Origin of the sequence: Nocardiopsis sp. NRRL B-16309 (assembly GCF_001279585.1) — a bacterium.
Classification (GTDB): domain Bacteria; phylum Actinomycetota; class Actinomycetes; order Streptosporangiales; family Streptosporangiaceae; genus Nocardiopsis.
Genome location: NZ_LGEC01000089.1, coordinates 1 through 41,218 on the forward strand (window position 1 = coordinate 1; position 41,218 = coordinate 41,218).

31 protein-coding genes and 4 tRNA genes are annotated in these 41,218 nt (G+C 71.4%); 29 read left to right on the forward strand and 6 right to left on the reverse strand.

Annotated features, from left to right (window positions below):
- Nucleotides 1–240: 240 nt before the first annotated feature.
- On the reverse strand, nt 241–1,227 hold the full coding sequence (locus tag ADL05_RS20115; protein WP_231640833.1) for a 2-oxoacid:ferredoxin oxidoreductase subunit beta: 987 nt from the start codon (nt 1,225–1,227) through the stop codon (nt 241–243).
- Between the two features lie 58 nt (nt 1,228–1,285).
- On the reverse strand, nt 1,286–3,139 hold the full coding sequence (locus ADL05_RS20120; protein ID WP_053618552.1) for a 2-oxoacid:acceptor oxidoreductase subunit alpha: 1,854 nt from the start codon (nt 3,137–3,139) through the stop codon (nt 1,286–1,288).
- 488 nt (nt 3,140–3,627) lie between these two features.
- Between ADL05_RS20120 and ADL05_RS20125 the strand changes: the two genes are divergently transcribed.
- Nucleotides 3,628–4,491: a M48 family metalloprotease gene (locus ADL05_RS20125; RefSeq protein WP_053618553.1), complete on the forward strand. Its 864-nt coding sequence runs from the start codon at nt 3,628–3,630 to the stop codon at nt 4,489–4,491.
- Between the two features lie 117 nt (nt 4,492–4,608).
- Here ADL05_RS20125 and ADL05_RS20130 read toward each other — a convergent pair whose 3' ends face one another.
- Nucleotides 4,609–5,106 carry a YajQ family cyclic di-GMP-binding protein gene (locus ADL05_RS20130; protein WP_053618554.1) on the reverse strand — a complete coding sequence of 166 codons (498 nt, stop codon included), beginning with the start codon at nt 5,104–5,106 and terminating at the stop codon, nt 4,609–4,611.
- Nucleotides 5,107–5,401: 295 nt separating this feature from the next.
- Between ADL05_RS20130 and ADL05_RS20135 the strand changes: the two genes are divergently transcribed.
- The 17 genes from ADL05_RS20135 (at nt 5,402) to ADL05_RS20215 (ending at nt 21,990) form a co-directional block, all read left to right on the forward strand.
- Nucleotides 5,402–5,483, forward strand: a tRNA-Tyr gene (locus tag ADL05_RS20135).
- A 578-nt stretch (nt 5,484–6,061) separates the two neighbouring features.
- Complete coding sequence (locus ADL05_RS20140) at nt 6,062–6,307, forward strand: hypothetical protein (protein ID WP_053618555.1); 246 nt, start codon at nt 6,062–6,064, stop codon at nt 6,305–6,307.
- 58 nt (nt 6,308–6,365) lie between these two features.
- On the forward strand, nt 6,366–6,611 hold the full coding sequence (locus tag ADL05_RS20145) for a hypothetical protein (RefSeq protein WP_053618556.1): 246 nt from the start codon (nt 6,366–6,368) through the stop codon (nt 6,609–6,611).
- 11 nt (nt 6,612–6,622) lie between these two features.
- Nucleotides 6,623–6,871, forward strand: coding sequence for a hypothetical protein (locus tag ADL05_RS20150; protein ID WP_053618557.1), 249 nt, complete (start codon nt 6,623–6,625; stop codon nt 6,869–6,871).
- 11 nt (nt 6,872–6,882) lie between these two features.
- Nucleotides 6,883–7,143: a hypothetical protein gene (locus ADL05_RS20155; RefSeq protein ID WP_053618558.1), complete on the forward strand. Its 261-nt coding sequence runs from the start codon at nt 6,883–6,885 to the stop codon at nt 7,141–7,143.
- Nucleotides 7,144–7,273: 130 nt separating this feature from the next.
- Nucleotides 7,274–7,837, forward strand: coding sequence for a hypothetical protein (locus tag ADL05_RS20160; RefSeq protein ID WP_053618559.1), 564 nt, complete (start codon nt 7,274–7,276; stop codon nt 7,835–7,837).
- 169 nt (nt 7,838–8,006) lie between these two features.
- Nucleotides 8,007–9,473, forward strand: a complete 1,467-nt coding sequence (locus ADL05_RS29875) for a DUF2397 family protein (protein ID WP_082376620.1) — start codon at nt 8,007–8,009, stop codon at nt 9,471–9,473.
- Nucleotides 9,464–10,831: a TIGR02678 family protein gene (locus tag ADL05_RS20170; RefSeq protein ID WP_053618560.1), complete on the forward strand. Its 1,368-nt coding sequence runs from the start codon at nt 9,464–9,466 to the stop codon at nt 10,829–10,831. Before ADL05_RS29875 ends, ADL05_RS20170 begins: the two co-directional genes overlap by 10 nt.
- The gene (locus tag ADL05_RS20175) at nt 10,809–15,668 is read left to right on the forward strand and encodes an SbcC/MukB-like Walker B domain-containing protein (protein ID WP_053618561.1); all 4,860 of its coding nucleotides are present in this window, start codon (nt 10,809–10,811) and stop codon (nt 15,666–15,668) included. The genes ADL05_RS20170 and ADL05_RS20175 overlap by 23 nt, the downstream gene beginning before the upstream one ends.
- A gap of 247 nt (nt 15,669–15,915) precedes the next feature.
- Nucleotides 15,916–18,003, forward strand: a complete 2,088-nt coding sequence (locus ADL05_RS20180; RefSeq protein WP_156365934.1) for an AAA family ATPase — start codon at nt 15,916–15,918, stop codon at nt 18,001–18,003.
- Between the two features lie 254 nt (nt 18,004–18,257).
- Nucleotides 18,258–18,333 (forward strand) — tRNA-Thr (locus tag ADL05_RS20185).
- Nucleotides 18,334–18,435: 102 nt separating this feature from the next.
- Nucleotides 18,436–18,511: transfer RNA gene (locus ADL05_RS20190), tRNA-Met, on the forward strand.
- A 113-nt stretch (nt 18,512–18,624) separates the two neighbouring features.
- Nucleotides 18,625–18,774 carry a 50S ribosomal protein L33 gene (gene rpmG / locus ADL05_RS31210; RefSeq protein ID WP_158613006.1) on the forward strand — a complete coding sequence of 50 codons (150 nt, stop codon included), beginning with the start codon at nt 18,625–18,627 and terminating at the stop codon, nt 18,772–18,774.
- 170 nt (nt 18,775–18,944) lie between these two features.
- Nucleotides 18,945–19,388: a MaoC family dehydratase N-terminal domain-containing protein gene (locus tag ADL05_RS20200; RefSeq protein WP_053618562.1), complete on the forward strand. Its 444-nt coding sequence runs from the start codon at nt 18,945–18,947 to the stop codon at nt 19,386–19,388.
- Nucleotides 19,389–19,434: 46 nt separating this feature from the next.
- Nucleotides 19,435–19,863 (forward strand): MaoC family dehydratase, encoded by a 429-nt coding sequence (locus ADL05_RS20205; protein ID WP_053618576.1) that lies wholly within the window; start codon nt 19,435–19,437, stop codon nt 19,861–19,863.
- Nucleotides 19,864–19,898: 35 nt separating this feature from the next.
- On the forward strand, nt 19,899–21,002 hold the full coding sequence (locus ADL05_RS20210; RefSeq protein ID WP_082376626.1) for a UDP-N-acetylmuramate dehydrogenase: 1,104 nt from the start codon (nt 19,899–19,901) through the stop codon (nt 21,000–21,002).
- Nucleotides 21,003–21,396: 394 nt separating this feature from the next.
- On the forward strand, nt 21,397–21,990 hold the full coding sequence (locus tag ADL05_RS20215; RefSeq protein ID WP_053618563.1) for a TMEM165/GDT1 family protein: 594 nt from the start codon (nt 21,397–21,399) through the stop codon (nt 21,988–21,990).
- A gap of 77 nt (nt 21,991–22,067) precedes the next feature.
- Here ADL05_RS20215 and ADL05_RS20220 read toward each other — a convergent pair whose 3' ends face one another.
- Both ADL05_RS20220 and ADL05_RS20225 read right to left on the reverse strand, forming a co-directional pair.
- On the reverse strand, nt 22,068–23,108 hold the full coding sequence (locus ADL05_RS20220; protein WP_053618564.1) for an adenosine deaminase: 1,041 nt from the start codon (nt 23,106–23,108) through the stop codon (nt 22,068–22,070).
- A gap of 78 nt (nt 23,109–23,186) precedes the next feature.
- The gene (locus ADL05_RS20225) at nt 23,187–24,386 is read right to left on the reverse strand and encodes a pyridoxal phosphate-dependent aminotransferase (protein WP_053618565.1); all 1,200 of its coding nucleotides are present in this window, start codon (nt 24,384–24,386) and stop codon (nt 23,187–23,189) included.
- Between the two features lie 132 nt (nt 24,387–24,518).
- Between ADL05_RS20225 and ADL05_RS20230 the strand changes: the two genes are divergently transcribed.
- The 6 genes from ADL05_RS20230 (at nt 24,519) to rplA (ending at nt 29,168) form a co-directional block, all read left to right on the forward strand.
- A complete protein-coding gene (locus ADL05_RS20230) occupies nt 24,519–26,159 on the forward strand; it encodes a protein kinase (RefSeq protein WP_053618566.1) in 1,641 nt (546 codons plus the stop codon).
- A 147-nt stretch (nt 26,160–26,306) separates the two neighbouring features.
- Nucleotides 26,307–26,379 (forward strand) — tRNA-Trp (locus ADL05_RS20235).
- Nucleotides 26,380–26,471: 92 nt separating this feature from the next.
- A complete protein-coding gene (secE, locus tag ADL05_RS20240; protein WP_053618567.1) occupies nt 26,472–26,726 on the forward strand; it encodes a preprotein translocase subunit SecE in 255 nt (84 codons plus the stop codon).
- Between the two features lie 197 nt (nt 26,727–26,923).
- The gene (gene nusG, locus ADL05_RS20245; RefSeq protein WP_053618568.1) at nt 26,924–27,721 is read left to right on the forward strand and encodes a transcription termination/antitermination protein NusG; all 798 of its coding nucleotides are present in this window, start codon (nt 26,924–26,926) and stop codon (nt 27,719–27,721) included.
- 252 nt (nt 27,722–27,973) lie between these two features.
- Nucleotides 27,974–28,402: a 50S ribosomal protein L11 gene (gene rplK, locus ADL05_RS20250; RefSeq protein WP_053618569.1), complete on the forward strand. Its 429-nt coding sequence runs from the start codon at nt 27,974–27,976 to the stop codon at nt 28,400–28,402.
- Between the two features lie 88 nt (nt 28,403–28,490).
- The gene (gene rplA, locus ADL05_RS20255) at nt 28,491–29,168 is read left to right on the forward strand and encodes a 50S ribosomal protein L1 (protein WP_053618570.1); all 678 of its coding nucleotides are present in this window, start codon (nt 28,491–28,493) and stop codon (nt 29,166–29,168) included.
- Nucleotides 29,169–29,249: 81 nt separating this feature from the next.
- On the opposite strand, the gene ADL05_RS20260 is transcribed toward rplA, so the two are convergent.
- The gene (locus ADL05_RS20260) at nt 29,250–30,107 is read right to left on the reverse strand and encodes a hypothetical protein (RefSeq protein WP_231640832.1); all 858 of its coding nucleotides are present in this window, start codon (nt 30,105–30,107) and stop codon (nt 29,250–29,252) included.
- 431 nt (nt 30,108–30,538) lie between these two features.
- On the opposite strand from ADL05_RS20260, the gene rplJ reads away from it, so the two are divergent.
- From rplJ to ADL05_RS20285, 5 genes are all read left to right on the forward strand, one after another.
- Nucleotides 30,539–31,066 (forward strand): 50S ribosomal protein L10, encoded by a 528-nt coding sequence (rplJ, locus tag ADL05_RS20265; RefSeq protein WP_053618571.1) that lies wholly within the window; start codon nt 30,539–30,541, stop codon nt 31,064–31,066.
- 99 nt (nt 31,067–31,165) lie between these two features.
- On the forward strand, nt 31,166–31,552 hold the full coding sequence (gene rplL / locus ADL05_RS20270; protein WP_053618572.1) for a 50S ribosomal protein L7/L12: 387 nt from the start codon (nt 31,166–31,168) through the stop codon (nt 31,550–31,552).
- A 1,043-nt stretch (nt 31,553–32,595) separates the two neighbouring features.
- Entirely contained in the window at nt 32,596–36,063 is a 3,468-nt protein-coding gene (rpoB, locus tag ADL05_RS20275) for a DNA-directed RNA polymerase subunit beta (RefSeq protein WP_053618573.1), read from the forward strand.
- A gap of 34 nt (nt 36,064–36,097) precedes the next feature.
- Nucleotides 36,098–39,976 (forward strand): DNA-directed RNA polymerase subunit beta', encoded by a 3,879-nt coding sequence (locus tag ADL05_RS20280; protein ID WP_053618574.1) that lies wholly within the window; start codon nt 36,098–36,100, stop codon nt 39,974–39,976.
- 140 nt (nt 39,977–40,116) lie between these two features.
- On the forward strand, nt 40,117–41,218 hold a 1,102-nt coding region (locus ADL05_RS20285; protein ID WP_369800982.1), incomplete at its 3' end, for a hypothetical protein.

Sequence of the window (41,218 nt, forward strand, 5' to 3'; positions counted from 1 at the left end):
GGCAGAGACTCCTCCTGCAGGCACCGGCGCGCCCCTCGCTCGTGCCTTCTTTGGGCCTGCGCTCGTTCCTCGCTTCGGCCCGGGGCGCTTCACGCCGGGGCCTTCGTCGTCGCCTGCGCCTGCGCTCGTTCCTCGCTCCGGCTTGGCTCCTCCTGCAGGCACCGGCGCGCCCCTCGCTCGTGCCTCGGGGCGCCGTGGACTCGGTCACGGCGCCCCGCTCGGTCCTCGCGTCGGCGCGAGCTACTCGACGGTCCAGGTGTCGCCGCTGGCGAGCAGGGCCGACAGCTCGCCGTCGCCGCGCTCGGCGCGGGCGTCGGCGATCTGCTCGTTCATCAGGTCGTCGTACACGGGGCGCCGCACGTCGCGGAACACCCCGATCGGCACGTGCTCGAACGCAGGGTAGTCCAGCCGGGACAGCGCGAACGCGTACCCCGGGTCCTCCCGGTGCGCGTCGTGCCTGATGAGCCGGTCCTCGCCCACCGAGTCCACGTCCACGACCGACAGTCCGCCGAACTCCCCGGAGACCACGCCGCGGTCCGGTCCGAGCCGCAGCGGCTCGCCGTGCTCCATCCGCAGCAGACGGAGGTCACGCGCCGACGGGTCCTTCAGCGGCTCGAAGGCGTCGTCGTTGAAGATCGGGCAGTTCTGGTAGATCTCCACGAACGACGCGCCCGGGTGGTCGGCCGCCGCGCGCAGCACCGACGTCAGGTGCTTGCGGTCGGAGTCCACCGTGCGCGCCACGAACCCCGCCTCCGCGCCCAGCGCCAGCGACACCGGGTTGAACGGGTGGTCCAGCGACCCCACCGGCGAGGACTTGGTGATCTTGCCCGGCTCGGAGGTGGGCGAGTACTGCCCCTTGGTGAGTCCGTAGATGCGGTTGTTGAACAGCAGGACGTTGATGTTCACGTTGCGCCGCAGCGCGTGGATGAGGTGGTTGCCGCCAATGGAGAGCCCGTCCCCGTCACCGGTCACCACCCACACCGACAGGTCCGGGCGGCTGGTCGCCAGCCCCGTCGCGATCGCCGGGGCGCGCCCGTGGATCGAGTGGATCCCGTAGGTGCTCAGGTAGTACGGGAACCGCGAGGAGCAGCCGATCCCGGACACCATCACGATGTTCTCGCGCGGAACGCCCAGCTCGGGAAGGAAGGACTGGAAGGCCGCCAGGATGGCGTAGTCCCCGCACCCGGGGCACCAGCGCACCTCCTGGTCGGACTTGAAGTCCTTCATCTTGTACGCGGTGTCGGTCCTGGGCACGAGCCCGAGTCCGGCGAACCCGGCGCCGTTGTCACTCGTCACGGTCGATGACCTCCTGCAGCACGTCCGCCAGTTCCTCGGCCTTGAACGGCAGGCCGCGGACCTTGTTGTAACCGATGACGTCGACCAGGTACCTGCCGCGCAGCAGCAGGGCCAGCTGGCCCAGGTTGATCTCCGGCACGACCACCCGCTCGTAGCGGCGCAGCACGTCGCCGAGGTCGGCCGGGAAGGGGTTCAGGTGCCGCAGGTGGGCCTGCGCGACCCGGCCGCCGGCGCGGCGCACCCGGCGCACGCCCGCGGTGATCGACCCGTAGGTGCCGCCCCAGCCCAGGACGAGCACGCGGGCGTCGCCGGTGGGGTCGTCGACCTCCAGCGGCGGCAGGTCCAGGGCGATCGCGTCGATCTTGGCCTGGCGGGTGCGGACCATGAGGTCGTGGTTGGCGGGCGTGTAGGAGATGTCACCGGTCTCGGCGTGCTTCTCGATACCGCCGATCCGGTGCTCCAGCCCCGCCGTGCCCGGGACCGCCCACGGCCGGGCCAGGGTCCGCTCGTCGCGGGCGTAGGGCAGGAACGCGCCGTCCGGCCCGTTCGGCTCCGCGGCGAAGCCCGGGTCGATCACCGGCAGGTCGGCGACCTCCGGCAGCCGCCAGGGCTCCGACCCGTTGGCGAGGTAGCCGTCGGAGAGCACCACCACGGGTGTGCGGTAGGTGACCGCGAGCCGGGTGGCCTCCAGCGCGATGTCGAAGCAGTCGGCGGGCGAGGACGGGGCCAGCACCGGCAGCGGGGACTCGCCGTTGCGTCCGTACAGCGCCAGGAGCAGGTCGGTCTGCTCGGTCTTGGTCGGCATCCCGGTGCTGGGTCCGGCGCGCTGCACGTCGATGATCACCAGCGGCAGCTCGGTCATCACCGCCAGGCCGACGGTCTCCTGTTTGAGGACCATGCCGGGCCCGGAGGTCGTGGTGACGCCGAGGGACCCGCCGAACGCCGCGCCCAGCGCCGCGCCGACCCCGGCGATCTCGTCCTCCGCCTGGAAGGTCCGCACGCCGAACCGCTTGTGCCGGGACAGCTCGTGGAGGATGTCCGAGGCGGGGGTGATGGGGTACGAGCCCAGGAAGAGCGGCAGCCCCGACCTCTGGGACCCCGCGATCAGCCCGTAGGCGGTCGCCAGGTTCCCGGTGATGTTGCGGTAGGTGCCCGCGGGCAGCCGGGCGGGCTTGATCTCGTAGGAGACCGCGAAGTCCTCGGTGGTCTCGCCGAAGTTCCATCCCGCCTGGAAGGCGGTGAGGTTGGCGGCGAGGATGTCGGGCTTGCCGGCGAACTTCTGCTTGAGGAACGAGGTCGTCCCCTCCGTGGGCCGGTTGTACATCCACGACAGCAGGCCCAGGGCGAACATGTTCTTGGCGCGCTGGGCGTCCTTCTTGGACAGGTCCGTGCCCGCCAGGGCGTCCACGGTCATGGAGGTGAGCGGGACCGCGCTGACGTGGAAGCCGTCCAGCGACCCGTCCGTGACCGGGTCGGCCTCGTACCCGACCTTGGCCAGGCTGCGCCTGGTGAACTCGTCGGTGTTGACGATGACCGTCGCGCCGCGCGGCAGGTCGCCGAGGTTGGCCTTCAGTGCCGCGGGGTTCATCGCCACCAGCACGTCCGGGGCGTCGCCCGGCGTCATGATGTCGTGGTCGGCGAAGTGGACCTGGAAGCTGGAGACCCCCGGGAGGGTTCCGGCGGGGGCGCGGATCTCCGCGGGGAAGTTCGGCAGGGTCGACAGGTCGTTGCCGAACGACGCGGTCTCCTGCGTGAATCTGTCACCGGTCAGCTGCATGCCGTCGCCGGAGTCCCCGGCGAAGCGAATGATGACGCGGTCGAGCTGTTCGATCTGTTTGGCCACTGAGATCGACGACCTCCTTGGTGAGCCGCCGGTCGTGTCGGGCGGCGGCGCTCGGGTGTCCGTCCCGGGGACCCGCCGTCGGGGGTCCGGTCGGAACGTCAGGACAGCGTTCGTGGCCCCTGGCGCCCACCGGGTGCGCCAACCCGGTGTCGCGCGGTGCGGCTCCGCCGCGTGCGGCCGGGTCGGTGACGAGTCCTCGCCCGGACGGGCCAGGGGCCTCGCTTCAACGACACGGCCAACCGCCCACCTGGGAGAGGGAGGGTCCCGCCAGCCTGGTGCGCGTAGTGATAAGGGCCACGTTGGCACTATAGGTCGTCCACCCGCGGGCCGCGCCCGCTGGGTGGCCATTGTCACATCCGGGCCGGCGGCTGGGGCCACGGGGATGCGCGGGGTTGTGACGGACAGCAGGGCGGATGGGGAACGCACGACGCGGATCCGCACGTTTGTCACCATGTACGCATCGGCGACGAGACCCTGGAGGTGACGGCGTGCACGTCAGTGCGGCCCGCGCGGTCGGCCTGTTCGTCGGCGCAGCGGTGTTCGTCGTCGCGGTCGGCTGGGTCTGCGGCGCGGACAAGGGTGCCCAGATCGCGCTCGCCCTGGTGGGGTGCGCGGGAATCCTGGTCTACCTGTTCGGGGAGTCGCTGGCCCTGCGCGCCATGCGTGCCCGGCTGATCAGCGAGATCGAGCAGCCGGAGCTGTACGGCCTCGTGCGGGAGCTGGCCACGGCCGCGCGCCAGCCGATGCCCCGCCTGTACCTGTCACCGGTGCGCTCACCGAACGCCTTCGCGGCGGGCGTCAGCCCGCGCCGCGCCGCCCTGTGCTGCACGACCGGGCTGCTGCGGACGCTGGACCGCGAGGAGCTGCGCGGCGTGCTGGCCCACGAGCTGGCGCACATCAGGGCCCACGACACCCTGATCAGCTCGGTGGCGGCGACCCTGACCGCGCTGATCACCGCGTTGAGCGCGATCACGTTCCTGCTGCCGCTGGGGGAGTCGGAGGAGACCGACATGCCCGACCTGCTGGGCGGTCTGATGATGGTGGTGCTGGCGCCGTTCGCGGCGGCGGTCGTCCACTGCGGAGTGGGCCGCCGGCGCGAGTTCCGGGCCGACGAGCGGGCGGCCGAACTGACGGGGGACCCGTTGGCGCTGGCCTCCGCGCTGCGCAAGCTGGAGGAGGGCGCGCGGGCCTACCCGCTGCCGATGCAGCGCACCCTGCTGGCGTGCGCGCACCTGATGACGACCAACCCGTTCCCCGACGGTGTGGGGCGCCTGTTCGCCGCGCATCCCCCGGTGAGCGAGCGGATCCGCCGCCTGCGCGATCTGCGGCGCAAGTGGGACATGGGCCGGTAGGAGCCCCGCGGGGCCCGGGTCCGAGGGGTGCCCGAGGGGCCCTGACGTCCACGACGGCGGCGGCCGCCCCTCACGCGAAGGGACGGCCGCCGCCGTCGTTCGGGGGCCGGTGTGGGGCTACCGGTAGTTGACGAACTGCAGCGCCAGGTCGAAGTCCTTCTCCTTGATGAGGTTCATGACCGCCTGGAGGTCGTCCTTCTTCTTGGAGCTCACCCGGAGCTCGTCGCCCTGGATCTGCGCCTTGACGCCCTTGGGGCCCTCGTCGCGGACGAGCTTGGAGATCTTCTTGGCGTCCTCGGAGGTGATGCCCTCCTTGAGGCCCACGGGGAGGCGGTACTCCTTGCCCGAGGGCTTGGGCTCGTCCGCGGCGTCCAGGACCTTCAGGGAGATCTTGCGCTTGATCAGCTTCTCCTTGAAGACCTCCAGGGCCGCGGCGGCCCGCTCCTCGGAGGAGCTCTTGATCTCGATGCCGTCCTCGCCCTGCCAGGCGATGGTGGTCCCGGTGCCCTTGAAGTCGAACCGCTGGGCCAGCTCCTTGCCCGCCTGGTTCAGGGCGTTGTCGACCTCCTGTCGATCGAGTTTGGACACGACGTCGAAACTGGATTCGGCGGCCACGTACGCTCACATCCCGCTAGGTGTCTCATGGATCACGGGCGCCGACGCGGGCGCCCGAGGGGTTCTGGGGCCGCTTCCGCGGATGCCCGCCGCGCTCGCGGCGGACGGCATCCACGGGACACGCCCCTGGCCCGTGCCGGACCCCCGGCGCGGGCTGGCCTCCGAGCTTAGCCGTGCGCTGCTCAGAGCGCCCGAAGCCCCAGGTGGGGGCGCGCCCGGTCAAACGATTTCAGGTTCGGGCGGATCATCCGCTATTCTCAGTCATGCGTCGCGACGAACACGTCGCCGCAGCCCAGGCAGGTTGCCCGAGCGGCCAATGGGAGCGGACTGTAAATCCGTCGGCTTAGCCTTCCAAGGTTCGAATCCTTGACCTGCCACGCTGGGAAGAGACCCCGGTGATCAGCGGACACGCTGGCCACCGGGGTCTTTCGCGTGTCCGGGCCCCGGCGACGGCCGGGTGGGGCCGACCGCGCCCCACGGCTCCGGCCGGCGCGGCCCGGCCCGGTGGCGTGCGGGATTCGGATGATCGCGGATCGGACGCGTTCGGGACACGGGCAGATCACGCCGAACGCGGTGCGCGACCGTCCGCGGAGGGCGATGGCGCGCGGTTCCGAGGGCGCGCGGGCGACGGTTTCGCCTGATTGCGCACGGTAGTCGACCCGCTTCCAAGGGTGATCGGTGTCGATGGCGCACGGTCTGCCCGGCTTCGCCCGTCCCGTGGTGGCCCGTGGGTGCAACGGCATCTTGTGCGGGTCGCGTAAAAAGGTCGCCAAAACCATATTCGTCGGTGCGGCAAAAAGAATTCTTCTGACAAGTCGGACAATTCGCGAGTCGGAGTTTCGGCGTTGACAAAAAACGGGGGGCGGCAGATGATTGCACCAGTCCACCGCGACACAGGTGCAAGAAGCGCCTGCGTCTTTTTCTGTCAACGCCGCGAATGCTTTCCGGGGGAAACATGATCAAGAAGATGGCCGCTGCTGGCCTGGTCGCCGGTGCCGCGATGGGCGCGCTCCTCATGGGAGCTCCCGCCCAGGCCTCGCACGGTGGTGACCAGCAGTTCAACCAGAACCTGCAGGTCGTTCCCATCCAGTCCTGCAACCTGACCGGCAGCGTCGGTCTCGTTGCGGTCACCGTGCCGATCCTGTCGCCCCAGACCACGGGCGACTGCATCAACGGCCCCGTCGGCACCAACATCAGCTAGGTTCCGGCAACAAAGTTCGACCGAGACGATATCTCACATTCTTCTGAAGGGTAATTCAATGCTGCGTAAGCTCGGTGTTGCCGGTCTCATCGCTGGTGCTGCTCTCGGTGTCGCCCTCACGGGCGCTCCGGCCTCCGCCTCGCACGGTGGCGACCAGCAGTACAACCAGAACCTGCAGGGCATTCCCGTTCAGCTCTGCAACACCAGTGCCGCTGTCGGCCTGGTCGCCGTCAACGTCCCGGTCCTGTCGCCGCAGACCACCGGCGACTGCGTCAACGGCCCCGTCAGCACCAACATCGACTAGGAGATTCCGACATGATGCGCAAGCTCACCACTGCCGGCGCCATCGCCGGGATCGCCCTGGGCGCGATGCTCGCCGCTGCTCCGGCCTCCGCCTCGCACGGCGGCGACCAGCAGTACAACCAGAACCTGCAGGTCGTGCCGGTCCAGCTGTGCAACACCAGCGCGGCCGTCGGTCTCCTCGCGGGTGTCAACATCCCGATCCTGTCGCCGCAGACCACGGGCGACTGCGTCAACGGGCCCGTCAGCACCAACATCGACTAGGAGGGCCTGCCATGATGCGCAAGCTCACCGCCGCGGGCGCCATCGCCGGGATCGCGCTCGGCGCGATGCTGGCGGCCGCTCCGGCCTCCGCCTCGCACGGTGGCGACCAGCAGTTCAACCAGAACCTGCAGGTCGTGCCGGTCCAGCTCTGCAACACGGAGCTGTCCGTGGGCCTGGTCGGTGTCACCGTGCCGATCCTGTCGCCGCAGACCACCGGCGACTGCGTCAACGGTCCGGTGACCACCAACATGAGCGACGACGGCGCCTACTAGCCGACGTCCTCGTGTGACGGGGCCCTAGGCCCCACAGTGACGGAACAGAGCGGTTGTGAGGCCCCCCGGCGTGTGCCGGGGGGCCTTGCCGCGTGCCCGGGGCATGATGGGCGCGACCGAGGAGGGCGGAATGAGGCACACGATCCTGGCCGGCGCGCTGCTGCTGGCCGTGGCCGCCTGCGGCCAGGAGACGGACCCGGCCGAGGACGTCGACGTGGGGACCGGCCCGACCGGGCGGGACTCCCCGGCGGCCGACGAGGGCTCCCCCGGAGCCGGCCAGGCCTCCCCGAGCGCGGAGGAGGGCTCCCCGGGGCCGGAGGGCGGCGGGGCCAGTGCCGAACCGGCGGCCTTCGTCCTCAACCGGTACGGGGACGAGGCGGGCTTCGCCGACCAGCGGCCCACCGACTACGTCGCCACGGAGTTCACCACGTTCCAGGACATGGAGTGGGACACGTGGACCGACACCTCGGCCCGCGGTGAGGGCGAGGTGTCCGGCACGTGGTGCCTGGACCAGGACTGCTCGCGCGACCCCTACGACATCGGGATCGAACTCGGGGACCCGGTGGAGGTGGACGGCACCCTGTACTTCTCCGCCTACACGGTCACCGAGTACGGCGACGACATGCCCGCGGACATGCGTGCGGCCCTGGAGGGCAGCGACGACGGCCGACTCGCGGTCCCCGTCGAGGAGTGAGGCCGCCGCGCGTCGGCGGCGCCGTCTCCGGGTGTCCGAGAGGAATCATTCCAAACTTCATAAAATGCACGAACCGCCTGCTCAGAACGGGTGGTACGACCGGCTCAGGAGGACCAGACCGGGCCGATCCGGGTGTGGCGGCGCCGCGAGGTCTCTACTCTGCTGAGGTGTGGGACTCAACCAGCGGACGGACGATCGCGCGGACGACGGACAGGGCACGGGCGAGCGCCCGGTGCCCCGGCACGGGCGCGCCGCCCTCCTGCGCCTGGCCTCCTGGTTCGAGGAGGCCGGACCGGAGCGCGCCGACGACCTCGCCCGCGCCGCCTACGCCCTCCACCCCGCCCTCCACCTGGAGGGCCGCGTGGACGAGGGCATCGCCGCCACCACCGGCTGGTGGCAGGCCGAACCCGACCGCAGCCCCGTCGTGGAGCACCCCGGCACCCGTCCGCCCGCGCCCGTACGCGACCACCGCGCCCAGCAGGCGCGGCTGAGGGACGCCGCGGAGTCCTCCGCCCACTGGCGCAGGGCCGGGGCGTCGCAGATCCGCGCGCTGCTGACCGAGCCCACAGGGGACCGTGCCCGCGTCGACCTCTCAGGTGCCGGGATGGAGGTGCTCATGGAGCTCCTCACCGCCGCTCTGGGCGCCGGGGACGCCGCCCGCAGCTCCACCTCGGCGGGGGACCTGGAGTTCTCCCTGCGCCTGCACGTGGTGTCGGCCCCGGGTGCCGAGGTGACCGTCCAGGGCGAGGGCGGGGACCTGACGCTGGAGGGCGTGCGCCTGTGCGTGACGCCCTATGAGCAGCACGTCCTGGACCTGCCCGAGTCCGGCGAGCGCGGCGACGGCGCCACGTTCGGGCTGGGAAGGCCGCGGGGGGCGTCCAGGTCCGACGCGCGGCCGCCGTCCGAGGCCGCCGGGACGCCCGAGCCGTCTGCCGACCGCACCGGGGCGACAGACGGCTCCGAGGAGTCCACAGCGGACGAACCCACCAGCTCTGCCACCGCTCACCCGCCCGCCGCCGACGAACTCTCCGAATCCGCCACCGACCGCCCGACGGGGCCCGCGACCGACGTTCGCGCGAGGTCCGGCGCGGATCGCCCCACGGGGTCCGGTCCCGATGCCCTGGACCGGCCCGCGTCCGACCGCCCGGCGGCCTCCGCCGCGGACGCTCTCGCCGGGCCAGGCACGGACCACGTCACGGGCTCCGAACCCGGTGCCCCGGACGAGCCCGCGACCGACCGCTCCGAGGAGCACGGCGCCGACGACCTCCTCGGTCCCGCGCCCGCCGGGTCCGGCGGCTTCGCCGAACTCGCCGGCGCGGTCTCCGAGGCGCTCGCCCTCGCCCGGGCCGAGGAGGAGCCCGCCGACCCGGCGCCCACCGAGGAAGAGCCCGCGACCGCGCGCTCCGGGGATGACGACGCCGTGCCGACGCTCCCGGCGCCCGTGGGGCGCCGCCACGCCCGGCCCGAGGCGGCCCCCTCGGACGACGAGTCCTCCGGCGGCCCTGTCGAGGACCCCCGGACCACCGATAGCCTCGCCGAACCGGACCGGGACCGACGCCCGGATCCCAACACCGAGACGACCGGACCGATCGACCTCTCCGCCATCCGTGACGGGGAGCGGTCGGCATGGGGGTGATCGAGACGGACGCCTACAGCGAGGACGCCGCGCTCATCGGCGAGCGCCAGGCCGCCGCGCGCGCCCTGATGGCGCACCCCCTGCTCACGCGGCGCGCGCACCCCGCCGAGTTCTCCCTCGTACGGGCGCACGCGGAATGGCTCGTCCAGCGCTTCCAGCGGGTCCTGGCCTACCGGCTCACCGTCGCCGACGACCACGCCCGCCTGGTCAAACGCGGTGCCGCCGCGTCGACCACCGCGCCCTTCACCCGTCGGCACGGAGCCCCGTTCACCCCCCGCACGCACACCTACCTCGCCCTGGCCCTGGCCGTCCTCGTCGAGCAGGACGGCGACACCACGGTCCACGCGCTCGCCGCCCGGGTCCGCGCCGCCGCCCACGAGGCCCTGGTGGACGCCGACCCCGGCCGCGGCCTCGGCGAACGGCGCGCATTCTGCGCCGCGCTGGCGCTGCTCGTCCGGCTCGGCGTGCTCGACGAGGTGTCCGGCGGCGTGCGAGACCACGAGACCGACGCCTCCGCCGACCCGCGCCTGCGCGCCGACGCTCAGGCCGCCCGGGCGGTCGCCGTCCACCTGCCCCGCGCCTCGGACGACGCCGACTCCTTCCTCGCCGAAGCCGCCGACCACGACCCCGACAGCGACCACCAGGGCGAGATCGCCCTGCGCCGCCGCCTGGCCGAGACCGCCGTGGTCTACCGGGAGGAACTCCCCGACCGCCAGCGCGACCGCCTCGCCGCCCACCAGTGGCGGGCCGCCGCCACCCTGGGCAACCTGCTCGGCTGCGACACCGAGGTCCGGGCCGAGGGCGTCGCCCTCGTCATGCCCGACGGGGCACCGGACGGCACGCGCTTCCCCTCCGACGACCCCGTCGGCCAGGTCGCGCTCGCGCTCGTGCGCCACCTGTCCGGCCGCCTGCACCCCGGCCGGCCCGCCACCTCGGTCCCGGTCCCCGACCGCGACCTGGACACCGCCCTGGACACGCTCGGCGGTCCCGACGCCCCGGCGCGGAGCGAGTGGGCGCGCACGGCCGGACCCGAGGTGCCCGACCCCGAACGGCTCCGCGCGCGGGTGCTGCGCCTGCTGACCGACCTCGGCCTGCTCCGGGGCGGGCCGGGCGAGTGGCGGCTCACCGCCGCGGCCGCCAGGTTCGGCGCGGACGTGGACGATCGCATCCCCCGCATCCAGGACAATGACGATGACGCCCGGACACTCCCCGCGAAACCGCGCGGTTCCGGTGACGAACACGGTGCGCCCGAGCCCCCTGCCGACCCCCGCGGCGATCTGAGCCGGGTGACGTCCGTGCTGCAAGCGGTGGCGAACGAGAAGGTGAGCGCGACCAGTGGTGACCCAGGAGACCAGTGAGGCCCCAGGGGAAGCTCCGGCTGTCCCCGCCGGCACCCCCACCCCCCGCTACCGGCTCGAACGCGCGGGCATCCGCAACGTCTGGCAGTACGACGACCACGTCCTCGACTTCGCCGAGGGCCGTCTGCTGCTGCGCGGCCGCAACGGCGCGGGCAAGTCCAAGGCGCTGGAGATGCTGCTCCCCTTCCTGCTGGACGGCGACGTCCGCCGCCTGGACACCACCGGCACCAACCGCACCAGCCTGCGCTGGCTCATGGCGGACGACCACCGCGCCCACCGCCTGCCCGACCTGGAGGACACCGGCCCCGACCTGCTGGGCGGCCCGGAGGAGGACCCCGCCGACACCGCCGCGGCCGAGGGCGGCGGCGACGCGGAGTCCGCGCCCGTCACCCGCCTGGGCTACCTGTGGGTGGAGTTCACCACCGACCGCGGCGAACGCGGCCTCGACGCCGCCGCGCGCGCGGCCCACGGCCCCAGCACCGCCTCCGCCCTGCTGGCCGCCTCCAGCGCCGCACGCGGCGCCGGAACCCGGGCCGCCGGCGAGGAGCCCGACGAGGGCACCGGCCAGGGCGACCCCGCCGACGCGGACTCCGCCGCCGCGCCGCCGCGGCACCTGACCCTGGGCGCCGCCGTCATGGCGGTCGGCGACTCCGATCCCCGCTGCGTGTTCTTCGTCACCGACCGCCGGATCGGACACGACCTCCACCTGGTGACCGACGGCCGCCCCATGCCCGTGGACCGGCTGCGGGCCGAGGTCGGCGCCGACAACTGCTTCACCAGCGCCGTGCCCTACCGCGCACGCGTGATGAAGAGCCTCTTCGGCATCGACGACTCCGTCCGCTACCGCAACCTCATCCACCTGCTCTACCGGCTGCGCCGCCCCACGATCGGCGACCGCCTCGAAGCGGGCGAGCTCGTCAGCGTCCTCTCCGAGGCCCTGCCCCCCATGGACGAGTCCGTCCTCGACGAGGTCGGCCGCAACATCGCCGACCTCGAACAGGCGCGGGCCGACCAGACCGCCCTGGCCGAGGCCGGCGCCGGAGTCGACTCCTTCCTCGCCGACTACCACGCCTACCTCGTGCACGCCCTGCGCGGCCGTACCGCCGGGGTCCGCGAACAGCTGGACTCCTGCGCCCGCCGCACCGCCGAGACCGACCGCCTGCGCGCCGAACTCGACGACCTCATCACGGCCGAGAGCCACATCGCCGAGGAACGGGACCAGGCCCGCCGTACCCGCGACACCGCCGGGGCGGACGAGCACACCCTCGCCACGGCCCAGGCCGGCGCCGCCACCGCCACCGACAACGAGCGCCGCGCCTACGACGCCGCCGTCGGCGCCTACATCCGCGCCGCCGAGGCCGCCTGGGCCGCCGCCGAGCACGCCGAGCGGGCGGAGGACCAGGCCGTCCACCGGCTGTCCGAGGACACGGCCGCCATCGAGCGGGCCCTGGAGGTCCTGCGGCAGACCCACGCCGACGCCGACCGCGCGGCCACCGCCGCCGGGATCCCCCCCGAGTCCCTCGGCGTCGTCCCCGACCCCTCCACCACCGTCCACGCCCCGCGCGAGAGCACCACCCGGGTCGACCTCCAGGGCCTGGAGCAGGCGGTGGAACGCGAGCCCGTCGAGGGCATCGACCTGGACGCCCTGCGCGAACGCCTGGGCCGCCTCCACGACCACCTCACCTCCGCCGCGGCCCACGCCGCCGACCGCGCCGACCAGGCCGCCCGCCTCACCGCCCTCACCACGGCCGAGGCCGCCACCGACCGCCGCCTCGTCGCGCTGACCAGCGAGGCCGAGAGCGCCGACGCCGTCCTCGACCACGCCCACACCCGCGAGCAGGACGCCATCGCGGAACTGCGCCGCACCAGTGCCGACTACGCGGACGGCGTCCGCGACTGGACCGCGCGCCTGCGCGACTCCAGCCACGCCCACGCGCTGGGCGACGCCATCCACGAGCTGGAGGGCAGTGTCGAACTGCCCATCACCGACGCCCTGCGCGTCCTGGACCCCGAGGTCCCGGCGACCGTCGCCCGGCTCGCCCACGCGGCCGTCGACCCCCTCCTGGAGGAACTCCGGTCCCGCCGCGACGTCGCCGTCAACGAGGAGGGCCAGCTCTCCGACGAGCTCGCCGAACTCGCCGACCGCCGCGCCAAGAACGCCGACCACGCCCCCGACCGGCCCGCCTGGGCCACCTACCCGCGTCCCGAGGCCGACGGCGTCCCCCTCCACCTGGCCGTGGACTTCGCCGAGGGCCTCACCACGCGCGAACAGGCGGGGCTGGAGGCGGCCCTGGAGGCCAGCGGCCTGCTGGCGGGATGGGTCCGCGCCGACGGCACCCTCTACGACCCCAGCACCCGCGACCTCATGGTCACGCCGGCCCGCCCCGCCAAGGGCCGCACCCTCCTCGACGTCCTGGTCCCCGTCGCCGTGCCCGACCGCGGCGTGCAGGCCGACCACGTGCGCACCCTGCTCTCCTCCATCGCGCTGCACTCGGACACCCCCGGCGCCGCCGAGGACACCGAGGCCAAGCACCGCCGCGACAGCGCCGTGACCACCGTCAGCTCCATGTCGCTCACCGGCGGCTGGCGCCTCGGCGTGGCCTCCGGCGCCCACTACAAGAGCGAGCCCGAGTACATCGGCGAGGTCGCCCGCAAGCGCGCCCGCGACCGCCGCTCCGCCAACACCGACCGCCGGATGGCCATCGCCGAGGCCCTCCTCGCCGAGGCGGGGGAGCGCCGCTGGGCGGTCGAGCGCTCCTACTCGGAACTGCTGGAGGTCTCCCGGGACCTGCCCGACTCCGCCCCGCTCATCCGGGCCTGGGCCGCCCTGGACGTGGCCCGCACGGACGTGGCGGCCGCCCGCCGCGCCCACGACACCGCCCGGGCGGCGGCCGAGGAGGCCCGAGAGGAACTGCTCCGGGTCCGCGCCCGGCTCAGGGACGCGGCCGCACGGCCCTCCGTCCCCCCGCCCGCCGACGCCCAGGAGCCCCCGGGGGAGGGGCACCCCCAGCGCCCGCCCGCCCGGCAGCACCCGCTGCCGACCGCCCGCGCCGACCTCGACAGCACCCTGCGCGCCCTCGACCACCTGCGGGTCCTGGTGGCCTCCGCGCTGCGCGACCTCGACGTCCTGGCCTGGGAACTGGCCGACCACGAACGCCACGTCGCCGCCTGGCGGCGGGTCCGCGCCGACCGGGTCCTGGCCGAGGACGCCCGCGCCGCCGCCATCGACGACATGATCACGGTCCGCCGCCAGATCGAGCTCGGGGACCGGGCCAGGGGGGTGCCCGACGAGCAGATCGACGCCGCCCGCGCCCAGGTCAGGGCCCGCGCCGAGGATGCCGCCCGCCGCCTGCCCGAACTCGAACGCGGCGCCCAGCGCGCCCGGGACGAACGCGTCAGCGCCGAGGTCCGGCTCGACGTCGCCACCCAGGAGCGCGCCGAGCAGGTGCGCCGCGCCCTGGCCGCGGGGGACGTCCTGGTCGCCTCCCTCACCGCTCCGGCCGGCGCCCCGGGCCCCACGGGCGGCGCGGAGCGGGCACCAGACGGGCAGGACGACCGCACCGCGCCCGACGCCCGGAGCACGCACGCCGCACAGGACGGGCCCGGCGAGGAGGACACGGGCGCGGGTGCGCACGCCGTCTCCGTGGTGCCGGGGACCGCCGCGACGGCCCCGACGGCACCGGACGCGGTCCTGCTGGGCGCGGCCGGGCTGGCCGGCTGCGCGGCCGACGACGGGCCGCTCGCCGCCTACCTCGCGGCCCGCGCCACCGCCGCGGGCGACGCCCCGGCCGCCGGTCCCGACGCCAGGCTCGCGCTCATGGAGGACCTCGTCGCCCGCCTGGAGGAGGGGCTCGACGCCCAGGCCGACCTGCCCGAGGTCGACGACAGCGCCATCCTCGGCAGCCGCGAGGAGCTGCACCGGCTGCTGACCTCCGCCGACTGGGCCCAGACCCGGACCGAGCTGACCGAGCCCCGCGGCCTCAAGCGCCTCACCGTCCACGACGAGGACGGCGCCCACGACGTCACCGCCTACGCCGCCCGCGTGGCCGCCGCCGTCGCCCGGGCCGACGAGACCGTCGCGATCGCCGAGGAGGAGGCCTTCGAGCGCCACCTGCTGGGCGAACTCGCCGGGCACCTCTCCCGCCAGATCGACGAGGCCCACGGCCTCATCCACACGATGAACGACGTCCTCAAGGACGTCACCACCTCCGCGGGCCTGGGCGTGCGGCTGGACTGGCGGCTCGCCCCCGACGCCGGAGCCGACATCGAGGCCGTCGTCCCGCTCCTGGCCACCCCGCCCGAGGAGCGCACTCGGGTGCAGACCACCCGCCTGCGCGACGCCCTGCGCCGCTGCATCGAGGCGATCCGCCGGCTGGACCCGACCGCCACCGGCGGAGCCCAGCTGCGCGCCGCGCTGGACTACCGCTCCTGGTTCACCTTCACCGTCTACGTCACCGACGGAACCGGCGACGAGCGCAGGCTCGGCCACCGCACCGCGCTGAGCCAGGGCGAGCAGCGCGTCGTGGCCTACCTCGTCCTCTTCGCCGCCGCCGCCGCGCAGTTCGACGCCCTGGCCGCACGCGCCCCCTGGGCCCCCAGGCTCATCCTCCTGGACGACGCCTTCGCGAAGGTCGACGAGCCCACCCACGGGCGCCTGCTGGGCCTGCTGGTGGAACTCGACCTCGACTTCGTCCTGACCTCCGAACGCGTCTGGGGCTGCTTCGCGAGCGTGCCGAGCCTCAACATCTACGAGTGCCTGCGCGATCCGAACGTGCCCGGGATCGCCACCCTCCACTTCACCTGGGACGGCAGCAGACGAAGGCTGGTGGGGGTCTAGGGCCTGTCCTCCGCGGCATTCCGGACCCACCCGAAAGCCGGCGGAGGAACACTCCCCAGGTCGGGCCCGCGGGCGAGGATCCGCGTGGCGACGGGCCGGCGGCCAGGGGTTCCGCGGGGCGGACGGCCGGTGGCCGGCCGCGCGCCCGGCGACGGCCGCCGCCGTTGATCGGGAGGCTCCGGCCCCGGGTTTTCCGTTCTGTCCTAGTCTGCTTGTGCAGGTACGACGAAGGATCGGGGTGGCGCAGGTGACTCGGGGAACCGAGGTGATCGACGGTGGCGGGCGGAGCGATCCACCGCCCGCCGACGACCCCACGACGACGAAGATCCTGGACGCCCTCGCCCACGCGGGGCTGTCCTCGAACGTGCGGTCATGGGTCAACGCCGCGCTCTGGGGCGACGACGCCCTGGCGGCGCTGCTGGAGGGCGAGCGCCTCCCCGACGCCCCACCGGGCGGGACCCCGGCCCCGCCCGCCGGCCGGGTGCGCCGCGCCTACCTCACCGGCATCCGCGTCCAGGGCTTCCGCGGCATCGGCCGCCCCGCCGAGCTGTCGTTCCCGCCGGGCCCCGGACTGACGGTCATCGTCGGACGCAACGGCTCCGGCAAGTCCAGCTTCGCCGAGGCCGCCGAGGCGGCCCTCACCGGCCGCAACCCCCGCTGGGACGCCATGCCCACGGGTTGGCGCGACGGCTGGCGCAACCTGCACTACGACGAGCGCACCGAGGCCAGCGTCGACATCCACATCGCCGGCGACCCGGGCCCCACCCGGATCAGCCGCCGCTGGACGGGCGAGAGCGTGCGCTCGGCGCGCGGCGAGGTGGTCCACCCCGACGGCGAGACCTCGGCGCTGCGCACACTGGACTGGGGCGAGAACCTCGTCCGCTACCGCCCCTTCCTGTCCTACGACGAGCTCGGCCGCACGGTCACCGGCCGCTCGGCGGAGCTCTACGACACCCTGACGGCGCTGCTGGGGCTCACCGGTCTGGCCGAGGCGGAACGACGCCTGGCCAAGGTCTGCGACGCGCTCGCCAAGCGCCGGGACCGCCCGGGCCGGGAGTCGCGGCTGCTGGTGGACGCCCTGCACGGGTCGAGCGATCCGCGTGCCGCCCAGGCCGCCCAGATCCTCACCGGGCCCGCCCTCGACGTCGAGGCCCTGCGCCGCATCGCCGCCGACGACGGCCCGGCCGACCCGGCCCACCACGTGGTGCTGCGCCGGCTGCGGCGCCTGTCGGTGCCCGAGCGCACCGTCATGAGCGACGTGGTCAACGAGCTGCGCGGCGCCTCCATGGAGCTGGCCATGGCCGCGGGCACCAAGGGCGACCACGCCCACGGTGTGGTCCGGCTGCTGGAACAGGCGCTCGAACACCACAAGCGCCACCCCACGGACACCACCTGCCCCACCTGTGCGGCGCCCGGTGCCATCGGAGCCGACTGGGTGCGGCGGGCCAACGCCCAGCTGCGCGGGCTGCGGGCCCAGGCCGCGACGGCCGCGGCCGCCTACGACCGCGCCGACGCCGCCCGCGACCAGGCGCGCTTCCTGCTCTCGCCCGCGCCCTCCTGGCTGCCGCCGGACAGCGAACTCGGGCAGGTCTGGGCGCTGTGGGAGTCGGGCTCGGACATCGAGGACCTCGCGGAGCTGGCCGAGCACATCGAGTCGGTCGGCCGCAAGCTGCGCTCGGCGGCCCTCAGCGCCCGCAGGGACGCCGGTGAGCGCCTGGAGGACCCCACCGAGGGCTGGTCGGAGCTGGCGGAGCGGCTGTCGCGCTGGCTGGACGACGCCCAGGACGCCATCGCCGCCAGGGACACCCTCGCCGACGCCGAGGCGGCGCTCACCTGGCTGTCGGACCAGGCACGGGCGCTGCGGGCCGAGCGCCTGGGGCCGGTGGCCGCGCAGGCGGAGCAGGTGTGGTTCCGGCTGCGCCAGGAGCGCCACATCGACCTCCAGGGCATGCGGCTGATCGGCCGCGGCGCCCGGCGCCGGGTCGAGGTGGACGTGGCCGTGGACGGGGTCGGCGACCAGACCAGCGCGCCCGGACTGCTCAGCCAGGGCGAGTTCCAGGCGCTGGCGCTGTCGATCTGCCTCCCGCGCACGCTGGTGGACGGCAACCCGTTCGGGTTCCTGCTCCTGGACGACCCGGTCCAGGCCATGGACACCGAGACGGTGGAGGGCCTGGCCACGGTCCTGGCGGAGGTGGGTCGCCACCGGCAGCTCATCGTGTTCACGCACGACACGCGGCTCTCGGACGCGCTGCGCAGGCTGGGGCTGCCGGCGGCCATCCGGACCATCAACCGCGACGCCATGTCGAACGTGTGGCTCTCGGACGGGGACGCCTGAGGCGGCTCGGGGAGAGCGGTCCGCGTCACACGGACGGCCGCCTCCACGGCCGTTCGGGCGGCCCCCGCGGTCGGAGGAACGCCCTCTGGCCAGGGCTTTCGCGTCCGCGTCGGCCGGGTGAGCGGGGTGCGCGCCCGGGGGGTCCGCGGCGGCCCGGTATTCGATTTGGCAGAGCACCCCCGAAGACCTGTATAGTCATGACCAGCGCAAGGGGGCAACACCCCCGGGGCGGACGAGAGAAAGCCCAGCAGCGCGCCCCTTTAGCTCAGTCGGCAGAGCGTCTCCATGGTAAGGAGAAGGTCTACGGTTCGATTCCGTAAAGGGGCTCCACCACTTGATGCGGTCCGGTCCACTCAGGTGGGTGGCCGGTGGAGCATCTACCGGCCGGAACCGGGGGAGATACGAGGTATCGTATTATCGCCCGTCGATCGGGGCGGAGTAGCTCAGTCGGTAGAGCAAGCGGCTCATAATCGCTGTGTCGTCGGTTCAAGTCCGGCCTCCGCTACCAACCCGCTGACCCCTGAGTTCTCCTCAGGGGTCGTCGCGGGCGCTTTGCAGTGTTCTACTGCGCCTAGGTACTGTCTCCAGCGAGAAAGGCACTCCGAAGTGGCTGCCACAGACGTGAGGCCGAAGATCACCCTGGCCTGCCAGGAGTGCAATCACCGGAACTACATCACGCGCAAGAACCGTCGGAACACCCCCGACAGGCTCGCGATCAAGAAGTTCTGCCCGAACTGCCGCAAGCACAACGAGCACCGCGAGACCCGCTAGTCGCGGGTTCGTCGGTCGGCGCCTGGTCGCCGGTCCCGCGCGAGCCGTTGCGCCGCCTCCCGTGACACGGGGGCAGGCTAGACTTCCAGCCCGGTGAGTGATCCACTCACCGGGCTGTTCGTGTGTCCGGGACCGTGCCTCCCGGTCAGCAGAACCAGGAGAGGGAGAGCGTGGCGATCAATCCTGACTACCTCGGCCGGGAGTACCCCGCGCCGGAGGTCTACGAGGTGACCCGGGGCAAGATCCGCGAGTTCGCCGAGGCGGTCAACGACCCCAACCCGGTCTACGTCGACCGGGCGGCGGCCAAGGCCGCGGGCCACCCCGACGTGATCGCGCCCCCGACCTTCCCGGTCATCCTGGGCATGGCCGGCTCAGCGCAGGCGATCGCCGACCCCGCGCTCGGCGTCGACTTCTCGCGCGTCGTGCACGGCGACCAGAGCTTCCACTACACGCGTCCGCTGCACGCGGGCGACGTGCTCAGCGCCGTCACCCGCATCACCGGGATCAAGTCCCTCGGCGGCAACGAGCTGCTCACCCTGGAGACGGTCGCCACGGCCGACGACGGCGAGCACGTCGTCACCACGAGCATGATGCTCGTGGTCCGTGGCGAGTAGAGCCACTTCGAGCACTTCGAGCACCAGGAACGCGAGGTACGTGACCGTGAGCAGCAGGCTGCGCCACGCCGACGTCGAGGTCGGCACCGAACTCCCCGAGCGGACCTTCCCGGTCCGCCGCCTGGACCTGGTCCGCTACGCGGGCGCCTCCGGCGACTTCAACCCCATCCACTGGAACGAGCGCTTCGCCAAGTCGGTCGGTCTGCCGGACGTCATCGCGCACGGCATGTTCACCATGGCCGAGGCGGCGCGGGTGCTCACCGACTGGACCGGGGACCCCGGCTGCGTCGTCGACTACTCCGTGCGCTTCTCCGCGCCGGTGGTGGTCCCCGACGACGACGAGGGGGCCGAGATCACCGTGGGCGGGAAGGTCAAGGCCAAGAACGACGACGGGACGGTCGCCGTCCTACTGACCGCACGCTCCGGCGGCGCGAAGGTCCTGGTGCAGGCCAAGGCCCTCGTGCGCCTGGCCTGAGCGCGCCCAGCACAGCGAAGCGATGAGGTAACACCGTGTCCGCAGTCCACGAAGCCACCGCCCCCGAGGAACGAGCGCTGCTCGCCGACTACACGACCCTCGGGCTGGGCGGCCCCGCCAAGACCATGGTCGTGGCGGGCGGTACCGACGATCTGGTCGCGGCGGTCGCCGCCGCCGACGCCGCGGGCGAGCCCGTCCTGGTCCTGGGCGGCGGGAGCAACCTGGTGGTCGCCGACGACGGCTTCCCGGGGACCGTGGTCCACGCCGACGCGCGGGGCATGTGGTTCGAGGAGGCGGGTACCGACGCCCGGGAGGGCGAGGACGTCGTCCTGCTGCGGGCCGAGGCCGGTGTGGAGTGGGACCCCCTCGTCGAGCGCACCGTCGCCGAGGGCCTCAGCGGGATCGAGTTCCTGTCCGGGATCCCCGGGCGGGTGGGCTCCACCCCCATCCAGAACGTCGGCGCCTACGGCCAGGACGTGAGCCAGACCGTCCGCGAGGTCCTGGTCTACGACCGCACGACCGGTGAGCGCCGCGTCATGGGCAACGCCGACTGCGGGTTCACCTACCGGGACAGCGTCTTCAAGGGCGACGACCGGTACGTGGTCTGCGAGGTCGTCTTCGCCCTGCGCCGGTCGCCGCTCAGCCGCCCCATCCGCTACGCCGAGGTCGCCCGCGCCCTGGGCACCGAGGCCGGGGCCCGGGTGCCGCTGGAGCAGGCCAGGGAGACCGTTCTCGGACTGCGCCGGGGCAAGGGCATGGTCCTGGACCCCGCCGATCCCGACACGCGCAGTGCCGGTTCCTTCTTCACCAACCCGGTGCTGAGCGCCGCCGAGTTCGACGCCGTGCGGGAGCGCGCCGCCGCGCTGCTGGGCCCCGGCACGGAGGTTCCGGGCCACCCGGACGCCGACGGCCGGGTCAAGCTGTCCGCCGCCTGGCTGATCGACCGGGCCGGGTTCACCAAGGGCTACGGCGACGGCCCGGCCCGCATCTCCGGCAAGCACACGCTCGCGCTGACCAACCCCGGGGGCGCGAGCACCCGGGACCTGCTGGAGCTGGCCCGCGAGGTCCGCGCCGGGGTGGAACGGGCGTTCGGCGTCCGCCTGGTCAACGAGCCGGTCATGGTGGGCGTGTCGCTGTAGCGCCTCGCAAACGTCAGAATTCTGCCGCGCCTAATTTCTCAGTTAGGCGCGGCGAACTTGTTTTTGCGGGCTAGCTGATAATTCGATTGGACTGTGCAATGAATTGCGCATCCGCCATTCTTTGCTAAAGTCGGACCAGTCGAAGGGGAGTAGTCCCCAATCCGTGCGATCGACACACTGGCCGTCCGTCGGCCCGGTCGCACGAGCCCACTCCGGCCGCGTGACCTGGGCTTTCCAGTCCTGGTCGTCGCCGGTTCCGGCTCCCGGACCGTTCCGGCGAGGCATCGGAGTGAAGGCGGACGAGACCTTTGACCCGGTAGGAAACGACCGGGTTGGAGGGGCGTCCACCGCCTCCTTCCGCCCCAGAGCACCTCTGAAGCGAGGAGGAGGATTCGTGACCGCGTTCTCCATGGGCCTGGTGGTCAGCGCCCTCGCCATCTTCGTCGCGGAAATGGGTGACAAGACCCAGCTCGTCGCGATGTCCCTGGCGACGCGCCACCGCGTGCTCACCGTCCTGCTCGGCATCACCGCCGCCACCGCGCTCGTGCACGTGGCGAGCGTCTTCGTCGCCGAGGTGCTGGGCTCCGCGATCCCCACGGACTGGGTGACGCTCATCGCCGGCCTGGCGTTCCTGATCTTCGGCTTCTGGACCCTGCGCGGCGACGAGATGACGCCGAAGGACGAGGCGCGCGCGGCGTCCCGGCGGATCCGCTCGGGGTTCGCCACGGTGTTCGTGGTCTTCCTCGTGGCCGAACTCGGCGACAAGACGATGCTCGCCACCATCACCGTCGGCACGCAGTACCACTGGCTGCCGGTGTGGATCGGCTCCACGGTCGGCATGGTCGCCGCGGACGCCATCGCCATCGCCATCGGCGCCGTCCTCGGCAAGAAGCTCCCGGAACGGGCCATCCAGGTCGGGGCCGCCGCGCTGTTCTTCGTCGCCGGCACCGCCATGGTCGGCCAGGGCGCGTGGATGCTGCTGGCGTAGGGCGAGTGTCCGCGGAACACGCCCTGGGGAAGGCCGGGGCCGCGGACCGGGGTCCAGGATCCGGGCCCGAGGAGTGCCTACGACTCCGGCGGGGCGGCCAGCCAGGCGTCGACCCCCGACAGGAGGTCCTTCTTGAGGGAGTCCGGGGCGCCCGAGCCACGGATGGACATCCGGGCGAGCTCGGCCAGTTCGTCGTCGCCGAAGCCGAAGACCTCGCGGGCCAGCCGGTACTGCTCCTCCAGGCGGGGGCCGAAGAGCAGGGGGTCGTCGGTGCCCAGCGCGATGGGCACGCCCGCGTCGAAGAGCCGGCGCAGCGGCAGGTGCTCCATCTCGTTGTACACGCCCAGACCGATGTTGGACGTGGGGCAGATCTCCAGCGTGACGCCCTGCGTGGCGATCCGTTCCACCAGGTGCGGGTCCTCCACCGCCCGGACCCCGTGGCCCACCCGGTCCGCGTTGAGCTCGTCCAGGCACTCCCGGATGCTCGTGGGCCCCTGGAGCTCGCCCCCGTGCGGGGCCGAGAGCAGCCCGGCCCGTCTGGCGATCCGGAACGCCGCCTCGAACTCGCGGGCGCGCCCCCGCCGCTCGTCGTTGTTGAGGCCGAAGGACACCACTCCGCGGCCCGCGTACTGCTTCGCCAGCCGGGCCAGGGCCCTGGCGTCCAGCGGGTGCCGCGTGCGGTTGGCCGCCACCATCAGGCCGATCGACACGCCCGTGTCGTGCTCGGCAGCACGGGCGGCGTCCAGGATCAGCTCCAGGGTGGCGGTCAAGCCGTCGAACAGTGCGGCGTACCCGCTCGGATCGACCTGGATCTCCAGCCAGGACGACCCCGCGGCCCGTTCGTCCTCGGCGGCCTCGCGCAGGAGGCGGTACATGTCCTCCGGGCGGCGCAGGACCGAGCGGGCGATGTCGTACAGGCGCTGGAAGCGGAACCAGCCGCGTTCGTCCGTGGCCCGGAGCCGGGGAGGCCACTCCGTCACCAGGGCCTGGGGGAGGTGGATCCCGTGCTCGCCGGCCAGTTCGACCATGGTCGAGTGCCGCATCGAGCCGGTGAAGTGCAGGTGCAGGTGCGCTTTGGGCAGCCGGTCCAATCGGCGGGCGCTGATCGGTGTCTCCATGACGTGAGTCTGCCTCATACGGGGACCCCGTGGGGGCGGGAACCGCGAGAGCGCCCCCACGGGGGCGCTCCCGTGCGGTCACGCCAGCAGCTTCTGGATCCGGCCGACGCCCTCGGCCAGGTCCTCGTCGCTCAGCGCGTAGGACAGGCGCAGGTAGCCCGGGGTCCCGAAGGCCTCGCCCGGGACCACGGCGACCTCGGCCTGCTCCAGGATGAGTTCGGCCAGCTCCGCGGAGGTCTGCGGCCGCCTGCCGCGGATCTCCCGGCCCAGCAGCCCCTTGACCGAGGGGTAGGCGTAGAAGGCGCCCTGCGGCTCCGGGCAGAGGACGCCGTCGATGTCGTTGAGCATGCGCACGATCGTCCGACGGCGGCGGTCGAAGGCCTCCCGCATCCTCTCCACGGCCGCGAGGTCGCCCGAGACGGCCGCCAGCGCGGCGGCCTGGGAGACGTTCGCGACGTTGGAGGTGGCGTGCGACTGCAGGTTGCCCGCCGCCTTCACGACGTCCTCGGGGCCGATGATCCACCCCACGCGCCAGCCGGTCATGGCGTAGGTCTTGGCCACACCGTTGACGACGACCGTGCGGTCGGCGATCCCGGGGACCTCCACGGGCAGGGAGGTGAACTCCGCGTCACCGTAGACCAGGTGCTCGTAGATCTCGTCGGTGAGGACCCACAGCCCGTGGCCCTCGGCCCAGCGGCCGATGGCGCGGACCTGCTCGCGCGGGTAGACGGCCCCGGTCGGGTTGGACGGGGAGACGAACACCAGGACCTTGGTCCGCTCGGTGCGCGCGGCCTCCAGCTGCTCCACCGAGGCCAGGTAGCCGGTGCTCTCGTCGGTGACGACGTAGACGGGGACGCCGCCGGCCAGCTTGATGGACTCGGGGTAGGTGGTCCAGTACGGGGCGACGACGATGACCTCGTCGCCCGGGTCGAGCATGGCGGCGAAGGCCTCGTAGATCGCCTGCTTGCCGCCGTTGGTGACCAGGACCTGGGCGGGCCCCACCTCGTAGCCGGAGTCGCGCGCGGTCTTCTCCGCGATCGCCTTCCGCAGCTCGGGCAGTCCGCCGGCCGGCGTGTAGCGGTGGAACCGGGGCTCGCGGGCGGCCGCGACGGCGGCCTCGACGATGTAGTCCGGAGTCGGGAAGTCCGGCTCGCCCGCGCCGAAGCCGATGACGGGGCGGCCCTCCGCCTTCATGGCCTTGGCCCTGGCGTCCACGGCCAGGGTGGCGGACTCGGAGATGGCACCGATACGTGCGGAGATACGGGGTCGGTCAGTCATGGCTCCATGGTGGCACGCGGTGCCCCGATCGGCGGGGAGACCGGGCGGCCCGTACACGCGAAGGGGTGACGGCGCACACGGCGTTCTGGGATCATCGGGACCGATCCGGCGAACCCCCACGGAAGCGGTGCCATGGCCCCTCTGAGCGACGCGGACCCCACCCGTATCGGCCCCTACCGCTTGCACGGGCGCCTCGGGCTGGGCGGCATGGGGCAGGTGTTCCTGGGGCGTTCCCCCGGCGGGCGCATGGTCGCGGTCAAGGTCGTGCGCCCCGAACTGGCCGGGGACCCCGACTTCCGGCGCCGGTTCGCCACCGAGGCCGCCGCCGCCCGGAAGGTCGGCGGTTTCTATACCGCGCAGGTCGTGGACGCCGACCCGGAGGGCGACCCGCCGTGGCTGGCCACCGCCTACATCCCGGGGCCCTCGCTGCACCAGGCCGTGACGGGCCACGGCCCGCTGCCGCTGGAGTCGGTGGCCGTGCTCGGCGCGGGCCTGGCCGAGGGGCTGGCGGCGGTGCACGCGAGCGGGGTGGTGCACCGCGACCTCAAGCCGGCCAACGTGATCCTGGCCGAGGACGGGCCGCGACTGATCGACTTCGGGATCGCCCGCGCCCTCGACACCACGTCGTACACCCGTACGTCCACGGTGCTGGGCACGGCCGCGTTCATGTCCCCCGAGCAGGCGACGGGGGAGAGGGCCGTCGGTCCCGAGTCCGACGTGTTCTCGCTGGGGTGCGTACTCGCCTACGCGGCCACGGGCCGCGGCCCCTTCGGCGACGGCCCCGTCCACGCCGTGGTCTACCGGGTCGTCCACACACCGCCCGACCTGGCTGGCCTGCCGCCGGAACTGGCCGACGTGGTCGGCGCCTGCCTGGCCAAGGAACCCGGGGCCCGGCCCGCGGTGCGGGAGGTCCTGGACCGGCTCGCCGCGCTGAGCGAGGGGATCGGTCCCGGACGGTGGCTGCCGGAGGAGCTCACCCAGGTCGTCACCGAGCGGCGGACACTGGTGGCGACGGCGGTGGGGCCTGCGCCCGAGGGCACGCCCGCTCCGGCGTCCCCTTCGTCGTCCCGGCCGTCCAGTGGGCCCACGCCAGGGATGGAGACCCCGACGTCGCCTCCGGCGCCGTCCGGTCCGACCCTGCTGGCGCAAGAGCGCCGGCGCGCGAGCGGCGGCACCCCGCCGCACCCGGCAGACGGGTACCGGCTGGCGATCTACGTGCTGCTCGGCCTCATCGTTGTGCTCGCGGTGACCACCGTGGGCCTGCACGTGCACTTCCACCGGGTCATGGGCAGTCCTGCGGAGTACACCCCCTTTCTCTATTCGTGCCAGGTCCTCGTCCACGCGGCACTGGCGGTGGCCTGGTTGCTCTGGTTCTCACGGGTGCGCGCCGTCGCCGAAGGGTTCGCACCCGGCAGGCTGCGCTACAGCCGGTCGGCGGCGGTGTGGGGTTGGTTCGTACCTGTGGGCAACCTCTTCCTGCCGAAGCAGATCAGCGATGACATGTGGCACGCTTCAAGTCCCTCCGGCGAGGCGATGGCTCCAGCGGGGCTCCTGCACACGTGGTGGGTCTTGTGGCTGGCCGTCTTCCTGACCTGGCCGGTCCTCTTTCCCGATCCGGTACTGGAGAACGCCTTCTGGCATGAAACCGCTCCCTTCCTGTTCCGGCTCCGGAGCTACCTCGGCGCCCAGGCACTGACCGTGGCGGCGGCGGTCGCCGCCTTCCTCTTCGTGCGCCGTCTGACCACCATGCAGGCGGCCAGGCTCGACTCCTGACCCGGTGTCCGCGGAAAGCGGTTTGGCCGGAGTGGGCGGTTGGGCTTAGACTCTCTCGCGCCGGTCGGTCGTGGCCAGGGTGTTACATGGTTCACGGTGTGCGTACCTCGTGCGGACCGGCTATGGTGGGGAACGCAGTTTCCGCTAAGGGCAGTGGCTCAATTGGCAGAGCACCGGTCTCCAAAACCGGCGGTTGGGGGTTCGAGTCCCTCCTGCCCTGCACGTTCGCAAGCCCGGTGCGCCCAGGCGCACCGGGCCACAGGCCAAGGAACAACGGGGACATCGAGCAGCCCGCGACCCTAAGGACCCCAGGTGACTCAGACTGACGCCGACGCCAAGCCCCACAAGGAGCCCAAGCGTCGCACGGGTCCGGTGGACTTCGTCAAGCAGGTCGTCGGAGAGCTGCGCAAGGTCCGTTGGCCCACGCGCCGGGAGCTGGTGACCTACACCATCGTCGTCCTGGTGTTCGTGGTGATGATCCTGGCCTACGTCTCCCTTCTGGACTTCGCCTTCGGTGAGGCCGTGACCTGGCTCTACTCCACCCTCGGCCGTCCCGCCGGGGTCTAGGCCGCCACCCGTGGAACGCCGCTCGCCATGAGCGGCGGCCACGGCGTCCGCCCTCCGGCCGCCGGCTCCCTCCTCGTCCGCGCGTTGGTCCCGCTCCGCCCGGAAAGACCGTAAGCTGGCAGAACCGGGTTCGACGTGGAGCGCTGTTCGGCGTGCGTCGACCCGCACTAGCGAATCCGACGAGAGAAAGAGCAGCCGTGTCCGAGTCCCCACTGACCTCTGACGACTTCCCCGAAGAGGAGCCGGATCAGTCGTCGGCGGATGAGACCGGCCTGGGCGAGCCTGTCGAGGAGCCTTCGGAGGTCGCGGCCGAGTCCGGCGCGACCGAGGAGGACACCGACGTCGAGAGCGTCGAGTCCGCCGAGCCGACGGAGACCGAAGAGCCCCGGCTGGACCCCGTCGAAGAGTTCAAGAACGAGCTTGTCCTGCTCCCCGGCGACTGGTACGTCGTGCACACCTACGCGGGCTACGAGAAGCGGGTCAAGGCCAACGTCGAGAGCCGTACGCAGTCGCTCAACATGGAGGACTACATCTTCCAGGTCGAGGTGCCCGAGCACGAGGTCACCGAGGTCAAGAGCGGCAAGCGCCAGCAGGTCACCGAGAAGGTCCTGCCCGGCTACGTGCTGGTCCGCATGGACCTCACCGACGAGTCGTGGTCGGCCATCCGCAACACCCCCGGTGTGACCGGATTCGTGGGCCTGTCCAACAAGCCCGCCCCGCTGAGCCTCACCGAGGTCGCCAAGCTCCTGGCGCCCGAGCCCGAGGTGGAGCCGGAGCAGGCGCAGCAGGCCAAGGGCGGCGGTGTCTCCGAGGCGCGTTCCGACGTGGCCTACGAGGTCGGCGAGTCCGTCACCGTGATGGAGGGCCCGTTCGCCACGCTGCCCGCCACCGTCAGCGAGATCAACCCGGACACCCAGAAGCTCAAGGTGCTCGTGTCGATCTTCGGCCGCGAGACCCCGGTCGAGCTCTCCTTCACCCAGGTCGCCAAGATCTGATCGGTCCCGCCCGGGCACCTGCCCGGGACGCGTAGACTTGGTGGGTCCGCCTTCGGGCGGACCCACTCCAGCACCCCGCTCCGGCGGGGTGTACTCCGGTCCGCCCGGTCCCGGCGGGCCGTCGCTCCCGTGTCCCGAACACGGGGCGCGCCCTCTTCGGCACCGGCGTCGGCCGCGTCCAGCACGGATGCCCGACGCCGTACAGGGAGGGCGGGGACCAGCTCACACCGCACATCAGGCAAAGGACCCGATATGCCTCCGAAGAAGAAACTGGCCGCACTCGTCAAGGTGCAGCTCCCCGCCGGTCAGGCGACCCCGGCGCCGCCCGTCGGTACCGCGCTCGGTCCGCACGGCGTCAACATCATGGACTTCTGCAAGCAGTACAACGCTGCCACGGAAGCCCAGCGCGGCAACGTCATCCCCGTAGAGATCTCCATCTACGAGGACCGTTCCTTCAGCTTCGTCACCAAGACGCCGCCGGCGCCCAAGCTGATCCTCAAGGCGGCCGGCCTGGACAAGGCCGCCACCACCCCGGGGCGCGGCAACGCCGGTTCCATCACCGCCGAGCAGGTCCGCGAGATCGCGCAGACCAAGCTGCCGGACCTCAACACCACCGACATCGAGGCCGCCGCCAAGATCGTCGCCGGCACCGCCCGCTCGATGGGCATCGAGGTCAAGTAGTCCCCCACCGGGGCGCTCGACGAACAGAACCACCGTGGCAGGGCCAGGCGCTGGCCCACCGACCACACGTTCCCTCAAGGAGAACAGCGTGAAGCGCAGCAAGAACCACCGCAAAGCCAGCGAGCTGGTGGACCGTGACAAGCTCTACAGCCCCGCCGAGGCCGTGAAGCTCGCCAAGGACACCTCCACCACCAAGTTCGACCCGACCGTCGAGGTCGCCCTGCGCCTGGGCGTCGACCCGCGCAAGGCCGACCAGATGGTCCGCGGCACCGTGAACCTGCCCAACGGCACCGGTAAGACCGCCCGGGTCCTGGTCTTCGCGACCGGTGACCGTGCGGAGCAGGCTCGCGCCGCCGGAGCGGACTACGTCGGTGACGACGACCTCGTCCAGGAGATCCTCAACGGTTTCCTCGACTTCGACGCCGTCGTGGCCACCCCGGACCTCATGGGCAAGGTCGGCCGCCTCGGCCGCGTGCTCGGTCCGCGCGGCCTCATGCCCAACCCCAAGACGGGCACCGTCACCCCGGACGTCGCCAAGGCCGTCACCGAGATCAAGGGCGGCAAGATCGAGTTCCGCGTCGACCGCCACGGGAACCTGCACTTCATCATCGGCAAGCTGTCGTTCGACGAGAGCAAGCTGCTGGAGAACTACCAGGCCGCGATCGACGAGGTGAACCGCATCAAGCCGTCCGCCGCCAAGGGCCGCTACATCAAGAAGGCCGTGGTCACCACGACCATGGGTCCGAGCATCCCGCTCGACGCCTAGTCTTCGCGAGGCCGAACGGCCCCCGGATCCCGTGCGGGATCCGGGGGCCGTCGTCGTTCGACCGTGTCGGCGGTGATGGCGCTAGAGGTCGGTGATCTCGTCCTCGGCGGGCATCTCGAAGGAGGTCTCGCCCAGCAGGGAGTAGACCATCGAGACGTCGGAGACCTCGTCACTGAAGTCCATGCGCATGGGGAAGCCGTCGTCGCTGATCCAGATGGCCACGTCCATGGCGTCGTCGACGCCGCCGACGAGCTCGTTCAGGGCGCTGCGCTGGTCGTCCTCCACCGCCTCCAGGTCCTCGGGGGTGAACGACCCCTCCAGGACGGTGGTCGAGACCCCGTCGACCTCCTCGGTCCCGGTCTCCTCCATCGTGTCGATCGAGGCGACCGCGCCCGCGACCTTGGGAAGCTCGGAGGTGTCGAACATGTTCTCGGTGACGGGCTGCTGGCCCTCACCCGCGGTGCCGCGGGCCCAGGCGGTGTCGACCTCCTGGAGGCCGTTGTGGTTCGACACCAGCATCTCGCCCTCGGCGGGCACGATGACGATCGAGGTGCTCAGCTCCTCGGTGCTCAGGTCCGAGCCGGAGCCGCCCAGCTCGGCGAGCTCGGCGAGCATCTCGCCCATGGCCGGCATGAACACGGTCACCTGAGCGGCCTGCGGGTCGGCCATCACCTCGTACGTGAAGGTCATCTCCGTCTCGCCGAGCTCGGGGTCGGTCGAGGTGATGTCCATGTCGAGGGTGTAGTTGTCGACGGCCTCGGTGCGGGAGGCGAGGTCGCCGAGCAGCTCCAGGACGCCGGCGCTGCCGCTCTCGCCCTCGTCCGCGGCGGCGTCGGACGGGGTGCCCTCCGGCTCCTCCTCAGGGGCGCCACAGGCGCTCAGAGCGAGGGCGAGGGTCATGGAGCCGGCGGCGAAGAGGCCCGGCTTGGTGGTCTTCACGGGAGATTCGCTTTCTCGTGTCGGGGGAGGGGCACGTCGGCGAGCGGGGATGCCCACTACCGTCACATGGTGGCACGTGCGGAGGACGAACCCGACCGAAGGGGACGCCGGGGCGGCGGGCGCGGTCGCGCGGCGGGGGTGAGGCACGCCTCGTCCACGGGCGCCGATTCCGGTGTGCGAAGGACGCCCGCCGTCCGGTACGCTGGGTTCTTGCCGAAGACCGCTGGTCGTCACCCGAACGGGTGACCTAAGGACCCATCCGCGATGGGCGCCCGCGCAGGTGTCACTCAAGCTTTCCCGTTCCGGGGGCGCATGCCCCGAGCGAACGCGGATGTGCCCCGTGCGCCTCGCGCTCGGGGCTTTCTCTCGTGCTGACGCCGATCGCGTGAGTCCTTGGGGACCAACCAGCGTTCACTGTTGGAAGGAGTCCCATGGCGAGGCCGGACAAGGCAGCTGCGGTCGCCGAACTCACGGACGAGTTCCGTGAGTCGAACGGCGCCGTGCTGACCGAATACCGGGGGCTCAGTGTGGCTCAGCTCACCGAGCTGCGCCGTAGCCTCGGCCAGAACGCGCGTTTTCGCATCGTCAAGAACACGCTGACCAAGATCGCGGCGAACCAGGCGGGTCTGGAGGAGCAGGTCAAGGACCTGTTCGAGGGACCGTCCGCCATCGCCTTCGTCCACGGCGACGTGGTCGAGGCCGCCAAGGGTCTGCGTGACTTCTCGAAGGCGAACTCGCCGCTGGTGATCAAGGGCGGCGTCATCGACGGCAAGTCGATGAGCGCCGAGGACATCACCAAGCTGGCCGACCTGGAGTCCCGCGAGGTTCTCCTCTCGAAGATGGCCGGTGCGCTCAAGGCCAAGCAGGGCCAGGCCGCCGCCGTCTTCCAGGCGCTGCCCTCCAAGACTGTGCGTCTCGCGCAGGCTCTGGCGGACAAGCGCAACGAGGAAGCCGCTTAAACCCTTTGAACCACGGCGGGTGCCGCGACGGCGCCCGGCCGAAGGCTCGCACGTGACGCCGTCGGGTGCGCGTGTCTGTAGAGAAAGAGAGATCGCATCATGGCGAAGCTCAGCAACGAGGACCTGCTTGCCGCGTTCGAGGAGATGACCCTTCTCGAGCTGTCCGAGTTCGTGAAGCTCTTCGAGGACAAGTTCGACGTCACCGCCGCCGCTCCGGCCGCCGTCGTCGCTGCCCCGGGCACCGGTGGCGGCGCCGCCGAGGCCGCCGAGGAGCAGACCGAGTTCGACGTCATCCTCGAGTCCGCCGGTGACAAGAAGATCCAGGTCATCAAGGAGGTCCGCGGCCTCACGAGCCTGGGCCTCAAGGAGGCCAAGGACCTGGTCGACAACGCTCCGAAGGCTCTGCTCGAGGGCGCCAACAAGGAAGCCGCTGAGAAGGCCAAGGCCGCTCTCGAAGGCGCCGGCGCCACCGTCACCCTCAAGTAGTCCTCCGCGGGGCCCAGAGTCCCGCTGGTCTGCGCACACGCGGCCGTCCCTCCGTCGGGAGGGGCGGCCGTTGTGCTTTTTGGGGCATCCGTGTTTTCTGGGGGCCGCCGCTCGTTCCTCGCTTTGGCCCCGTGCTCGGGGCGCTGGAGGCCAGATGTTCTTCGTCGTCGACTTGCCTTGCTCGTCCCTCGCGGCGGCCCCGTCTCCTCCTGCAGAACACTGGCGCGCCCCTCGCGACACCCCCTGTGGTCCCGCAGGCTGAACGGCCACGTCCAACCCCCTGGTCTTGAGGTGCAGGGGGTCGTGGTGAGCCGTTCCGCTAACCATGACCCCCAGCGGGTTAGGGTTGGCCGCACAGCGTGCCTCAGCCCCAGGGGGTCTATCCGGGCCAAAGCGAGGGACGAGCGGCGGCCCAAAGAAGACACAGGGGTGAGGGGCGTGCCGGTGCCTGCAGGAGGAGTCTCTGCCGCCAGCGAGGAACGAGCCAGGCAGTAGCGACGACGAAGGACCCGGCGTGAAGCGCCCCGAACCCCACACCCTCGTGTGCGAAAGGTCCGTGGGACGCGATAATCTCCCGTCTCGGGTTTCTTGACGGGCTCCGGGGAGAGTGTTTACCCGGTGGGGGCGGGGGAATCCTTCCGGGTGTCCGACGGCTCCCCGAACCCCCTGGGAGCCAGGGCAGGCGCGTTCGCTCAGCCATGGGGCCACAGGCTCCGGATCGGGTCCGAATCCGCCCTCCGGCGAAGATTCGGAGGCCGGTGGGCTTGACGGATCGCCCTTCGCGGGCGATCCTGCCGGTGTCGTGAGTGGTGCTGTGAAGCGTGAGTGGACAGCGGTGTAGTGTTCGGCTACACTGCTCTTTTGCGCTGCCCTTTGGTGATCCCTGTGTCGGAGTACGGCTGCCGCCCATCCCGTTTCGTCTGGACACGGTAGGCCCGTTCCCGCTCGATGTGACCGTCTCAACCGCGTTGCGGCGGTCCTTCTCGTGACGGATCGTCTGGCGTGCGCGCTTCAACCGCCACAAGCCTTCGGAAGGACCCCTGTTGGCAGCCTCGCGCAACGCCTCCGCTGACGCCCTTGGTCCGCACCGCGTTTCATTCGCCCGTATTCAGGAACCACTCGAGGTCCCGAACCTGCTTGCTCTGCAGACCGAGTCGTTCGACTGGCTGCTGGGCAACGACAAGTGGAAGACCCGGGTAGAGACGGCCCGAAACGCTGGCCGCAAGGACGTTCCGGAGCAGTCCGGCCTCGAAGAGATCTTCGAGGAGATCAGTCCTATCGAGGACTTCTCGGGCACGATGTCGCTGTCGTTCCGCGACCATCGGTTCGAGCCGCCCAAGTACTCCGAAGAGGAGTGCAAGGACAAGGACATGACCTACTCCGCCCCGATGTTCGTCACGGCGGAGTTCATCAACAACGACACCGGTGAGATCAAGAGCCAGACGGTGTTCATGGGCGACTTCCCGCTCATGACCGTCAAGGGCACCTTCATCATCAACGGCACCGAGCGCGTCGTCGTGTCCCAGCTGGTCCGCTCCCCGGGCGTGTACTTCGACAAGTCGCTCGACAAGACCTCGGACAAGGACCTCTTCGGCTGCAAGGTCATCCCCTCGCGGGGTGCCTGGCTGGAGTTCGAGGTCGACAAGCGGGACTTCGTCGGCGTCCGCATCGACCGCAAGCGCAAGCAGGGCGTCACCGTCCTGCTCAAGGCGCTGGGCTGGACGACCGACCAGATCCTGGAGCGCTTCGGCCAGTACGAGTCGATCCGCAACACCCTGGAGAAGGACCCGACCGCCGGTACCGACGACGCCCTGCTGGACATCTACCGCAAGCTGCGTCCGGGAGAGCCGCCCACGAAGGAGTCGGCCCAGGCGCTGTTGGAGAACCTCTACTTCAACCCCAAGCGCTACGACCTGGCGAAGGTCGGCCGCTACAAGATCAACAAGAAGCTCGGCCTGGACGCCGACTACACGCAGGGCACGCTGACCGAAGAGGACATCGTCGCCACGATCGACTACATGGTCCGCCTGCACGCGGGCGAGGTGGAGAAGGAGACCGTCCGCGGCCTCCGTCCGATCGAGACCGACGACATCGACCACTTCGGCAACCGCCGCCTGCGCACCGTCGGCGAGCTCATCCAGAACCAGGTCCGCCTGGGCCTGGCCCGCATGGAGCGCGTCGTGCGCGAGCGGATGACGACCCAGGACGTCGAGGCGATCACGCCCCAGACCCTGATCAACATCCGTCCCGTCGTCGCCTCCATCAAGGAGTTCTTCGGCACCTCGCAGCTGTCCCAGTTCATGGACCAGACCAACCCGCTCGCGGGTCTGACCCACAAGCGCCGCCTCTCGGCGCTGGGTCCGGGCGGTCTGTCCCGTGAGCGCGCCGGCTTCGAGGTCCGCGACGTCCACCCCTCGCACTACGGCCGCATGTGCCCGATCGAGACGCCCGAAGGACCGAACATCGGTCTGATCGGCTCGCTCGCCGGGTACGGCCGCGTGAACTCGTTCGGTTTCGTGGAGACCCCCTACCGCCGGGTCGTCGACGGTCGGATCACCGACCAGGTCGACTACCTGACCGCGGACGAGGAGGACCTCTACGTCATCGCGCAGGCGAACACGCCGACCAACCCGGACGGCACCTTCGCCGAGGCCGGCGTGCTCGTCCGCCGTAAGGGCGGCGAGTTCGAGCAGGTCAGCACCGACGAGGTCGACTACATGGACGTGTCGCCGCGCCAGATGGTGTCGGTCGCCACCGCCATGATCCCGTTCCTGGAGCACGACGACGCCAACCGCGCGCTCATGGGTTCCAACATGCAGCGCCAGGCCGTGCCGCTGCTGCGCGCCGAGTCGCCCTTCGTGGGCACCGGCATGGAGTACCGCGCCGCCACCGACGCCGGTGAGGTCGTCCTCAACGAGAAGGCCGGTGTCGTCGAGGACGTCACCGCCGACTACGTCACCGTGATGGCCGACGACGGCACGCGCAAGACGTACCGCATGGGCAAGTTCCAGCGCTCCAACCAGGGCACCTGCTTCAACCAGCGCCCCATCGTCGCCGAGGGCATGCGGGTCGAGGCCAAGCAGGTCCTGGCCGACGGTCCGTCCACGGACCAGGGCGAGATGTCGCTGGGCAAGAACCTCCTCGTGGCGTACATGTCGTGGGAGGGCCACAACTACGAGGACGCGATCATCCTCTCCCAGCGCCTGGTGCAGGACGACGTCCTCTCCTCGATCCACATCGAGGAGCACGAGGTCGACGCCCGTGACACCAAGCTGGGCCCGGAGGAGATCACCCGCGAGATCCCCAACGTCAGCGAGGAGGTCCTGGCCGACCTCGACGACCGGGGCATCATCCGCATCGGCGCCGAGGTCGTCGACGGCGACATCCTCGTCGGCAAGGTCACGCCCAAGGGCGAGACCGAGCTGACCCCGGAGGAGCGCCTGCTGCGCGCCATCTTCGGTGAGAAGGCGCGCGAGGTCCGCGACACCTCCCTGAAGGTGCCGCACGGCGAGACCGGCAAGGTCATCGGCGTCCGCGTGTTCAGCCGCGAGGACGGCGACGAGCTCGCGCCCGGCGTCAACGAGATGGTCCGCGTCTACGTGGCCCAGAAGCGCAAGATCACCGACGGTGACAAGCTCGCCGGCCGTCACGGCAACAAGGGCGTCATCTCCAAGATCCTGCCGCAGGAGGACATGCCGTTCCTGGAGGACGGCACGCCCGTCGACATCATCCTCAACCCGCTGGGCGTGCCCGGCCGGATGAACGTCGGACAGGTGCTGGAGGTCCACCTGGGGTGGCTGGCCAAGAACGGCTGGCTGGTCGAGGGGGCCGAGGAGGCCTGGCAGAAGTCGCTGCACGACATCGGCGCCGCCGAGGTCGAGCCGAACTCCCGCGTCGCGACGCCGGTGTTCGACGGCCTGCGCGGTGACGAGCTGTCCGGCCTGATCCAGTCGGTGCGCCCCAACAAGGACGGCAACCGCCTCATCAACGAGGACGGCAAGGCCCTCCTGTTCGACGGCCGCACCGGTGAGCCCTTCGCCGAGCCGATCTCCGTCGGCTACAAGTACATCCTGAAGCTCCACCACCTCGTGGACGACAAGATCCACGCGCGCTCCACCGGCCCGTACTCCATGATCACCCAGCAGCCGCTGGGCGGTAAGGCGCAGTTCGGCGGCCAGCGCTTCGGTGAGATGGAGGTGTGGGCCCTGGAGGCCTACGGCGCCGCCTACGCCCTCCAGGAGCTGCTCACCATCAAGTCCGACGACGTGGTGGGCCGGGTCAAGGTCTACGAGGCCATCGTCAAGGGCGAGAACATCCCCGAGCCGGGCATCCCTGAGTCCTTCAAGGTGCTCATCAAGGAGATGCAGTCGCTCTGTCTGAACGTGGAGGTGCTGTCCAGTGACGGTATGTCCATCGAGATGCGGGACAGCGACGAGGACGTCTTCCGCGCCGCGGAAGAACTGGGAATCGACCTGGGTCGGCGCGAGCCGAGCAGTGTCGAAGAGGTCTAACTTCCGCATGTTTCGAGAGCAGGGGACGAATTAAGTGCTCGACGTCAACTTCTTCGACGAGCTGCGCATCGGCCTGGCCACGGCCGACGACATTCGCCAGTGGTCGCACGGCGAGGTCAAGAAGCCCGAGACCATCAACTACCGCACCCTGAAGCCCGAGAAGGACGGACTCTTCTGCGAGAAGATCTTCGGCCCGACCCGGGACTGGGAGTGCTACTGCGGCAAGTACAAGCGCGTCCGCTTCAAGGGCATCATCTGTGAGCGCTGCGGCGTCGAGGTGACCCGCGCCAAGGTGCGCCGCGAGCGGATGGGCCACATCGAGCTCGCCGCTCCCGTCACGCACATCTGGTACTTCAAGGGCGTGCCCTCCCGTCTGGGCTACCTGCTGGACCTGGCGCCGAAGGATCTCGAGAAGATCATCTACTTCGCCGCCTACATGGTCACGTGGGTGGACACCGACGCCCGTGAGCGCGACCTCCAGTCCCTGGAGGCGCGGATCTCGGTCGAGAAGCAGCACCTGGAGCAGCGCCGCGACTCCACCATCGAGGAGCGCCACCGCAAGCTGGAGGCCGACCTCGCCGAGCTGGAGGAGCAGGGCGCCAAGGGCGACGCGCGCCGCAAGGTGCGCGAGGGCGCCGAGCGCGAGATGCGCCAGCTGCGCGACCGCGCGCAGCGGGAGATCGACCGCCTCGACGAGGTGTGGAACCGCTTCAAGAACCTCAAGGTCCAGGACCTGGAGGGCGACGAGATGCTCTACCGCGAGATGCGGGACCGCTTCGGGAAGTACTTCCGCGGCGGCATGGGCGCTCAGGCCATCCAGGACCGGCTCGCCAACTTCGAGCTGGACACCGAGGCGGAGAAGCTCCGGGAGACCATCCGCACGGGCAAGGGCCAGAAGAAGGCCCGCGCCCTGAAGCGGCTCAAGGTCGTCTCGGCGTTCCTCAACACCACCAACAGCCCCATGGGCATGGTGCTCGACTGCATCCCGGTCATCCCGCCGGACCTGCGTCCGATGGTGCAGCTGGACGGTGGCCGCTTCGCGACCTCCGACCTCAACGACCTGTACCGCCGGGTGATCAACCGGAACAACCGCCTCAAGCGGCTGCTGGACCTGGGCGCGCCCGAGATCATCGTCAACAACGAGAAGCGGATGCTGCAGGAGGCCGTCGACGCGCTGTTCGACAACGGCCGCCGCGGCCGCCCGGTCACCGGGCCGGGCAACCGTCCGCTCAAGTCGCTGTCCGACATGCTCAAGGGCAAGCAGGGCCGGTTCCGCCAGAACCTGCTCGGCAAGCGCGTCGACTACTCCGGCCGTTCGGTCATCGTCGTCGGCCCGCAGCTGAAGCTGCACCAGTGCGGTCTGCCCAAGCAGATGGCCCTGGAGCTGTTCAAGCCGTTCGTGATGAAGCGCCTGGTCGACCTGAACCACGCGCAGAACATCAAGAGCGCCAAGCGCATGGTGGAGCGGTCCCGTCCGGTCGTGTGGGACGTCCTCGAAGAGGTCATCACCGAGCACCCGGTGCTGCTCAACCGTGCTCCGACGCTGCACCGCCTGGGCATCCAGGCCTTCGAGCCGCAGCTGGTCGAGGGCAAGGCCATCCAGATCCACCCGCTCGTGTGCACGGCGTTCAACGCCGACTTCGACGGTGACCAGATGGCCGTGCACCTGCCGCTGTCCGCCGAGGCCCAGGCCGAGGCGCGGCTGCTGATGCTGGCCACGAACAACATCCTCAAGCCGTCCGACGGCAAGCCCGTGACCATGCCCACCCAGGACATGATCATCGGCCTGTACTACCTGACGACGGAGAAGCCCGGTGCCGCGGGCGAGGGGCGGGCCTTCCGCTCCCCGGCCGAGGCGATCATGGCCTACGACCTGGGCGACCTGGACCTGCAGGCGAAGATCCGCCTGCGGATCGCCGACGGCGCCCCGGCGCCGAAGGACTGGACGCCGCCGGAGGGCTGGGAGCAGGGCGAGCCCTACACCCTGGAGACGACCCTGGGGCGGTACCTCTTCAACGAGGCCACCCCGGTCGACTACCCGTACGTCAACTTCCAGGTGGGCAAGAAGCAGGTCTCGACCCTGGTCAACGACCTGGCCGAGGGCTACCCCAAGGTGCAGGTCGCCACGACCCTGGACGCCCTGAAGGACGCCGGCTACCGCTGGGCCACCCGGTCCGGCCTGACCATCGGCATCGAGGACGTCGTCGCGCCGCCGCGCAAGGCCGAGATCCTCTCCGGATACGACCGCAAGGCCGACAAGATCCAGCGGGAGTTCGACCGCGGTCTCATCACCGACGACGAGCGCCGCCAGGAGCTCACCGAGGTGTGGACCCAGGCCACCGCCGAGGTCGCGCGGAACATGGAGGACAACTTCCCCGCCGACAACCCGGTGTGGATGATGGTCCAGTCCGGCGCCCGTGGTAACCCGATGCAGGTGCGTCAGATCGCCGGTATCCGCGGTCTGGTCTCCAACACCAAGGGTGAGACGATCCCGCGTCCGATCAAGTCCTCCTACCGCGAGGGCCTGTCCGTGCTGGAGTACTTCATCTCCACGCACGGTCAGCGCAAGGGTCTGGCCGACACCGCCCTGCGTACCGCCGACTCGGGTTACCTGACCCGCCGTCTGGTGGACGTCGCGCAGGACGTCATCGTCCGTGAGATCGACTGCGGCACCGACCGGTCGCTGTGGCACGAGGTCGGCGAGAAGAACGCCGCCGGAGTCGTGGTGCGCAAGCACAACGTCGAGAACACCGGTTTCGGCCGCACCCTGGCCGAGGACACCGTGGACGCCGACGGCAACCTGGTGCTGCCCGCGCTGAGCGACACCTCCGAGCAGAACATCGACAAGCTGGTGGCGGCCGGGCTGACCCGGGTGCGCATCCGCTCGTCGCTGACCTGTGAGGCGAAGATCGGTGTGTGCACCACCTGCTACGGCCGCTCCATGGCCACCGGCAAGCCGGTGGACGTCGGTGAGGCGATCGGTATCATCGCGGCCCAGTCCATCGGTGAGCCCGGTACGCAGCTGACCATGCGGACCTTCCACATGGGTGGTTCGGCCGGTCAGGACATCACCCACGGTCTGCCCCGTGTCCAGGAGCTCTTCGAGGCCCGCATCCCCAAGGGTGTGGCCCCGATCTCCGAGATGGAGGGCCGGATCCGGATCGACGACACCGAGAAGAGCCGTAAGATCGTCGTCATTCCCGACGACGGCACGGACGAGATCGCCTACCCGGTGCCGATGCGTGCCCAGCTGCTCGTCAGTGACGGTGACCACGTCACGGTCGGCCAGCAGCTGATCCAGGGTGCGATCAACCCGCACGAGGTTCTCCGTATCCAGGGCCCGCGCGCGGTGCAGCAGCACCTCGTGTCGGAGGTCCAGGAGGTGTACAAGTCGCAGGGTGTGTCCATCCACGACAAGCACATCGAGATCATCGTCCGCCAGATGCTCAAGCGGGTGAACATCCTGGAGTCGGGTGACACCGAGCTCCTGCCGGGTGAGATGGTGGAGCGGCCGAAGTTCGAGCGGATCAACCGCCGCGTCGTCTCCGAGGGCGGTCAGCCCGCGGCCGGACGTCCGGTCCTGCTCGGCATCACGAAGGCGTCGCTGGCCACGGAGTCGTGGCTGTCGGCGGCCTCCTTCCAGGAGACGACCCGGGTGCTCACCGAGAACGCGATCCACGGTAAGAGCGACCCGCTGCTGGGCCTCAAGGAGAACGTCATCATCGGTAAGCTCATCCCGGCCGGTACGGGTATCCCCCAGTACCGCAACATCCGGGTGGAGCCGACCGAGGAGGCGAAGGCTTCGATGTACTCGGTCTCCGGGTACGAGGAGCCGAGCGAGTACACCTTCGGACAGGGCTCGGGCGAGGCCGTCCCGCTGGAGGAGTACGACTTCGGTCCCTACAACAGGTAAGAGCGATTGGCTGAACTGACGGCGGCGGTCAGCCACCCCCGGCTGGGGGTGGTGCCGCCGCCGTTCGCCGTGGTCGGTCCGCACACGGTGGTGTGGACGGGGAGAGGGCGCTGCGGCGCCGGCTGGAGAGCAGGCACACAGTGACTGAAAACGGGGGCGGACGGGGCTCCGGTGCGGCGGATTCGTGGTTCAAGCCGACGGAGAACCGCTACCGCACGCAGTCCGAGTACCAGGACCCGCTCGAGGAAGAGAATGACGACGCGGCGGTCTTCCCGGACAGCGGGGGCTATGCCGGGCTGAGCTCGTCGCGCCCGCCCATGGTGGAGCCGTACCCGGAGGCGCTCGGCGGCCCTCCGCCGGCGGCTCCGCCGTCCACGCACGCCATCTCCTACCCCGGCGCGAGCCAGGCGGCCTTCCAGCCCCTGACCCGCGTGCCCGGGGACCACGACGAGGACCCGGCCCAGGACACGGGGGAGCGGGGGTTCCCCGGTGTGGCCGCGAGCGCCCAGGTGCCGCTGCCGCCGGAGGAGTCGGGTTCGACGGGCGACGAGGTGTGGGGGCGCGACTCCTGGGCTCCGTCCGGCGCGCAGCAGTCGGACTCCGAGGACGCGCCGACCGCGGACGACACCCCGTGGGGCGCTCCGGAGCCGTCGGCCACCGGCGTCTCCTGGAACGCGCCGGAGGGCGCGTCCGCCGATCCGGCGACCGCCGGGTCGGACACGGGGGCGTGGAACCCCGCGCGGGAATCCGGTCCGGGGTGGGACCCGGCCCCGGGATCCGGCGAGGGTTCGTCCTGGCCCGCGTCAGACGGGCCCCTGGGCGGCGTTCCCGGTGCTAGCGCGTCGTGGGACGCGTCCGACGCCCCGGCGGCGGGAGAGCCGCGATGGGACGCGCCGGTGGGCGCCGACCCGAGTCTGGACGGCCCGGTCGGTTCCGACGCGGGCGCCTGGACGCCGGAGCGGCCCGTAGATGACGCGCCGTGGGGTGCGCCGGACGGGGCGACCCTGAACCCGGACTCCGCCGGTTCCGGCCCTGACGCGGATTCGCGTGGCCCGGCCCGGTCGGAGGACTCCGACGCGTGGAATCCCGCACCGTCGGCGGATGACGCCCCGTGGGGTACGCCGTCGCGTACGGACGATGCTCCGTGGAGCGGTCCTGACCAGTCGTGGGACCCGCCGGTGGGCGCCGACCCGAGTCTGGACGGCCCTGTGGCTTCCGACGCGGGCGCCTGGACGCCGGAGC

Excerpts from the sequence above, each read along its gene's own strand:
- ADL05_RS20140 (WP_053618555.1), top strand. The coding sequence starts at position 6,062 with ATGATCAAGAAGATGGCCGCTGCTGGCCTGGTCGCCGGTGCCGCGATG.
- ADL05_RS20115 (WP_231640833.1), bottom strand. The coding sequence starts at position 1,227 with ATGAAGGACTTCAAGTCCGACCAGGAGGTGCGCTGGTGCCCCGGGTGC.
- ADL05_RS20150 (WP_053618557.1), top strand. The coding sequence starts at position 6,623 with ATGATGCGCAAGCTCACCACTGCCGGCGCCATCGCCGGGATCGCCCTG.
- ADL05_RS20155 (WP_053618558.1), top strand. The coding sequence starts at position 6,883 with ATGATGCGCAAGCTCACCGCCGCGGGCGCCATCGCCGGGATCGCGCTC.
- rplL (WP_053618572.1), top strand. The coding sequence starts at position 31,166 with ATGGCGAAGCTCAGCAACGAGGACCTGCTTGCCGCGTTCGAGGAGATG.
- rplK (WP_053618569.1), top strand. The coding sequence starts at position 27,974 with ATGCCTCCGAAGAAGAAACTGGCCGCACTCGTCAAGGTGCAGCTCCCC.
- ADL05_RS20145 (WP_053618556.1), top strand. The coding sequence starts at position 6,366 with ATGCTGCGTAAGCTCGGTGTTGCCGGTCTCATCGCTGGTGCTGCTCTC.
- ADL05_RS20230 (WP_053618566.1), top strand. The coding sequence starts at position 24,519 with ATGGCCCCTCTGAGCGACGCGGACCCCACCCGTATCGGCCCCTACCGC.
- ADL05_RS20170 (WP_053618560.1), top strand. The coding sequence starts at position 9,464 with ATGGGGGTGATCGAGACGGACGCCTACAGCGAGGACGCCGCGCTCATC.
- rplJ (WP_053618571.1), top strand. The coding sequence starts at position 30,539 with ATGGCGAGGCCGGACAAGGCAGCTGCGGTCGCCGAACTCACGGACGAG.
- ADL05_RS20220 (WP_053618564.1), bottom strand. The coding sequence starts at position 23,108 with ATGGAGACACCGATCAGCGCCCGCCGATTGGACCGGCTGCCCAAAGCG.
- ADL05_RS20160 (WP_053618559.1), top strand. The coding sequence starts at position 7,274 with ATGAGGCACACGATCCTGGCCGGCGCGCTGCTGCTGGCCGTGGCCGCC.
- ADL05_RS20225 (WP_053618565.1), bottom strand. The coding sequence starts at position 24,386 with ATGACTGACCGACCCCGTATCTCCGCACGTATCGGTGCCATCTCCGAG.